The following is a 48,714-nucleotide window of genomic DNA, read 5'->3' as shown; positions in this document are numbered from 1 at the left end:
CGGCTTGCGTGTCGAATATCCGGATGGATTTGGGCTGGCGCGCTCGTCGAATACAACGCCGGTTGTGGTGATGCGCTTTGAGGCTGAATCGGAAGCGGCGTTGGCGCGTATACAGGCAGAGTTCAAGCGCGTGATCCTGGCTGCAAAGCCGGATGCGCTTCTGCCTTTTTAAGCACTTCTTTATATAAAAATTACGGAGACGGATGTCCTCATGAGCTCTATTTCAAAGCTTCCGTTTAAATTCTTCTTTGCCAATACATCCAGAATCACTCGAAATATTGTGTTGAGGGGATCGATGTTAAGACTGAAGACGTGGCATAGGGGGATGTTGTTAGCTATAAATATCGGCTTGCATTTAAAATTCATCCGTATTCTCAGTCACCCGCAAACCAGGCAACTGATTATTGACAAGCCGGAGCTGACTTATAAATATTTGAGGGACTACATTTCATTTGATATCTCCGCAAGAAAAGGTTTATTGATACTGATTTCACATTACTCATACCTTCAGAAGAATTTCAAAAGCGATTTTCTGGATGATATCTCTGGCTTTCCTATCCAGCTTTGGCAGCAATATATCGACGGTATTTCATTTGAAATAGTGATCGATTTTCCGCACGCCGTCGACTCTGAAGGAGAGTTATGCCTGCTCTTTAAAATGGATCTGGTATGCATTTATCGCGTGATCTTTGTCATAGCCGATGGCAGCGCATTCGAGCTTGCCGACGAACATGTGATTTTCATATCCAGCGTGCAGGGAATGCAAGGCCTTGAGTGCATTCAGCAGGCGACAAAGACTTGCAATGATATTCAACCAGCTCAATTGCTGATGGCAGCCATAAGCGGGGTGGGGCTGGCTCTTGGCTTTAATACGATAGCGGGGATTGCCAGCAAAAATCAGATTGCGCAGAGCGAAAAATTTTATTTTTCCTACGACAAGTTCTTTGAAAAATTTGGCGATCTTGTCCCGCAAAAGAATTTTTATAGAATTCAACTTCCGTACGCGGAAGGCGCACTGGATCTGATCCAAGCCCGCCATCGAAAAAGGACGCAGAAAAAGCGTATTTTTAAAAATGAAATCAGAGATCAGGTGGCGTCATCCATGCAGCACTATCTTATTCGAGAGCCGCTCCAGTGTCCGGTGTCAGATGCATGAGTCAGATACATGATACGCAACGGCTCTTTTTTATTTTCCTGCGCTAAATAAATGATGCCTCCTTCTTCTTTGTCGATCTATCGTTCGCCGCGCAGTCAGGTTTTGTTCGAGCACTACAGCTTTATCGATAATGCCAAAGCCATCGGCATGGTTCTGGTTGTTCTCGGCCACAGCCGAGGGCTGCCGGATTATCTGGTGCAGTTGATCTTCAGTTTTCACGTTCCTCTGTTTTTTTTCATTTCCGGATTTCTGATCAAGCCGGAAAAATTAGAAACCTCGATTTACCGCAATATCAGAAAAGTATTGCAAACCTTAGCCATTCCCTATCTTCTGTTTTTCTTGCTCGCTTTTGTGTATTGGCTGCTCACGCGCAACATCGGTGCCAAGGCTTTACTGTCTGCCGGCCAGGCATGGCATGCACCCATCGCCGGCTTGTTTACGGGGCTGGAATCGGACCTCTATGTCGATCCTCCGCTCTGGTTCTTTCCGTGTCTGATATTGACCTCGATAACTTATCACGCCTCGCGCAAGTTTTTGAACTTGACGGCTGCCACCTGTCTGTTTACGGCTCTTGCTTTTATCATCGCGCTACTCTGGGATGAGTCGTTCTATAGGCTTCCCCTGGGTTTGGACACCATGTGGATAGCGCTGTCGTTCTACGCGCTTGGACAGTATGTGCGTGAGAAGAATTTTTTAAGCGATATCAGCGATATAAAGCCAGGCATTCTCTTCTTTATTTTTTTGCTGGCGGCGGCACTGCTCATTTCCGCCCAGCTGCTTACCGGCAGGGTCGATCTCGCCACCATGCTTTTCGGCAGCAGCCCGGCACTCTATCTGCCGGCCGCCTTGCTTGGAATTGCCGCCACATTTGCTGTTTCCGCGTTATTGCCGAGATCCAGAATAAGTCGCTGGATTTCGAACAATACCTTGATAATTTTCCCGGTGCATTTTATTTTCCTGAGCCTGATACGCGGCCTCATGATCTCTCTGCACCTGATTGCCAGCGATTACACCTATGCCATCGGCTGGAGTGTCGCCAGCAGTGCTGCAGCCATCCTGTTTTGTGGGCCGCTGGTTTATTTCTTACGCCGCTTTTCGGTATTACGCATTTAGCGGACGTCCGCAACAAATAGCTTCTGATCGTAAGTTGGGATCGGCAAATGTTAATTTCCGATTCAAAGCGACACTTCAATTATTTGTCTTTTTGGCATCATTGGCGATTACAATTGAGAACAGTCTGGAGTCAATCTTCACTTTTCTCTGCCGCCCATGCATGTATCCGGAGCTCACTTAATGCCAGCTGCTACCACCATCAAGTTGTTTCTTTGCGCCGTGCTTAGTGCGCTTACATTACCCGGCTGCGGCTCGGTTGAAGCCACTGAAGATACTCGTCTGCCTTTGGTCATCGCCCATCGCGGCGGCACTGCAGATTATCCGGAGAACACTCTGCTGGCAGTCGAGGGCGCGCTTCAAGACCGCGCAGACATGATCTGGCTGACGATCCAGCTGAGCCGGGATGGCGTGTCGATGCTGTATCGTCCGGCTGATCTGTCGTCGCTTACCGATGGCGCCGGGCCGCTTGCGAATAAAACCTTTGATGAGTTGCAGCGTTTGAACGCAGGCTGGATGTTTGCGCGCATTGATGCGGATGGTGTGAAGCGCTATCCATACCGTACGCAGAGCGTTCAGATACCTTCGTTGCAGCAGGCGCTGCGCGCTATTCCGGAATCGGTGCCGGTGATTCTGGACATGAAGGCGCTGCCGGCCGAACCGCAGGCCGAGGCGGTAGCGCGGGTGCTGGATCAAGAGCGCGCTTGGGGGCGGAGCTTGATCTATTCCACCGACGCCGCTTACCAGCAGGTGTTCTCTGTTTTTCCACAAGCCCGTCTGTTTGAGTCGCGCGATGCAACGCGTGAGCGGCTGGCGACGGTAGCGCTGGCGCAAGAATGCACGGCGCCGCCTGCTGCAGATAGCTGGGCTGCATTTGAATCCCGCCGCGCTGTGCAGGTGGTGGAAACCTTCACCTTGGGCCAGGCGCGCTCTGCGGTTAAAGCCCGGTTCTGGACGCCAGCGGCGGTTGCCTGCTTCCGCAGCAAAGGGAAAACCAATCTGGTTGCCATTGCCGTCAACGGTGTCGACGCCTATCGCGAGGCAGCTTGCCGCGGCATGGACGCGGTGCTGGCGGATTCGCCGAAAACCATGCTCGCCATCAAAGACCGGATGCGTGGATCGGCGTTGGATTGCTCGGAGCCATTGATCGTCGATTAAGTTGCTCGAAAGTCATGCGTAAACGTAATGTCTTTTCCGTAAAAAGGTAATTCCAAATTAGCCGAGAGTCTCCCATACTCGATTGCACAAAATAGCGCCGACATTCATAAGGCGCCCACATATAGGAGACATCTGATGAGCAACTGCCCCTCGCACGTGAATTTTGCGCCCGTTTCAAGCATTGCCACTATGGCCACTACGGCCACTACAGCCGCCAGCCGCTTGCAAAACAATGTCGATGCATGCCATGACCGCCTGCGCGACGGAGGCGCATCATGAATATCGATATCGGTAAGACGCTCGACGACGGCCCGTACACGATGATGCAGAAATTCGTTGTGTGTCTGGCGGCGCTATCGATTGTGATGGATGGTTTTGACGGCCAACTGATCGGTTTTGCGATTCCAACGCTGATCAAGGAATGGGGCATCAGCCGCAGCGCGTTTGCGCCAGCGGTGGCGGCCGGTCTGATCGGGATGGGCATAGGCAGCGCTTGCGCCGGTTTGTTCGCGGATCGCTTTGGACGCCGCTGGGCGGTGATTGGCAGCGTGTTTATTTTCGGTACGGCTACCTGCGCGATCGGCCTGGCGCCGGATGTGACGACGATTGCGATACTGCGCCTGATCGCCGGCTTTGGCATTGGCGGGGCGTTGCCCAGCTCGACTACGATGACCGCCGAATTCACGCCCGCCAGGCGGCGCACCCTGGCCGTCACGGCAACCATCGTCTGCGTGCCATTAGGCGGCATGCTAGCCGGTTTGTTTTCGAGCGTGGTGCTGCCGCTCTACGGCTGGCGCGGCTTGTTTTTCATCGGTGGCGCATTGCCGTTGGGGCTGGTGGTGCTGCTGTTCTTTACGCTGCCGGAATCGCCCCGTTATCTGGCGCGGCGCCGGCATCGCTGGCCTGAGTTATCCAAGCTGCTCGGCCGCATGTCCCGGCCGACGGCAGCTGGCGCGGTGTTTACCGATCTGGGCGAACAGAAAAAAGAGCAGCGAGTAGGCTTCCGTGCCTTGTTTGACGAGGGCCGAGGCCGCGACACATTGGCCATCTGGTGCGCATTCTTCATGTGTCTGCTGGCGGTCTACAGCGCTTTCAGCTGGTTGCCGACGATGCTGGCGGCAGAGGGTTTGAGCACGCAGATTGCCGGTTCGGGCTTGACAGCGTACAACCTTGGCGGCGTGATAGGTGCGTTAGCCTGCGCCGTGGCGATCACCCGGTTTGGCTCGCGCTGGCCGTTGATCGTGTGCTGCGCCGGCGGTGCTGCGAGTGCGCTGCTATTGCTGGGCGTCGACGTCTCTCACAGTACGGGCTTGTTTATCTTCGGGATCGGCGTGCACGGCATGTTTGTCAATGCGGTTCAATCGACCATGTATGCACTCTGTGCGTTTGTTTATCCGACCGCGGTGCGGGCCACCGGAACTGCTTCAGCGCTGGCTTTCGGCCGCATCGGCGCGATCCTGAGCGCTTTCGCTGGCGCTGTCGTGATCACCGCAGCAGGCGCATCCGGTTATCTGATCATGTTGGGGGTGGCGATGGTGTTCGTATTGATCGCGCTGGTGATGGTCAAAGGACACATTCCCAGATTGCTTCGGACAAAGACTGAAGCAAAAATTGAGGTGCAAGCCTAAGCTATTGCAGCAGGCCCGGCAGCAGCAGGCCGGATACGTCAGGGAGCAACTGCCAGCAATCGCAGTTGCTCCAGCAACTTGACCGCCGGGCCTGGCAAAATGCCGTGCCGGCGGCGAAAGGCGGTCAGCGTTCTGCTGGCCATGACACCGGGAATCGCGAGTGCATCAATCAGCCGTGCCTGGTGGTCAACATCGTACATGGGTTCCGGCATCCAGCTCAGGAAGCCGGAGCGTGTCACCAGGCTTTTCAATACAGTGATCGACCGGGTCTCGACCGCGATGTTGGGCATTGCCAAACCGTGCGCGCCGAACACTTGCTGCATTTGCTCGAACGGGCCGGTGCCCTGCGGCGGCATGGCCCACGGTTGACTTAATGTATCGGCCAACTTGAGTTTGGGATTGTTACGCAAGGGATGGTCGCTTGCGGCAACCACATAACTGCGGTCTTCCCAGCGGCAATCGCCGATGGCGCAGATTTCGTCAGTGTCGGCAACCGCCATGCCAAGCGCCAGATCGACCTCGTGCCTGACCAGTGCGTCGGTCAGGCGATCCCACACGCCTTCGATCACATGCACATGCAAGGTCGGCCATTTTTTCAGCACTTCACCGATCGCCTGCGGCAATACCAGGCTGGCAATGCTGCCTACCGCGCCAACCCTGATGGTGCCTTTGACCAAGCCGCGCATGGCGTCGATTTCTTCGGTTGCGTGCTCGGCTTCGCGCAGCAGCAAGGTGGCGTGCGGCACCAGGGCGCGGCCAATCTCGGTGAGTTGCATGCCTTTTGAATGGCGTTCGAATAGCGCTGCGCCGACCTGTTCTTCAAGGCGCTTGATGGTGCGGCTCAGGGCGGGCTGCGTCACATGCAGCGCGTCGGCGCTGCGCCCCAGGCTGCCGGTGGCTACGATGGTGGTAAATGCGGTTAGCTGGCGGAGATCGAAAGTCATGCTTGATCGTAATGTCTTTTCTGGAAAAAGGCAATTTCAAAACATGGGGCTTGCTTTCATACTGGCACTTTGCATAGTCTGATAGGAGATTTCGTGAGCAGCACATCCAATACAAATATGTTGCCGGCTGCATCAATTACCGTGCGTGACGCCGTGATCGATCTGATGCGTCAACTTGGTATGACTTCCGTGTTCGGCAATCCAGGCTCCACGGAACTACCGATGTTCCGCAATTTTCCTGAAGATTTTCGTTATGTGCTTGGCTTGCAGGAGGCGGTGGTAGTCGGCATGGCCGACGGTTACGCGCAGGCCACACGCAATGCTGCATTGGTGAACTTGCATTCAGCGGCCGGCGTCGGCAACGCCATGGGCAATATTTTCACCGCCTTCAAGAACCGCACGCCGCTGCTGATCACCGTTGGGCAACAAGCGCGCTCGATCTTGCCCTTCGATCCGTTTCTAGCGTCGGCACAGGCGACGGAATTGCCCAAGCCTTACGTCAAGTGGAGCATCGAACCGGCCCGCGCCGAAGATGTTCCTCTGGCCATGGCGCGTGCCTATTACATAGCGATGATGCCGCCGCGTGGCCCGGTATTGGTGTCGATTCCGGTGGACGATTGGGATCAGCCTGCGCAGTTATTGGCGGCGCGCGTAGTCAGCAGCGAATTGCGGGCGGAGCCCTTTGTACTGGATGAGATAGGCGCTGCGCTGGACGCCAGCCGGCGTCCAGCGTTCGTGGTGGGCGCTGCGGTGGACCGCGACAACGCCTGGGAAGCGGTGGTGCAACTGGCGGAAAGGCACAACGCCAGGGTCTGGGCGGCGCCCATGTCGGGACGTTGCAGTTTTCCAGAAGACCATCGTCTGTTTGCCGGTTTCCTGCCGGCGATGCGCGAAAAGATAGTCAGTTTGCTGGATGGGCATGACTGCATTTTCGCCCTTGGCGCCCCAGCTTTTACCTATCACGTCGAAGGCAGCGGGCCGCACGTGCCGCCTGGCGCCACGCTATGCCAGCTCACCGATGATCCGACCACCGCCGCCTGGACGCCAGTCGGCACGTCGGCGGTCGGCAGCATACGTTTGAGCGTGCTCGATTTGCTCGCTCGCCCGGTGCCGCCACTACCACTACGCGCCTTACCTGCGGCGCGCCCGGATCGGGTCCGCGCCGAGCCATCCAGGCGGATATCCGTGGCCTATGTCATGCAGACCTTGGCCGAGGTGCGTGGTCCGGCTGACATCGTGGTGGAAGAAGCGCCCAGCGCACGGCCGGTGCTGCAGGCTTATCTGCCCATCACGCGCAGCGAGGGATTCTTCACGATGGATAGCGGCGGCCTTGGCTACGGCATGCCGGCGGCGGTAGGCGTGGCGCTGGCCAAGCCGGGTGCTCGCATCATCGGCATTTTTGGCGATGGTTCCAGCATGTATTCGATCCAGTCGCTGTGGAGCGCGGTGCAATTGAAACTGCCTATCGTGTTTCTGATTCTGAATAACCAGCGCTACGCGGCATTGCAAGATTTTGCGCCGGTGTTTGGCTTCACCGATAGCGACGTGGTGCAAGGGACCGAACTGCCGGCGATCGATTTCGTGGCGCTTGCCAAGGGCATGGGTTGCCAGGCTTTGCGCGTGACGGATGCGGCGCTTTTGCGCGAGACTCTGCAGCTAGCGTTGGGTTCGGCGGCACCGGTGCTGGTCGAGGTCGAGGTTGCATAACACATCGCAATAGTCGAAACAATCGCGCACCCTGAGATTAATCAATAAGATGAATCAACAAAAAAGGAGATGAAACATGAACACAATATCGATGTTGATCAACGGCGAGCAATCGCAGGCGGAAAACGGCGCCACTTTCGACAGATGCAATCCACTCGATGGCCAACTGGCGACCAGAGCGCCGGCCGCCAGCGTAGCCGATGCCCTGCGCGCCGTCGATGCAGCTGCGGCTGCCTTCCCGGCATGGTCGGCGAGCGGGCCGGGCGAGCGCAGGGCGTTGCTGATCAAAGCCGCTCAGGCGCTGGAAGCCAAGAGCGAAGCGTTCGCCGCTGCCATGGCGGCGGAAACCGGGGCTTCGGGCATCTGGGCCGGTTTCAACGTGCGTCTTGCGGCCAATACCTTGCTGGAAGCCGCAGCGCTGACTACCCAGATCAACGGTGAAGTAATTCCATCCGATCTGCCCGGTAACCTGGCGCTGGGCGTGCGCCAGGCCGCTGGCGTGGTGCTGGGCATGGCGCCGTGGAACGCGCCAGTGATTCTGGGAGTGCGGGCGATCGCGGTGCCGCTGGCTTGCGGTAATACCGTGGTCCTGAAAGGCTCGGAGCTCTGCCCGGCAACCCATGGCTTGATCATCGCAGCGTTGCAAGAGGCTGGTTTGCCGAAGGGCGTGGTGAATTTTGTCACCAATGCACCGGCCGACGCCGCTGCCGTGGTAGAGGCAATGATCGCGCACCGGGCGGTGCGGCGCGTGAATTTCACCGGCTCGACGCAGGTCGGAAAGATCATTGCCATGCATTGTGCAAAATATTTGAAACCGGTGGTGCTGGAACTGGGTGGCAAAGCGCCGGTGCTGGTGCTGGACGATGCCGATCTCGACGCCGCTGTGAACGGTGTGGCTTTCGGCGCCTTCTTAAATTCGGGGCAGATTTGCATGTCCACCGAACGCATCATTGTCGATCATAAAATTGCCGATGATTTTGTCAGGCGCCTGGTGCTCAAGGCCGGCAGTTTGCCGCTGGGCGATCCGCGCTTGGGGCCGGTAGTGCTGGGCTCCGTGGTTGATAGCAAGACAGTGGAGCGTTGCAACGCTTTGATAGATGATGCGCTAGGAAAAGGCGCCAAGCTGCTGTGCGGAGGCAAGGCCGACAGCACTTTGATGGCTGCCACACTGCTGGATCACGTGACGCCCGCTATGCGGATTTACGCTGAAGAATCGTTCGCTCCGGTCAAGGGCATCGTCAGGGTCAACGGCGATGAGGAGGCAATTGCTTGCGCCAACGATAACGAATTCGGTTTGGCGTCAGCCGTATTCAGCCGCGATACCGCACGCGCCTTACTGGTGGCCAGGCGGATTGAATCAGGCATTTGCCATATCAACGGCCCGACCGTCCATGACGAACCGCAAATGCCGTTCGGCGGCGTCAAGGGCAGCGGCATCGGCCATTTCGGTGGCAAGGCTGGCATCGACGCCTTTACCGACTTGCGCTGGATTACCTTGCAAACCAAGTCGCGCTCTTATCCGTTCTGAGCACGATCGCAATCCCTCGATAGTGGAGCTATGAATAATGAAAAAAATCATGATAGTTGGCGCTGGTGCAATGGGCTGCCTGTTCGGCGCCAGGTTTGCGCAAGCCGGCTACGAACTAGTATTGGTCGATGTCTGGCGCGAACATATCGATGCGATTAACAGCGCTGGCTTGAAAATTGAAACGGAGCAGGGCGAGCAAATTGTCAAAATCAGCGCAGGCACTGCCGATGCTGTCGATTTTCGGCCGGATCTGGTGATCGTGTTCACCAAGACTTTACATACTGCCGCCGCCCTGGATTCCGTCTGTCATTTATTTGACGACAGGACCTGCTTGCTCACCTTGCAAAATGGTTTGGGAAATGTCGAGACTGCCGCTGAATTCATTCCGATTGAACGCGTGATGCATGGCGTCACCAACTATCCGAGCGACCTTAAAGGACCTGGCCGGGTGTCGTCGAAAGGCAGCGGTTACATCAAGATCTATGGCGCCGACGGCCAGCGCCGGAAGGAGCACCAGGTGATCGCGGAGGCCTTCGGCAAAGCCGGCTTCAATTGCGTTCTTGACGCCGATGTCGAGCGCGCCATATGGGAAAAGGTGGCGTTCAATGCGGCGCTGAACAGTTTGACAGCGGTTACCGGGATGACGGTCGGCGAGGTAGGAGCCAGCACTTCAGGGCCGCTGCTGGCGCAACGCATCGTCGCCGAAACGGGCGCCGTGGCACGCGCCAGACACATCGCGGTGGATGAGGATGCGATCTGGCAATCTGTAGGAAAGGCATTCATCGAACACGCGGAGCATAAGCCGTCCATGCTGCAGGACGTGATGCACAACCGGAAAACCGAGATCGGATCGATCAACGGTGCGATTGCTGAATTTGCGCTGGAAGCAGGCGTTGCCGTTCCGGTTACCGAGACGCTCTATCATCTGGTGCGCATGATCGAACAGAAGCACAAAAGCTGATTTTGCTGATTGCTTGATTGGCAACCCGGGCCGCCGGGAAAGCCGTCCAGATCCAGGCCGATCTTCCCGCTTGCCGGTCTGGGGCCAGGTCGTACGCGGATATAATGAAAGGGTCCATCTGCGGGAGACGCTCATGCAGCTCACACCCAAATTTGCGGCCTTTACCATCGTGTCGAGTCTTGCCTATCTTGGCGTCTCCATTCTTGCCCGCGGCGGTATTGCCGTTTTTTTCGCACAACCAGCCCTGCTGGTGGTTGCCATCGCATTCCTTATCATGGCTGGCGCGGCGCTCTTCACCAGCGCCAATCTGAGTTCCGGCGAACGCGAGGACCGTGGCAACCGTTGGATTATCCCAGTCATCGGCTTGATCGGACTGCTGCAAGCCTATCTGCCGCCGTATAGCGATCGCATCGAATTCTGGACTTTCGGCGCCGATACGCTGCGCTGGATTGGGGTCGTCCTGTTCATCGTCGGCGGTGCGCTGAGGTTGTGGCCGGTCTTCATACTCGGCCGCCGTTTCAGCGGTTTGGTGGCGATCCAGTCCGGCCATCGCCTGGTGACCGAAGGTTTGTACGGCGTCATCCGCCACCCCAGCTACCTGGGTTTGCTGGTGAATTCACTGGGCTGGTCGCTGGCTTTTCGTTCCGGGCTCGGGCTGCTGCTGACGGCGCTTACGATCCTGCCGCTGATCGCTCGCATACGCGCCGAGGAGGCGCTGCTGCAGACGCAGTTTGGCGCCGAGTACGACGCTTATCGTGCCCGTACATCGCGGCTGATTCCCGGAATTTATTAGCGCATCGAGCTAGCTCAACAGGCCCTGATGGCCTGGCATTCTCCAGGCGGGATACTACGGGATGTGGGATGCCAGATACGGAATAGAGCAATTCTCTGTATCATCTGTGGCGCAGAAATTCACTTGTCCACACTTCAAAGGAGATTTCATGTCCAGTCATGTCGCCACTATCGAATGGAAGCGAGCCGATGCAGTATTCGTTGACAACCGTTACAGCCGCGCCCACCAATGGCAATTCGACGGCGGCGCGGTGGTGCCGGCGTCGAGTTCGCCGCATGTGGTGAGAGTGCCTTTGTCGAACCCGGCCAATGTCGATCCGGAAGAAGCTTTTGTCGCCTCCCTATCCAGTTGCCATATGTTGTGGTTTCTTGATATCGCGCGCAGCGCCGGCTATGTGATCGATAGTTATGTCGATCACGCCATAGGGCATATGCTGCGCGGAGCGGATGGCAAAAGCTGGATAGCGCTGGTTGAACTGGCGCCAGCGGTGACCTTTTCCGGCGCCAGGATTCCGGACGACGCCGCGCTCCAGCACTTGCATCACCAGGCGCATGAGGAATGTTTTCTGGCGCGCTCGGTGAAGAGTGAAATCAGGATCCAGGGCAGCTGGAGCCACGCCGCGTCATGAACCTCGGCTGGCTATCCTTAGCCTGAGCGGCGCAGAGGCGGGTAGAATACCGGCGGCGAAACTGCCTCGATATGACGTTTAAACAGGAAAAATGATGGCAAAGAAGAATGAAGAGCTGGATCCGGAAACACTGGCTTTGATCAATTGGTGTATCGAAGTAGAAGGTTTTCTGGTGGCCGGCGGAGCGACTCTAGATCAGGCGCAAGAGCATATCGAAGAACAGGTGGAATGGTTCACCGACCAGTTTTATGACGGCCTGACACCGGAACAGGCTGCTAAAGCGGCATTGAGCGATTGAAGATGTTTGCCGACGTGCGGTCAATCTAAATGAATCAGCATAAATGAACACGCGTGAAACAGGGCGCGGCATCGGCTTGTCGGTCGGCGCGTCAATGTTGTTCGCCCTGATGTCCGGCTACACCAAATTACTGGCGCCGCTCGACGGCCTGGATATATTCGCCTGGCGCGTGGTGTGGACGCTGCCCGGCGCGCTGGCCTTGCTGGTTCTGCGCCAGCGCTGGCCGCAGGCGCTTGCCTTGCTGCGCCGTCTCGCGCGCGAACCCTTGACTTGCATCGCCATGATGGTAGTGGCGGCGCTGCTTGGGCTTCAGGCCTGGATCTTTTTGTGGGCGCCTTTACATGGCCGTGCGCTGGAAGTCTCGCTCGGCTATTTCCTGCTGCCGTTGACAATGGTGCTGGTCGGCCGTTTCTATTATCACGAACGGCTGGATCTGTTCCAATGGCTGGCGGTCGCCTGTGCCGTGCTCGGCGTGTTGCACGAGGTGTGGCTGACGCGCAGCTTTGCCTGGCCGACCCTGGTGGTGGCGCTAGGTTATCCGCCGTACTTTATCCTGCGCCGCAAGATCAATGCCGATCCGGTGGTGGCGTTTGCGCTGGAGATTGCCTTGCTGGTGCCGGTGGCGGCAATCATGCTGTATGCGCGCGGCTCCGTGCCGCTGATTGCCCATAGGCTGGACATGTGGCTGTTCCTGTTGCCGGGACTGGGTTTGTTGAGCACAGTGGCGCTGGGCGCCTACCTGGGCGCCAGCCGGCGGCTGCCGATGGCCTTGTTCGGCATCCTCGGCTATGTCGAGCCGGTATTGCTGGTCGGCGTCGCTATCATTTTCCTTGGCGAGTCGATGGCGCCGGGACAACTCGGTACCTATATTCCCATCTGGTGCGCGGTGGCGCTGACTGCGCTGCACAGCGTGCGTCTGTTACGCAAGGAACGGGCGGCGCGGCGTCCCGCCACAGCCGATCAAATTTCTTTGTAGTCATCGTGCTGTCACAAGATTGCTATAAGTTGAGGTACTGCGGTTGACGCACTGCGGTTGAAACACTGCAACTGGCCATCGGAGCGATCCCGGGATCATCTGCGCTCGCTCTCCCTGACGGATAAACATGTACAACAATAGCAAACGATTAATTATCCTGGATGCAGACGGCACCACCATCGATGCCTACAGCGCCATCGACAAAACGTTTTCCCGGCACGGCATGGTGATCGGCGATGAAGAACGATTCCAGAAACGCCGCCGTCTGTTCAAATACCTGGGCGGCTTGAAGGAGTTTCCTTCCAACCTGAAGCGGCAGATAGGCAAGCAGAGCCGCAAGCAATTGATTGTCACTCTGACCGAGGTCTACCGGGAGGAGGCCAAGCTGTATCCGGGCATTGCCGGGCTGGTGCAAAACCTGATCGCCGCGCCGGATATCGCGGTCGGCCTGGTGACGCGTAATATGACCAATGAACCGGAGCAAACGCTGCGACTGTTGTTCCGGCGTCATGATATCGATCTGGACGCCTTCGATTTTTTTGCCCACATTCCGTTGCACCTGGAAAAAATGCAGGAATTCCGGGCGATTCGCGAGCGCCTCGATATCAATCCTGCGCGCGCCTACATCTGCGGCGACGAGCACAAGGATTATCTGGCCGCGATCGGCTCCGGCATGCATCCTTTCATGGTTTCCTACGGTTTCGAGAGCTACAAGCGGCTGATCAAGAAATTCATGGTGCCGGAAGAAATCATTTCGCGCTCGCCCGAGGAGTTGTGCGGACGCGTGCGGCACGCCATGGGTTTGACCGAAGTGTGACCTGTTTGGCGCAACTCCCTGTTAGAATTTATTTTCCAAAAGATAAATGAAACAGGGCTTATGTACACACTGTATGGCTTCAAAGGCTCTGGTTCTGCTGCGGTGGAACTGGCATTGGAACTGGCTGGGCTCCCTTACCGCCAGGTCGACGCCGCTTCCTGGGAACCCGGCTCGGCGCTCGATGAGCTGGAACGCATAAATCCCCTTAGACAGATTCCCACCTTACAGCTGCCAAATGGCGGCATATTGACCGAAAGTGCGGCGATCCTGCTCCATCTCGGGCTGGCTCATCCATCTGCCGGGCTTTTGCCCATCGACGAAAGCCAGCGCGCGCAGGCCATCAGAGGCTTGGTGTTCATTGCCGCTAACTGTTATGCCGCGATCGGCATGATCGATTTTCCCGAGCGTTGGTGTCTCAATGCCGATGAGCTTGTGCAAGAGCAGATCCGGGAAGGCGCCCGCGCTCGCCTGCACAGTTATTGGGAAATTTTTGCCGACACCTATCCCGCCACGCCATTCTTGAACGGCGCCACACCCGGCGCGCTGGATCTGTTGGCTGCGGTGGTTTCCAAGTGGTCGGGAGCGCGGGCCGGTCTGGCGCAGGTGCGGCCGGCTTTTCTCGCTATGATCGAGGTGGTGGAAGCTCATCCCAAAGTGGCGCCGGTATGGCGGCGTCATTGGGACAATTGATCCCTCGTTGAATTTTCGCTGATACTTTCATCCTATAAAAATACGGAGCCCCATCGTGCAGTCACAAACCGAATTGTCTGAAGACCAGTTGATGAAAAAAGTGGCGTGGCGTTTGATGCCATTGCTGATCGTGATGTTCCTGGTGTCTTTCATCGACCGCCAGAATGTCGGTTTTGCCAAACTGGATATGGTGCATGCATTGAACATGAGCGAGGCGGCTTATGGCTTGGGTGCCTCCTTGTTCTTTATCGGTTACCTGTTGTTTGAAATCCCCAGCACTTTGGCCCTGCATAAATACGGCGCGCGGGTCTGGCTGGCGCGCATCATGTTTACCTGGGGCGCGGTGACGATACTGCTGGGCTTCACCAGCTCGCTGCCGATGTTTTATGTGTTGCGCTTCATGCTGGGCGTGGCCGAAGCGGGTTTTTATCCGGGCGTGATTTATTACCTGACCTTGTGGTTTCCGCAGATATATCGGACCCGCGTGCTAGGGATTTTCACGCTGGGGAGTGCATTGGCGAATATGCTGGGCGCCCTGGTCGGCGGCTTGTTGCTGAACCTGAACGGCACGCTGGGACTGGCCGGCTGGCAATGGGTGTTTATCGCGACCGGCGCGCCGGCGGTGTTGTTGACACTGGTGGTGATGGTGTATCTGCCGGGTTCGATAGATGAAGCCAAGTTTTTGTCTGACGCGCAGAAAGCCAGATTGAACGACATGATGCTGCGCGATACACCTGCCAATGTCACGCGCGGCAATCCGCTGGCGGCCTTGTGGGATCTGCGCGTGCTGCTGTTTGCCGCCACCTACATGCTGATGTCGACCTCCCTGTATGGCGTCACCTACTGGCTGCCGACCTTGGTCAAAGGCTTCGGCGTCAGCTCCACCATCAATGGTTTGCTGAACATGATGCCGTGGGGACTGGCGGTGCTGTTGCTGCTGTGGCTGCCGGGAAAATTGCGGCATGACCGGGTAGTGTTTAAAGCGATTGCCGCGATCGGCTTGCTGGGTTTGCTGTGTTTCACATCGAGTGCGCTATTGGATTCCAACTCACTGCGCTTCGGCGCCCTGGTTATCGGCGGCGCTTGCATCACCTTGCTGTATCCCTGTTTCTGGTCCTTGCCGCCGAAATTCTTCCAAGGCGCACGTGCCGCCGCCAGTATTGCAGCGATCAATTCGATCGGCAACCTGGGCGGTTTTTTCGGGCAAAACCTGATGCCCTACGTCGGCAAGGTCACGCATAGCAATGTCACGCCGATGCTGGTTCCTGCGGCTTGCCTGACGGTGCTGTTCCTGGGCGCGCTGGTGGCGATGCGCTGGCAGCGCCAGCGCGATCTGGTGGCATTGGCGGATTTGGAGGATGATATCGTGCGTCAGCGCCTGGTGGCGATTCAGGAAGATGGCAGCGAAGACCCCGGCGCCAGCATCGATCAGTTGCTCGACCTGCATCCCGATCATCTGCATATGCCGCACTCAAAACCGCATAGCCATTGAACCTCAAGGCCGTCAATGAAAGTCGCGGCTGCTGGTCCCGAGCTTGCCCAGCAAGGGCGACATATCGATTAACAGTCTGGCGACCAGATGCCTGACGCCATCCTGGGATTGCCAGACGCCGTTGACGCCCATCAGCGCCGCTCCTTGCAATTCCTTGCGCTGGCGGTCGGCCAGATCCGGCCAGACGATGACATTGACGGTGCCGGTTTCATCTTCCAGGGTGACAAACACCACGCCCTTGGCGGTACCGGGGCGCTGGCGCACCGTGACGATGCCGCAAGCGCGCGCCAGCCGGCCATTATTGAAGGTGTTCAACACCTCGGCCGCCATGAAGCGTTGGGCGTTTAATTGCGGGCGCAGCAGCGCCAGCGGATGGCGGCCCAAGGTCAAGCCCAACGAACCATAATCGTTGACCAGGTTCTCTCCTTCCGAGGGCGCGGCCAGCAGCAATTCTTCTTCTGTCACCTGAGCCTGCTTGAGCAAGCCTTTTTCCGGCGTACTGACCAGTGCCTGCCACAGAGCTTGACGCCGATTGCCGACCATCGGCGCCAGCGAATTGGCGGCAGCCAACGCCTGTAATTGATCGCGCTTCAAACCGCTGCGCAAGGCCATGTCCTTGAGATCGCTGAAAGCGCGCACTGCGCGTGCCGCTTCAATCTCTTGCGCATGGTCGGCGTTCAGGCCGCGCACCAGGTTGAGCCCCAGCCGCACTGCCGGCCTGCTGGCCGCCGTCGGCTCCAGGGCGGCCTCCCAGTTGCTCAGGTTGATATCGACCGGCAGCACTTCGACGCCATGCCGGCGCGCATCCTGCACCAGCTGCGACGGCGAATAAAATCCCATCGGCTGGCTGTTCAGCAGCGCCGCCAGGAAAGCTTCCGGTTCATGGCATTTGAGCCAGGAGCTGGCATAGGCCAGTTGGGCGAAACTGGCGGCATGGCTTTCCGGGAAACCGTATTCGCCAAAGCCCTGGATCTGGCTGTAGATGGCCTTGGCGAAATTTTCTTCATAGCCTTTGCCGACCATGCCGTCGATCAACTTGCGCTCGAATTTTTCGAGGCCGCCTTTGCGCTTCCAGGCCGCCATCGAACGGCGCAAGCTGTCGGCCTCGCCTTCGGTAAAACCGGCTGCGATCACGGCGATCTGCATCACCTGTTCCTGAAAAATCGGTATCCCCAGGGTTCTACCCAACGCTTCCCTTAATTCCTCTTTGGGGTAGATGATTTCATCTTCGCGTTTTTTCCGGTTTTGCAGATAGGGATGAACCATGCCGCCCTGAATCGGCCCCGGCCGGACGATGGCGACCTGGATCACCAGATCGTAGAATTTACGCGGTCGCAGACGCGGCAACATGCTCATCTGAGCCCGGCTTTCGATCTGGAACACGCCGACGGTGTCGGCGCGGCGGATCATTTCATAAGTCGCAGGATCTTCGCGCGGGATATCTTTCATTTCAAATGTTTCGCCACGTTGCAACGCCACCATCGCCAGCGCCCGCTGCAGCATCGACAGCATGCCCAGCGCCAGAATATCCACCTTGAGCAAGCCAACCGCATCCAGATCATCCTTGTCCCATTGCACCACGCTGCGATCTTTCATTGCCGCGTTTTCGATAGGCACCAGGCGCGACAGCTTGCCACGCGAAATCACAAAACCGCCCGGATGCTGCGACAGATGGCGCGGAAATCCCATCAGCGTATGCGACAGATCGGCCCATTGTTCTGCGATTACGGTGTTGGCCGCCATGCCGAGCTCGCTGAAATTCTGTTGCAGCTGCTGCTTGTCGTCCCACCAGCGCTGCGATTTGGCGACCTGGTCGACCAGGCCGGGATCGACGCCCAGCGCCTTGCCGACATCGCGCAAGACGCTGCGCGGCCGATAGCTGATGACCACCGCAGTCAGGGCGGCGCGGCGGCGGCCGTATTTGTTGTAAATATATTGGATCACTTCTTCGCGCCGCTGATGTTCGAAATCGACGTCGATATCGGGCGGTTCATTGCGCTCGCGGCTGATAAAGCGGCCGAACAGCAAGGTGCTTTGCGCCGGATCGACTTCGGTAATGCCGAGGCAGTAACAGACCGCCGAGTTGGCCGCCGAGCCGCGGCCCTGGCACAAGATGCCCTGGCGGCGGGCAAACTGGACAATGTCGTAGACCGTCAGGAAGTAAGCTTCATAGCCCAGTTCGTGAATCAGATCCAGCTCCTCTTCCAGTTGTTTCTGCACTGCAGCCGGGATTTCGTCGCTGAAGCGGTCGCGGGCGCCGAGATAGGTTTGCTGGCGCAGATAGCTGGCCGGGGTATGCCCAGGCGGCACGATTTCATCCGGGTATTCATACTTCAACTCATCCAGCGAGAAGTGGCACAAGTCGGCGATCTTGACAGTTTCGGCCAAGGCCGCAGGCGGATATAAATTGGCCAGCCGCAGCCTGGCGCGCAGATGTTGTTCGGCATTCGGCGCCAGCGCATAACCGCAAGCAGCGACCGGCTTGCCGAGCCGGATCGCAGTCAGCGTATCTTGCAGCGGCTTGCGTGAACGGCGGTGCATGCAAACGTCGCCAGTGGCCGCCACCGGCAGGCCGAGCGCAAGCGCAACTTGTTCAATCACGGCACGCTGCCGCTCATCGCCGGCCTGATGCAGCATGGTCAGGCCGATCCAGCTGCGGCCTGGAAACGTGCGGCTCAGCCATGCCGCCTGGCGTGTCAGTGTCGCACTATCAACGCCATGCACCGGCAGCAGGATCAGCAGGCAATCGGGCAGCTGGCGCAGATGGGCGTTGGCGCTGTCCGGCTGCTCCAGATCTTGCGGTCTGAGCAGGTAATGGCCTTTATCGGCGCGGCTGCGCGCCAATGTGATGAGTTCCGACAGATTGCCGTAGCCTTCACGATTTTGCGCCAGCGCGATGAGTGAAAATGGCGGACCGCCGTCGGTCTCATCGTCAACCTCACGCAATTGGAACTGACTGCCGATCAGCAGCGGCAGCTTATGCTTCTTGGCTTCCACATGCGCCCGAACCACGCCGGCCAGCGAGCATTCATCGGTAATCGCCAGCGCCTTATAGCCGAGCTGGGCGGCACGCTCTACCAGCTCTTCCGGATGTGAGGCGCCGCGCAGGAAACTGAAATTGGAGACGCATTGCAGCTCGGCATATTCCGGTAGCAAGGCTGGGAGGGTGAGCGATGACGGCGTGGGGGAATTCATATTCATGCGGAGATTATTTGCACATCAGAAAAGTCAGGCAAACAAACCATGCAGAAACCATTGGACGTCATTGTCGTGGCGTTCGCGGTAGATCCAATAACAAGCAGCTTCTTCGCCTTCCGCCACGAAGTAATCGCGCACCGCTGCCGGACCATCCCACCAGCCGCATTCGATCCGTTCCGGCCCTGAAAGCAAGCGCAGGGGCGAACCGTAAAACGGCCGGTGTTGACGCAGCATCAAAGCCAGCGGCTGTTGCAATAACCAGAACGGCCGTTGCGGCTGGATGCGCCGCAAGGTTTCCTCTGGCGGCGGGCGACGCTTGCTGCCACTGTCACTGCCGTGGCTGTCGGCGGCGGCTTGCCAGGCATTCGCGATTTCCGGCCGGTGATCGGCCTGCGCGGCCGGCTGCAATACGTTGTCGCTGCCAAGCCGAGCGCTTAACAATTCCAGCAAGCGCGCATAGGCGCCGGGTGCGCCGCCCGGTTCGGGAAACAGCGAGGCAGTCGGCGGCAACATCGCTGCCACCTGGGATGCTTGCAAGCGCAAGGCAATCACCGGCGCATCGAGTTGCAGCCGGCCTAGCCGTTCCTTCAACAAGCGCAACAGATGTTCTTCATGCCAGGCCGGTTCGGCCAGCGCGATTTCCAATGGAGTGGGAGCGATCGCCTGGCGGCCGCGCTCATGTTCCAGCGACAGCATGAAACGCGATACCGCCAGTTGCTGCGCTACCAGCCAGCCTATCATTTGCAGGATCAGGCGGCGCGCCGCAAACAGCACCGCCTCGGCATGTTCGATGCGGTCCGGCAGTTCCAGCCATGCCGAAAATGTCTGCGGCGCTTGCACCCATTCAAACATTTCCGGCGCCGTGCCGTAGGCGCGGTCCAGGCTTTCCAGGATGTGTTTGTCGCTGCGCCGCTGCAAGCCGGCGCGCGGCAATTTACGCAAATCGGCCAGGGTCTTGCAACCGATGCCGGCCAGCCACTCCTGATAAGGACGTGCGGCCGGCAGGATCATGAACGGCAAGGCATCCAGGCGGCGCTGCATGCTGGCCAAACGCAAGCTGCGGCGTTGCCTGGCTAAGCCCGGCGCATGGCGGCTATTATCACGGCTCATTCCGCGGGCCAGCAGCCATGCCCCTTGCGCCGTCGGCGCCATGCTGACGTGCGGCGTGAAGCCGAGTGCCTGGATACTCTCGCGGATGCGGCGGCACAACGCCAGCCGGCCGCCGAAAGCACTCAGGCTGGCGCTGACATCGAGCAGCAGCGAATCTTCTTCGGCGTGCGCCACTTCCGGTGTGTATTGCAGCAAGGTCAGCGCGATATCGTCGCGTGCGCCTTGTTCGCGCGCCAGGTCGCGCTCGCATAACAGCGCTTGCGGCGCCAGCGCTAGCACGCCGCCGCGGCGCATGCCCGGCCGCACGCCGCTGGCAGCCGCACTGGCCGTCATGCTGAGCACCTGGTCATGTTCCAGCACCGCAAGCATGCAGGGTTCAGACCAGCGCGGGCGCAATGTTTCCAGCGCTAGCAGCGGCAGGTGTATGCCTATCCAGAGAGACATGATTGGGTACGGTAGAAGATTTTGGTGGAACGGTCGGAGCAGTAGCCGAAGCGGTAGTCGAAGCAGTCGTTGAAGTAAAAGCGGGCACGGCAGCCGACAGCGGCAGGTAAAACGCCTGTTCGTGTTGCGGTCCTTTGCGTTTGAGCAGCTGGATTTCGACGCCGTCGCGCGCCGGCCGCAACGTCAGGCGCAAAGGCGAGGGTGAGGATTCGTGGGCGGCGCTCAGCGGTCTGATCAGCCACAGCAGGGTGTCGCTGGCCTGGGCTGCCAGATGCAAGCGGCGCAAAGCTTCGCCCCGGATGTGCGATTGCCACAGCAGCAATGCGCCGCAGCTGCCGTTACGCAATACCTGTTCCGCCGACCACAACGCATCGGCGCTGCGCACCGCCTTGATCCATAGTAGTTGTTCGCTGGCCAGGCCCGAGGCTTCCCAGGCGGCGATCTGCGGCAGATGCGGCGGCTGCAGCAAGACGATCCGGCGCTGGCTGGCAATGCGCGCCAGCGCCGGCTGCAATAAGCGGATTTCACCGCAGCCGGCTTGTTGCAGCAGCAACTCTATCAATGCCGAATGCGGCCAGCCGCCGTTCGGCAACTCGCGATCCAGGGAGGGATGGCCGGAAGCGCTGACCACGCCTTGATAAGAACCCATCTGGTCGGCGCGCCACAAGGCATGCGGCAAGGTCGCCACCACCGATTGGGCGGCGGCGGAAATGCTGGATGAGGGGCTGGCAGGCATGGGCATGACGAAATGATATTAGGTGAAAGCATAAGCGGAGAAATATTATACTGTACATGCATACAGTATAAATTCGATTTGAGTTTAGTCAATCCGCTCATCTATTCCATTCACCTAGCCATGTTGCGGCGAAAACCGTATCGCATGTTTATCTATATTTGGGTATAATCCATGCTATTCACTTTTACGAGACCTCTGCGCTGGGTAGGTTCAGCAAAGAAAGATTTGGCAGCGATGCCGGCAGATGTGCAGGACACCTTCGGTTATGCGCTGCATCTGGCGCAAGCCGGTGGCAAACACAGTCAGGCCAAGCCACTCAGAGGTTGTGGCGGAGCAGGGGTGTTGGAGGTAGTGGAAGATCATCACGGCGTAACGTACCGTGCGGTGTACACGGTACGTTACGCCATGTCGGTGTATGTGCTGCATTGTTTCCAGAAAAAATCGACTAGCGGCATCGCCACGCCAAAGCCGGATACAGCATTGATCCAGGCCCGCCTGAAGGCGGTAGCCGCATTAGAAAAGGGGTAAGGAATTGAACACCACCATAAACGACATCGAAATCGAACAAGGCAGCGACAACCCTTATGCCGATCTCGGCTTCCCCGATGCCGATGAAATGCTGGTCAAGGCCAAGCTGGCGCATGAGATCGCGCAGATCATCAAGAGCCGGCGCCTGACTCAGCAACGTGCCGCCGACCTGCTGGGCATGCCGCAGCCTAAACTCTCAGAAATGCTGCGCGGAAAATTCAGGGGCATCAGCCAGGCCAAGATGATCGAATGCCTGAATCGCCTGGGGCGGGATGTGGAAATCGTGGTGAAGAAGGCCAGTAGTTCCACCCTGGGCCACACTCAGGTGGTGGTGGCCTGAAAGTACGCCGCCACCCGGCCTGCAAACAAGCCCAGTCCCGAGCACAGCACAAAATAAATCAAGCCGATAAACAGGAATATCTCGGCTGGATAAATCATTACCCGGCTATTCACTTGCGCCGCCACGAACGATAATTCACCGACGCCGACGATGTAGGCCAATGAACTGTCCTTGATCAAGGTCACCCATTGATTGACGAAGGAGGGCAGCATCATTTGCAGCGCTTGCGGCAATACGATATAGCGTAGTACCGCCGTGCGCGTCATGCCCAGCGACAAGCCCGCATCCCATTGCCCGGCCCTGACGCCGCTGATCCCGGCATGCACCGAGTGCGCCAGATAAGCGCCGCCGATCAGCGCCAGCGCGCACATCACTGACAGCACGCCAGGGACGTCGATGTGGAACACGATAGGCAGCAGGAAATACGTCCAGAAAATCAGCATCAACACCGGAATCGCCCGCAACAAGCCGAGCACCATGGTCAGCAGCAGATGCGGCCAGCTGCGCAGCAGCGACAAGGCAATGCCTAGCACCAATCCCAGCAGCGCCGAGGCCAGCGCCGAGCCCGCGCTGAGCAATACGGTCAGGGCGGCGCCGCCCAGAGGGCCGTCGGGATAGGCGCCCCATAACAGATACGGCAGGTTGTCCGTCAATACTCTGAATTGCATGCTCATCGCTGCGCACCGGCGGCCAGTCTCTGTTTGCGCCGGATCAATTGGCCCGTGGTTTCAATCAACGCGATAGCGGCGATATAAAACAAGGTCGCCACGCCGAAAGCCTGAAACGTCTTGAAGGTTTGGGCTTCCACCTGGCGCGAGGTGTAAGACAATTCAGCCAGGCCGATCGCCATGGTCAATGAAGTGTTCTTGATGATGTTCATGTATTGACCAAGCAGGGGCGGCAATGCAACGCGTATCGCTTGCGGCAGGATCACGTAACGCAATCCCTGCCAGCGGTTCAAGCCGAGAGCGGCCGCCGCCAACCTTTGCGCTGGCGCAACGCCGCGCATGCCGGAGCGGATTTCCTCGCTGATATAGGCGGCCGAATACAGACTCAGGCCGAAGATCGCACAGAGTAATTCGAACGATGGCCATGTCAATTTCAGATAAGGGCCCAGCGCCACGCCATGCACCGTATTGAGCCATTCCACTGAACTTTCCGGCAGCAGGCCGGAGACGCCGAAATACCAGAAAAACAGTTGCACCAGGAGCGGCGTATTGCGGAAGATGGAGAGAAAGCCGCTGGCCGGCAGCGACCAGCAACGCCGCCGGCTGGAGCGTGCGGCCGCGATGACGATGCCCAGCAAGGTGGCAAGCACTGCGACTATGGCGGAGAGCAGCAGCGTCATCCACAGGCCGTCGATCAGCCAAGCCAGGTATTTGGGGGCTAGCATTTGCCCCATGATCGATTGAATCTGATTCATTTTTTACTTTGCGGCGACTAAACAAAAAAGCACCGGCAGCCATAAAGATTGCCGGTGCAAGACAGATACACGGAGATATGTGATTAGTTCTGGCTCAGCCTGGTATCGCCAATCTTGAACAGGCGCGGCAGCGGCGATTTGCTGTTGGGGCCGAACCATTTGTCATAGATCTTGAGCGCGATGCCATTCTTTTCGAATTCGCGCAGAGTGTCATTCAGCGCATTGACCAGGCGCGTTTCGCCCTTCGGCACGCCGACGCCTTCGTATTCTTCGGAAATGGCAAACGCCGGGATTTCATATTTTTCCTTGTCCGGAATATTCGCCAGCAGCGCGATCAGCTTTGAACCATCCTGAGTGATCGCCTGGACGTTGCCGTTGCGCAGGGCCGCCAAGGCGAACGGGGTGTCGTCATACAAGACGACTTTGGCCGCAGGATATTTCTCGCGCAAGGTGGTTTCCATGGTGGTGCCTTTATCGGTGCCTATGCGCAACTCGGGAATTTGCACGGCATTCTTCAACACGCCCTTTTTCGCCAGGAACTGCTGGCCGGAAGCAAAGTAGGGGATGCTGAAATCGATCACCTGGGCGCGCTCTGGATTGATAGTGAAATTGGCGAACACCAGGTCGACTTTGCCGGAGGTCAGCAAGGGAATCCGGTTGGCCGGATTGGTCGGCACCAGTTCCACTTTGACCCCCAGTTTTTTGGCGACTTCGTTAGCGTAGTCGACATCCAGGCCGATGATTTTGTTGGTCTTCTGATCGACAAAGCCAAATGGCGGATTGCCGTCAAAAGTAGCGACCCGCAATACACCGGCCTTCTTGATGTCGTCGAGTTTGTCGGCGTGGGCCAGGCCCGACAGCAGTGTCAGGCCGGCAAATAGGATGGCATATGATTTCATTGTTGTAGTGGTCCCTGGTTGGCGTTTCGATTTATCTGGCGGAGCGCAAAAGGCAACCGCCATGCAGGGAAGATTAACAAAACAAAATCACGCAGTGAACGATCAAAGTTGCATTTGATTATTACAAGTTTGCAAGCCATCCTCGGGCACTCTCGGCCCGATGTTGAAACACCGTTAAAATGCAGGAGATAAATTCGGGAAAACAGACAAGGAGCACACGCTATGGCAACAACCAAAAAAGTCGCGCTGGTCACAGGCGCCGGTTCCGGCATCGGCAAGCACATTGCCCTGGCTTTGCTGCGCAACGATTACAGTGTGGTGCTGGCTGGCCGGCGCAGTACCGCATTAGAGGAAACGATTGCAGCCGCCGGTGCGCTGGGAGCGCATGCTTTGGCGGTGCCTGCCGATGTCAGCGATCCGACCTCGGTCAAGGCGCTGTTTGAAAAAATCCGGGAACGGTTCGGCCGGCTTGATCTGTTATTTAATAATGCCGGCATCTTCACCAAGTCGGCGTCGCTGGAAGATGTCGATTTTGCGCAATGGAAAGCTTCGGTCGATGTCAATTTGAGCGGCGCCTTTCTTTGCACCCAGGAAGCATTCCGCATCATGAAGACGCAAACGCCGGGCGGCGGCCGCATCATCAACAACGGTTCGATCGCGGCCCACGTGCCAAGGCCGAATTCGGTCGCTTATACCGCCACCAAGCACGCCATCACCGGCCTCACCAAATCGGCTTCGCTGGACGGCCGCAAATACAATATCGCCTGCGGCCAGATTGATATCGGCAACGCCGCTACCGACATGACTGAAAGAATGGAGCAGGGTATCTTGCAGGCCAATGGCCAGATTGCCGTGGAGCCGACGATGGCGGTTGAAAACGTTGCCAATGCGGTGCTGTACATGGCCAGTTTGCCGCTGGATGCGAACGTTCAGTTCATGACGGTGATGGCGACCAATATGCCGTTTATCGGCCGCGGCTGATGTTGGCGCAAACGCCCGTCCCGCTGGCGGGCGCTTGCGCCAGGTTTAACGTTGCCAACACTGCCTTTAGCCGCCGATGCGCTGCAATACCGCGCCCAACGCTTCATCTTCAAGAACCGGGACCGTCGTCAACTCCATCAGGTCGCTCCACATCAATGCAAACTCGGCGATGGCCTTTGGATCGTCACTCTCGATCAGATCAAAGCCGCCGCTTAGATCGACGTTTGTCCAACGCCCCAGCAAGGTGACCCCTGCCGGCGGGAGCCCACCGGTCTTTTTGAAGCGGGCAATACCTTCCTCGCGGGTCTTCGGGTCAGGTTTCCAAGAGAACGTCGTTATGAATTTCATGGGAATCCTCCTTCGTCATCTGTGAAGCGCCGCCTCGCCAGCGATATGGCCTTGACTCCTCTATCGTTTGAGCAGCGCGTTATAGCGTGTAAACACGCACGCTGAACTGAATGCTAGGTCAGATTAAACAAATATCAATCAGGCGTTAGCAGGCCCGGGCAAGCTTAAAAATCTGCATCGATCGTTGCGGATCTGTCTGGAATTATTTGCCGGCAATGAAAATTTTTCTAAAGCGCAAGTTGCTAGCACTCGCGGCAACTATCTCGTGTATGCCGGTCTGGCCGATCCATTTTCAACTTGGCCGCGAACTGAATCCTCGTTACGGCCTCAGTTCGACATTGAACGCCTCGCCGGTGGCAAAGAAGGCGCCGCCGGACAAATAGTGCAGCGAGCGCTGATCGTCCGCCGGAAAGTGCCAGCGGCCTGCCGAGAACGCCGCTGCATCGGCCCAGGCGGCGACCACCTCGGCGATAAACAGATCGTAGCGCTGCTGGTTATGCAACTCGGGAATCACCTTGCATTCGAGCCAGGCCAGGCAGCCTGATATCAGCGGTGCGGCAATTTTCTGCGATGGGAATGTCGCGATATCGAGTGCGGAAAATTTGTCGCCGTCACGTCCCGAGCTCGATCCTACCGCCAGCGTGGTTTCAGCCAGCGCCCGTGTCGGGATATTCAAGGCGAACTCGCCTGACGCTTCCACCAGTTCGCGGGTCAGGGTGCTGCTATCGATCACCAGCAAGATTTTAGGCGGATCGAAATCCAGCGGCATCGCCCACGCCGCCGCCATCACATTGCTGACGCCGGCGTGGGCGCTGGTGACGATGGTGGTGGGGCCGTGATTCAGCAGGCGATAGGCTTTGGCGAGTTCTACTGGCTGGATATTTTGCATCTGGCTTCCGATAGCGTTGCGATAGGCGCTTAGTCTATCGAGATATCGCATCCGCTGCAGCAGAGCTAACTGGGGTCAGAGTGAACTTTCTGCGCGCTTTTTGCAGAAACTTCACTCTGACCCCACTTAGCGGGCCACGGAGTAGCTACCTTATCGCTGCAGCAGGCCGCAGTAGGTAAGTCCAGCTACTGCGTCTTGGTCACCTTACTCAAATGCCTTGGCTGATCCGGATCCATGCCGCGCGCCACCGCCAGTTGCGCCGCCATCACATAGAAGGCCTGGATCGCTACGATCGGATCGAGATCCGGTGTGGCGGCGAGCGGCAGGGTCAGGTCGCGGGCGCTGATATCGTCCGGCGCCGCCAGCAATACCTTGGCGCCGCGGCCGCGCATTTCGTCGGCTAGTTTCAGCAAACCGGCCTGGGTCGGTCCACGGGTAGCAAAGATCAGCAGCGGATAACCTTCGTCGATCAAAGCCATCGGGCCATGCTTGATTTCGGCGCCGCTGAAGGCTTCGGCCTGGATCGCCGACGTTTCCTTGAACTTCAATGCCGATTCCAGCGCCAGCGGCAAGCTGATGCCGCGGCCGACCACCATGATGCGCGAAGAGGGCGCCAGCACTTCGATGGCGGCTGTCCAGTCAAGCTGGGTGGCGGCAGTCAGCGCTTGCGGCAAGGCGTCGATGGCGGCGAGGAAGGCGGCGTCGTCTTGCCAGTGCGCGGTGAGCCTGGCGGCGGCCACCAGGCTGGCGATAAAACTCTTGGTGGCGGCCACGCTGAGTTCGGCGCCGGCGTGCAAGGGCAAAGTCCATTCGGCGCTGTCAGCCAGCGGCGATGCGGCATCGTTGACCAAGGCGACCGTGGTGGCGCCGCTGTCGCGGAAATAACGGATAGGTTCGATCACGTCAGGGCTTTGGCCCGACTGTGAAATGGCAATCGCTAGTGCATCGCGCGCATGCAAGGGCGCTTTGTTCAGGGTCACCAGCGACAGCGGCAGCGAGGCGACGATGCGGCCCAGGCGCGCCATGATCAGGTAGGCGCAATAATTGGCGGCGTGGTCGGAACTGCCGCGCGCCACCGTCAGGATGCTCGATGGCGGCGCGGCTCGCAGGCGTTGCCCCAGCTCGGCGTAGCGGTCGCGCTCCTGGCTGAGCTGCAAGGCGACATATTCTGCCGCCGAGCGGGCTTCTTTAAGCATCAACGAGGTCAATTCTTTCTCCTTCAACATAGACGGCTTTGAGTTTGAGCTGGCGATCTAGCAGCAGGATGTCGGCGAAGCAGCCTACCTTGAGGCGGCCGCGCTCTTGCATCCCGAGATAGTCGGCGGGATAAGTGGAGACGCGCAGCGACGCCTCCGCCAGATCGAGCCCCAGCGACACCAGGTTGCGCAAGGCTTGATCCATGGTCAGGGTGCTGCCGGCCAGGGTGCCGTCGCCCAGGCGCACGCCGCCCAGGCATTTATGCACTACCTGGCGGCCCAGCATGTATTCGCCGTCCGGCATGCCGGAGGCGGCGGTGGAGTCGGTGACGCAATACAGGCGTGGAATCGCCCGCAGCGCGGTTTTGATAGCGCCCGGATGGACATGCAGCAGATCCGGAATCAGTTCGGCATATTCAGCATGGGCCAGGGCCGCACCAGCCATGCCCGGCTGGCGGTGATGAAATGAACTCATTGCGTTGAACAAATGGGTAAACCCGGCTGCGCCGTTTTTCAGGGCTGCCACGCCATCTTCATAAGTGCCGAGGGTATGGCCGATCTGGACCCGCATGCCGAGTTGCGACAAGGTTTTCACCAGCGCCATATGGCCATTGATTTCCGGCGCGATGGTGATCAGCTTCAATGGTGCAAAACTGCGCAGCCAGTCCACTTGTTCCAGGGTCGCAGCAATCGCAAAATCCGGTTGCGCGCCGAGCTTGCCGGGATTGATATAGGGACCCTCCAGATGTGCGCCCAGCACCCGCGCACTGCCTGCGCGGCGGCCGCGGCAGGCACGGCCGATCGCGCCCAGCGCGGCTTCCAGTTCTTTCAGCGGCGCGGTCATGGTGGTGGCCAGCATGCTGGTGGTGCCATGTTGCGCGTGCAAGCACGACACCACATGTACTGCATCACCGGCCTCCATGATGTCCTGGCCGCCGCCGCCGTGGACGTGCAAATCGATGAAACCGGGCAAGATGTAATCGCCGCTGTCCGGCGCCTGCTCCTGTGCCTCGCCGCTGATCTCGGTGATCATGTCGCTGAAGCCTATGCTGCCGGCGATCCAGCCGTCGCTAGTCAGGACATTTCCATGCAATTGCGTCATGCTGCTGCTCATAATGTGGCTCCTGCCGGCTCTGCCGCGAGCTGCTGCCGCAGCAGCAGCAGGGCGCCGATGGCGGCGTCAGCGCGCGGCGTGATTGCGCGTGATTTTAACGGTTCCGGCAGATAGGCTTGTAACGGGCCGGCGAGGCCGCCGCACAGGGCGATCGGCAATTGTTGCGAAGGATCGAGGGCGCTGGCGATCTGGCCGATTTCCTGGCCGGCCTTGCGCAAGATGGCAAGCGCCGCCTCATCCTGGCTGGCATGCGCCACCACCAGCGGCGCCAGTTGCGCAAAGATGCTTTGATTGGCGCTGGTGACCCAGGCCAGCACGCGCTCACGATTCTGGCTGGCGCTGAAGCTGTCGCCGCCGCCACAGAAACGGACGATGGCGCTGGCCAGCGGTCCTGCAGCCAGACGGCCATCGAGCACCCGTTCCACATGGTTGGCGGCGCGCAAGCCGATCCAGCCGCCGCTGGCTTCGTCACCGGTCATGAAACCCCAGCCGCCAACCTCGCTGCGGCTGCCGTCGCTGCGCAACACTTCGCCGACGCTGCCGGTGCCGATCGCCACTACCACGCCGGCTTGCCCCAGATGTGCGCCGAGCAGGGTGGTGAAAGCATCGGTGCCAATCGCCAGCGCACCGAAGCCTGGGTTTTGTTCGGTAAATTGCGCCGCCCACAGCGGGTTGTTGATGCCGGACAAACCGCAGCCGGCGGCGATCGCCTGATACGGCGGGCGGCTGACGCCGGCAGTCTGGAAGGCGTTGTCGAGCGCCGTGACGATGGCGCACCAGGCCTTGCTGGTGCCATGCATCAGCGCCGACGGTCCGCTGTTGCCGTCGGCGACATGGCTGCCATCCGGGCGTTCGACGCGGATGTGGGTTTTAGTGCCGCCGCCATCGACGCCGATCAGATATTCATACGCTGTTTTCAATTCAACTCCCACGCCTTTTCAAAGGCGCATAGTGTATCTAATTCTGAAGCTCTATTACTTGCGAAATACCGCATTGGGATCTGCATAATTATTGCTTGGATGAAATCATATTTCCCGGTTTCAGCCTTGCCAACGCCAGCCCCCTGGCGTCGAACACATGGAAAGCGCAGCTGGGCGCTGACAGGGTAACGCCGTCGCCGATATGCACCGGGTTGTTGCCGTCGCCGCGCACCAGCAGGTCCTGGCCATCCTGCAGCGTGACGTAGATAAAGTTGGCTTCGCCCAGGTGCTCGACGATGCTGACCTTGCCGCTGAATACCTCCCCACTATGCGCGTTTTCCAGGATATGTTCAGGCCGCAGCCCGACCGTGACAGCATCACCGGCCTTGGCGCTGCCGGCGGCGACGTCGGCGCGGATTTCCTGGCCGCTGCTGAGTTTGATCCGCAGACAGTCAGCTTCGGTCGCGGTTATCGTACCGTTGAACAGGTTCATCTTCGGCGAGCCGATAAAGGTTGCAACGAACAGGTTTTGCGGGCGCTGGTACAGTTCCAGCGGTGAACCGGCCTGCTGGATATAACCGTCGTTCATCACCACGATCTTATCGCCCAGGGTCATGGCTTCGACCTGATCGTGGGTGACGTAGACGATGGTTGCTTCCAGCTGTTTATGCAGCTTGGCGATTTCGAGCCTGGTCTGGACCCGCAATGCTGCATCCAGGTTGGACAGCGGTTCGTCAAACAGGAACAGCTTCGGCTTGCGCACGATGGCGCGGCCGATAGCCACACGCTGGCGCTGGCCACCCGACAGCTCGCGCGGCAATCTATCCAGCAGGTGATCGATTTTCAGGATGCCGGCGGCGTGGCGGATGCGCTGATCGATGGCGGCCTTGTCGGCGCCGGCAATCTTCAGGCCAAAGGCCATGTTCTTGTAGACGGTCATGTGCGGATACAGGGCATAGCTCTGGAACACCATCGCAATGCCGCGTTCGGCCGGCGGCAAATGATTGACCACTTGGTCGCCAATCGACAATTCGCCGCTGGTGATCGATTCCAGCCCGCACAGCATGCGCAGCAGGGTCGATTTGCCGCAGCCGGAAGGGCCGACCAGCACCACGAATTCGCCATCCTTGATTTCCAGGTTGAGATCGGCCAGCACGTTCTGCTTGCCGTCATACGATTTGGTAATTTGTTTAACGCTTACGTTTGCCATGGTATGTCTCGTTGTTTTACTTGATTTTTTACTTAACTGCGCCAGAAGTCAGGCCGCGGATCAATTGCCGGGAGAATATGACGTACATGATCAGGATCGGGATCACCGCCAGCGACAGCGCGGCCAATACCGAATTCCAGTCAGTCACATACTGGCCGATGAATTGCTGGACGCCGAGAGTGACGGTCTTGGTTTCATCCGACGGCGCCAGGATCAACGGGAACCACAAGTCGTTCCAGGCCGGGATCATGGTGAATACCGCCACTGTGGCAATTGCCGGGCGGATCAGCGGCAGGATGATCTGGAAGAAGATCTTGAATTCACCAACGCCGTCGCAGCGCGCCGCATCTTTCAGTTCCTTGGGAATCTGGCGGATGAATTCGGACAGGATCATCACCGCCAGCGGCAAGCCTTGCGCGGTGTACACCAGGATCAGTGCGGTACGGGTGTTGATCAGATCCAGGCTGACGACCAGTTGCAGGATGGAGACGGTGCCAAGCCGGATCGGGATCATGATGCCCAGCGCCAGATACAGCGCCATCAGGCGGTTGCCGCGGAATTTGTATTCCGACAAGGCCCAGCCGGCCATGGCGCCGAACAGCACGATTAGCAGCAGGGAACCAAGCGTGACCGCCAGGCTGTTGCCGAAATACAGCATGAAATTGGTGTTGTGCAAAACCTTTTCAAAGCCGATCAGGGAAAACGTCTCCGGCGTTGGAAACGCCAGCGGATTATCGAAGATGGCGTCGCGCGACTTGATCGAATTGATCAGGATCAGGGCAATCGGAAACAGTGCAATCACGGCATAGGCGCACAGAACGATATGCACCCAGATGCGGCCAAGATTGGTAAACCGGCCAGGGCGCACCACCGGCGCCGAGGTGGCAGCCGCAGCGGAAGAGAGCGAGGAAATGGATGTCATGAGAGGTCCTCGTTACAGTTCGTAGCGTGTCAGCTTGCGCTGCACGAAATAGAAATAGCTGGCGACGCCGAGCAGAATCACCAGGAACATCAGGGTGGCTACCGCAGCGCCCATGGTCGGGCTGCCGATTTGTGCCTGGTAGCCGAAGAAAGTGCGGTAGAAGAAGGTGCCCAGGATGTCGGTGGTGTAATTAGGGCCGGCCAGTGCGCCCTTGACCGAATAGATCAGGTCGAAGGCGTTGAAGTTGGCGACAAAAGTCAGGATGGTTACCAGGCCCAGTGTCGGCAAAATCAGCGGCAATTTGATTTGCCAGAAAATCCGGAACGAACTGGCGCCTTCGGCATAGGCCGCTTCCAGCACTTCCTCAGGCACTGCGAGCAAGGCGGCATAGATCAGCATCATCGGAATGCCGACATATTGCCAGACCGATATCAGGCCCAGCGTCAGCAGCGCAGTGGTCTCTTGCCCCAGCCACGGCGCAAAATAATCGCCCAGGCCGACATGCGTCATCAAGCCTTCGCCGACACCCCACAGCGGCGACAGGATCAACTGCCAGATAAAGCCGATGATTACCACCGACAACAGGGTCGGCAGGAAAATCAGCGTGCGGTAGGTGCGGGCGCCACGCAGGCCTTTGAGGCTGAACAGGGTGGCTAGCAACAGGCCGATCGGATTTTGCAGCAGCATGTGAATCGCGAAAAATTTCACGTTATTCAACATGGCGTTCCAGAAAGCCTTGGACCAGTCCGAATCGAACAGGATGGTGTGGTAATTGGCGAGGCCGACGAAGCTGTGGACGCCGGCGTCGTTGCTGGTATAAAAGCCCAAGCGCAAGGTATCCAGCAAAGGCAGTGCGCTGAACATGGAATAGATGATGACCGCTGGCGCCAGGAATATCACGATGTGCCAGGGGAATGTCTTTTTTTGAAGATTCATTCGGGTTTTCGGTGATTGCATAGAATGCGAGGCCCGCCGCGGGCAGGATGAGGCACGGGGGAGATCGTGCTTTTCATCCTGGCGCCGCCGAGCGGACCATGAAAACGAACGTGACAGCGGCTTATGTTTTTACTGCAATGCCGCTGGCCACGGGCTTGCCCAGTGAGTGACAAGCCTTGGCTGCTATGCTGCCTGTCAGGCCTGTTGCCGGGCTTAACACACGGGACAGAATCAATCTTAGACTCTTCCCCGCTTAACGGACAGCAGTGCTTGATATGCTACTTATTGTTGCGGCTTATACCACTTGGCGAACCCGGTCTGGATTTGCGCCGCAGCTTCCTTAGGCGCCAGCTTGCCATTCAGCACCTGGGCATTCACGTTCCACAACTGGTTTTCCATGCTCGGTTCGCCGCGGTTGAGGATTTGCGCGTTGAGGCGAATCGTCGACGAACAGGATTTGCGCCAGTCGATCATTTGCTTGGCAACCGGATCCTTGACCGAGATCAGGTGATCCGACAGCGAGAAGAAGCCAGTAACTTTATTGGTATAGATGTCAGCAAATTCTTGCGAGCCAAGCCAGGCCAGGAACTTGTATGCGTCTTCCTTGTTCTTGGATTTCTTGTTGACGCCCATGCCGATATCGTTGTGATCGGAGATATAGCATTTGTCGCCGGCTTTCGGCACCGGCGGCGGGAAGGCGCCCATTTCGAATTTGGCGTTGGTGTTGAAATAGGCGATATCCCAGGAGCCGGTCGGATAGATCGCGGCCTTGCCCAGAGCGAACTGGTTCTGGCTGTCGCCGTAGGTTTGCGAGCTGGCGCCCTTGGACAGGTATTTGCCCAGTTTTGCTTCGTATTCAAAGGCGTTGACGAAATTAGGATCGGTGAATTTTTCCTTGCCGGCGATCAGTGCTTTGCGGCCTTCTTCACCCTTCCAGTAGTTCGGTCCGATGCCGGTAAACACCACCTGGCTGGATTCCCATTGGTCTGCGGTGCCCAGCGCCAGCGGCGTGTATTTGCCGCTACTCTTGACGGTGTCCAGCACTTTGAAGAATTCAGCTTCGGTTTTTGGCGGTTGCAGGTTCAGCTCTTTGAAGATTTTCTGGTTGTACAGGAAGCCGTGCATCACCGATGCGATCGGCATGCAGAAAGTGTCTTTGCCGTCATCGGTCTGCCATGCGGTCTTGGCGGAAGCAGGGAAGTGTTCCATGCCTGGTTTGCCGTCCAGCTTTTCCAGGTTTCCTTTTTTGTACAAAGACAGCGAGACATCGAAAGGGCGGCAAGCGATCAGGTCGCCTGCGGTGCCGCCGGCCAGGCGCGCGGTCAGGCTGGAGTCGTATTCGGTAGGGGCGGTAGGCGAGAATTTGACTTCAATCCCGGGATTTTTTTTCTGGAATGCCGGAATCAGCACGGTTTCCCATAGGGTCTTGTCGTCAACCCGCCAGCTTTCAATTGTCAGTGTGCCGGCTTGTGCCGTGCCGAAGGTCGCCAGGGCGATCAGTACGGCATTGCGGATGGTGCGAATTCGGTTGATGGATTGCATCAAAGTCTCCTGTTGGGTTTTTATCGGATTTGTGCGGTTCTCTGTAAAGCTTGAGGCCTATCAAACCGCCGCGCACAGACATTAGCACCATAAAAATTGTGTTGCCATCTTCCTTGTGAATAGCCTGTGCAATTTGCTTAAGGCATTGATTTTATTGGGAAAGCGTGAATTTTCAGATTTTTGCGGATTACATATCTTTACAGCGCCGCCAGCAAATAATCAGCGTTTCATTGGTGCGGACGGCGCCTGCGGACCAAATGCGGCTTCAGTCAGTATAGATAAAATTACGAATATTTACGTTTCTTTACAAAACGAGAAGAGCGCTAACGTCGCTAACGTTAGGCAGCGGACTTGCGCTATAGTCACACGCGATGTGGGAGACCAAGTGTTTATAAAAATATCAACAAGGCGCACGATGATTGATAAGCGACACGCGAATGACCGGGGTGGCTTGCCAACCTGGGTGACAGGGGGGCGTAGCTGGTTCGTACTATTGGTGTTTGGCTGTCTGCTTAGTTTGCTTCTTAGTTTATTTATTAAATACGCGATCAATAGCGCCGACGCCGCCACCGTGACGTCAATCCCAAATCAAAATCAACCGCCAGCGGCATTGCAAGTGGTGCACTGGTGGACCTCGGCCGGCGAGCGCAAGGCGGTTGATGTGCTGGCAAGCAAACTTGCCGAAGAAAATATTCAATGGCGTGACGCCGCCATTCCCGGCGGCGCCGGCCTGGGCGCCAGCAAGGTGCTCAAGAGCATGGTGCTGGCCGGTAAAGCCCCCGAGGCCACCCAGCTGAACGGAATTGTATTTGGCGAGTGGGCCGATCTCGGTTTGCTGCTGGAGCTGGATGATGTCGCCACCCCGGGCGGCTGGCAAAAGCTGCTGTTTCCCACGGTCTGGTCGCTGGTGCATAACCGCGGCCATGTGGTGGCGGCGCCGCTGGGCATTCATCGCATCAATAATCTGTTCTACAACAAGAAGATCTTCGACCGGCTCGGTCTGACGGCTCCCAGGACCTGGGCCGAATTCGAGCGTGTGGCGGAAAAACTCAAACAGGCCGGCGTCACTCCGCTGGCGCAAAGCAGCGAAGCCTGGCAAGTCGCCACCTTGTTTGAAACGCTGGTGCTGGCCGAAAGCGGCCCGGCCTATTACCGTTCTCTGTTTGTCGATTTGAGCCCCGGCGCATTCGGCGATACCCGCATGACGCATGCCCTGCAGCGCTTGCGGGCGCTCAAGGCGTGGATGGCGCAGCCGGTCAAGGAGCGGCCTTGGCCGGAAATGACGCGCCAGCTGGCCGATGGCGACGCCGCCATGTTCGTCATGGGCGACTGGGCCAAGGGCGAGTTGCTGGCATGGGGTTTGACTACCGATCAGGAATTTTCCTGTGCCGCAGTGCCTGGCACCGCGGACTATCATTTGTACAGCGTCGACACCCTGGCCATGTTCGCCGGCGACTATTCGCATCAGCCGGCGCAGGAAAAACTGGCGCAGCTGATCATGTCGCAGCCGGTGCAAAGCGCTTACAATCAGGCCAAGGGTGCGATCTCGGTGTGGCGCTCTCCGGCATTATCGAAAATGGATAGTTGCGCGCGTTCCTCGTGGAGCGCGTTCAGCAAAGGAAGCGCATTTCAGGCGCCGAGCCTGGTGCATCGGATGGCCGCCGACGAAACTGCGAAAGACGCCATCGTGGCCGAAGTACATCGTTATTTTGTGGATGACAAGATGAGCGAGAGCGATATCCAGCGCCGGTTGGTCAGCATCGCCCGGTCTTTGTCGAAAACAGGAAAGCAGGAATAGTTGATGCGCAAGATATTGATTGTTGATGACGACCAGAAAACCCGGACGCTGTTAAAAGCCTACCTGGAAAAGAATCAGTATGAAGTGCGCCTGGCGCATAACGGCGAAGCGTTTCTGGCCGAGTTCCAGCGCTATGCGGATGAATTGTCGCTGGTGATCCTGGACGTGATGCTGCCGGATACCGATGGCTTTGCCCTTTGCAAAACGGTGCGGCGCCGTTCCAATGTGCCGATCATCATGCTCACCGCCAGTTCCGATGAAACCGATCGGGTGGTCGGTCTCGAACTTGGCGCCGACGACTATATCGCCAAGCCCTACAGCCCGCGTGAACTGCTGGCGCGCATCAAAGCCATCCATCGCCGTAGCGGCATAGACAGTGCGGTAGCGCCGCGCTACTACCGCTTTGTCGGTTTTACGCTGGATACGGTAGAGCGTACCCTGAGCGACCCGGAAGGCCAGTTGGTGGCGCTCACCGGCCTCGATTATCAATTGCTGAAATACTTTGTCGAACATCCGGGCGATGTGCTCGATCGCGGCGTGCTATGCGAAGAAACCCGCGGCCGCGATGTCGGCCCACTGGACCGTTCGCTGGATGTGCAGATCAGCAAACTGCGCTTGCGCTTGAACGATGGCGGCAAAGATCCTCATCTGATCAAAACGGTGCGCGGCGCCGGTTATGTCTTCTCTGCCGATGTGGCCGTTTCTCAAACCTGAGCGCAAATCTGAGCGCAAACCTGAGTCCGTGCCCGCGCGTAGCTGGTCGGCCTGGTATAACCAGCTGCTGTCCTGGCTGCTGCCGCATACGCTGCTGGGCCGGCTGTCGGTAGTGATGGTGTTCGGCGTGCTGGTGACCCAGCTGGCCGGCGGCTTGATCTGGTCGGCGCAATTGCGCAGCAAGGCCGAAATCGAAACCAAGACGGCGGCTCAGCATCTGGCGCATAGTGCGGCCAGCGCGATCCGTTTTTTCATGAGCTTGCCGGCAAATTACCGGCCGATCCTGATCCAGCAATTGCGTGAAATGGGTGGCACCCGTTTTTTTGTGAACACCAACGACGGCCCGGTGACGATCCGCCAGATTGCCGATAATCCTCTGGCCAATATGGCGCTGGCCGATATTGGCGCTACCCTGAAAACCGACCTGCCTTTTCTACCCGGATTCCGCCTGGCGTTTGCCTGGCCCGACGATCTGATGGTGTCGCCGCAAGGTTTGCAAGTCGCGGATTTGCCGGACAGCTGGGTTCAGCATACGCTGCTGATCAAACCGAATCCGGCGCCGGTGCTGGTGATCCAGACCGAGCTTGAACCCGGCAACTGGTTATACCTGGCGGCGCTTATGCCGAATCCTTATTTCCTCGATAGCGATAATCCTCTGTCGCCGGAGCGCCTGCTGTTGCAAGGCGTGTCACTGGCCACGGTGCTGCTGCTATCGATTCTGGTAGTGCGCTGGACCACGCGCCCGCTGGCGGCGCTGTCGGACGCCGCCGAAGCCTTCGGCAAAGGCGAGGCCGCGCCTGAATTGCCGGAAACCGGCAGCCGCGAATTTATCAAGACTGCGCGCGCTTTCCGGGCCATGCGTGAACGCATCAAACGCTATCTGGACGATCGCGAGCGTTTGTTTGTCTCCATTTCACATGATTTGCGCACGCCCATCACACGCTTGAAACTGCGCAGCGAGTTGCTCGACGACGAGCAGCTGCGCAGCGAATTCCATGAAGATCTGGACGAGCTCGACATGATGGTGAAAGGCGCTTTGCAATCGGTCAAGGATAGCGATATCCATGAAAACCGTACCGAGGTGCGGCTCGACGCCCTGATCTTGCGCATGATACGGGACGCCCGCATGGCGGGGCACGAGGTGGCGTTCAGCGAATCCGGACTGACAGTGATGGCCAAGCCGCTGGCGCTCAAGCGCGCTATCGGCAATCTGTTTGACAACGCTTTGCATTACGGTGAAAAAGTCGAGATCGCGGTCAGCGCGATTGCTGGCGAATCGGGCCAGGAAATCCAGATCCAGATTCGCGATCATGGCCCGGGTGTGCCTGAAGAGGCCTTGCACAGTTTGTTCGATCCATACACCCGGCTGGAGCACGGCCGCGACCAGAATGCCGGCGGCATGGGATTGGGTTTGGGTATCGCACGCAATATCGTGCAAGCGCATGGCGGTGAGCTGCGGCTGCACAACCATGCCGATGGCGGCCTGGTGGCTACCATCGTCTTGCCTGCCAGTTAGCTTACAAGCCGAAGCTATAGTTTTTTGCCACATGCAAAGCTGCTTCGCGCAGGTCGTGGCCCAATTCGGAACGGATGCCGCCGCTTGGGTAGGCGAGCACATATTTGTAATTGATGTCGGCCTTGAAGGGGCGGGTGACAACGCCGTGCGGACGCCAGATCTTGGCCGCAAACGGCTCTACGATGGCGACCCCGAAACCATTCGCAACCATAGCGTAGCGGGTATGCGAGGTGTGCGTCTGAATCGTGTAATTGGGGCGGATCGCAGCCGACTTCAGGGTCGATAGTTCACGGTCATAGGATTGCGCGCTGTTAGGCATCCAGCCGATCACGTTTTCGCCGTCAAGGTCTTCCGGCAGGATGATTTCCTTTTGCGCCAAGGGATGGGTCGCCAGCATCGCACATAGCACGGATGCTTCCATGATCGGTTCCACTTCGATGCCGGCGAACGGTGGAAACGCCAGGCTCAGCGCCATGTCAACCTTGAGATCTTGCAGGCTGACCAGGATCTCGGGTACGGTGCAACTGTCGATCTTGACCGAGACATCGGGGTGCTGTTTAAAGAAGCGCTGCAGCACCTCAGGCAGCAGAGTGGTGGACAGCACCGGCAGGCAGGCAATCGTGAGACCTTCCGGCGCTTCATGGCGAATGTTGCCGGCCACCTGCATCAGCCGTTCCAGCCCCAGAAAATTTTCTTCTACCGCTTTGTAAAAACGGACTCCGGCGTTGGTCGGTTCGAGCCGGCCTTTGGCGCGGTTGAACAGGCGAAAACCGAGGTCTGCCTCTAAATCGGCAATCAAGCGGCTGATTGCCGGCTGTGTCACATGCATGCGGCGGGCGGCCGAGACACTGGTGCCGGAAATCATCAGTGAGCGGAAAGCCTCGATTTGTCTGAATCGGATCATGGTTTTATATCATTGCAGGGTGCTGTCTCGCGGGCGCATAAAGTTGAAATAGGCGGCTATAAAAAACGACTATAACAATCAGCTATGGTACATACGAATTTGTGAGTGGACATGATATTCCATTCTTGTGACACTGTCTGCACTGAAGACGTTGCTGAGATTGTCAACAGTGATAGCGTCACCGAATTTTAAGTTGAACAACAGTTCAGTGAAAGCTCAGGCAGACCCGCTCTGCTTTTGACTGCTTTTGAGAAAACGATTTCTGGTTATGTTCCAGATTTGCCCACAAGGCGCCCTGCATTAAGAGATTTCGAGGCCCTCACAAGGTGGCTTTCGGATCCTGGGGTTACACCAGGCCCACCAAATAATCAGGGTCGCGACTCCATCGATCTGTATTTCTTCTGCTTTGCCTCTCGTCTATTTGTCCCTCGCCTATTTCCCCGCGCCTCGGTTTTACCATTTCTGATTTTCATCAGCGAATGAAATAGCCTGAAACTTTCCAGCTACCGTCCTTCTCGCGCATAGGCGTCACCGTTTCGATCGCCGATTTTTTATTTTCGAATTGCGTCTCGTATTGGATCACCACATATTCACCGTCGGGTGCGCTGGGCAGGGTGGTTGCATATTCCGTGCTTTTGAGTTCGCGTGCTTTGACCGCGCCAAGCGGCGCTCTGAGTGAGCGGATGCCGGTTTCCCAGGTGTTTTTTGCGATGCCGGTCTTGAAGAATGTACCGGCACGCTCCCAGCTCTCGCCGTACTTGCCGGAATCGGTCAGCTTGATCCAGGTAGTGGCCGCAGTTGTGGCTTCCTTGATGAGCTCGGCTGGCGGGTCCGCAGCGAAGCTGGGTGTCGCGGATGTCAGCAGTGCGGCGGTGACTAGTGTCAGTATGGTTTTCATTTTCCTTGCCCCTGGATGAACTTCTGCTGCGGATTGTGCTGAATTTGCTGCCTTGTCACGACCTGATTGGAAATACGATCAAATCATAGGGGTTGAGGCGGCGATTTGCAATGCGGGCGGGTTTGCTGTGCCTAGCGTCAGTACCTGGCCTCAGTTGGCAAAAGCCGCTATGCCGGTTTGCGCCCGGCCCAGGATCAGCGCATGCACGTCATGTGTTCCTTCGTAGGTATTCACCACTTCCAGATTCACCAGATGGCGGATCACGCCGAATTCGTCGGAAATGCCGTTGCCGCCCAGCATGTCGCGCGCAACACGGGCGATGGCTAGCGCCTTGCCGCAGGAATTGCGTTTCATGATGGAAGTGATTTCGACTGCCGCCGTGCCTTCGTCTTTCATGCGCCCTAGCCGCAAGCAGCCTTGCAACGCCATCGTGATCTCGGTTTGCATGTCGACCAGTTTTACCTGCACTAGCTGGTTAGCAGCCAGCGGCCGGCCGAACTGTTTGCGATCCAGCGTGTATTGACGCGCCGTATGCCAGCAGGATTCGGCGGCGCCCAGCGCGCCCCAGGCGATCCCGTAGCGTGCCGAATTGAGGCAGGTGAACGGGCCTTTCAAGCCACGCACATCGGGGAAAGCATTTTCCTCGGGGCAGAACACCTGGTCCATCACGATCTCGCCGGTGATCGAGGTGCGCAAGCCGACTTTGCCGTGGATCACCGGAGTCGACAAACCTGGCCAGCCTTTTTCAAGCACGAAGCCGCGGATGGCTCCTTCATCGTCCTTGGCCCAGACCACGAACACATCGGCGATCGGACTGTTGGTGATCCACATCTTGGCGCCGGAAATCGCATAGCCGCCATCGACCTTGCGGGCCCGGGTTTCCATGCCGCCGGGATCGGAGCCATGATTCGGTTCGGTCAAACCGAAGCAGCCGATAAATTCGCCGCTGGCCAGTTTAGGTAGGTATTTTCGTTTAGTGGCTGGATTGCCGAATTCGAAAATCGGCAGCATCACCAACGAGCTTTGCACGCTCATCATGGAGCGGTAACCGGAATCGACGCGTTCGATTTCGCGGGCGATCAAGCCATAGCTGACGTAATTCAGGCCAGCGCCGCCGTATTCTTCCGGGATGGTGGCGCCAAGCATGCCGAGCGCACCCATTTCGCGGAAAATTTCAACATCGGTTTGTTCATTACGGAACGACATCAATACCCGCGACGCCAGTTTCTCTTGCGCGTAAGCGGCGGCGCTGTCGCGCACCATACGTTCTTCACCGCTGAGTTGCTGCTCCAATAAAAGCGGATCGTCCCAGTGAAAGCTGGCGTGTGATGATGACATTCGTTTTCTCCAAAATTTTTGCGATCTAGCTAGGCAACAGGTAGATGTTAGCTTTGCAATTCGCTTTACCGTTTGAGGCGATCGTACTAAAGTTCTGTACTTGGGTTGTTGCCATCTTACCCGAAGCAAAATACTCTGGGCCGGGCAGCTGCGCCGCACTTTCGCTGTCGGGCCAGCTCGCATAATTACAACAATATTGATATCACAGGAGGCCATCATGAAATTCGACCAAGGCAAGGGCGCATCCAGCCGCCGGAAATTCTTGCAGCATGCCGGGTTTGCCGCAGGTGCGCTGGCGCTGGCGCCGCTGCGCAGCGTTGCCGCTGCCGCCGTCACCACCGCCAGCATACCGGTGGAAAACGGCGAGCGCGATCTGATCGCTTATCCGCAAAAACGTCCGCTGCTGCGGATCACGACGCGTCCGCCGCATCTTGAAACGCCGTTCAGCGTGTTCAACGAAGGGCCGCTTACTGCGAATGATGCATTTTTCGTGCGCTACCACCTGGCGAATATTCCGACCTCGATTGACGCCGACACCTATCGATTAAGAATCAGCGGCCGGGTCGAGCGCGAGCTGTCGCTGTCGCTGGCCGAACTGAAGGCGATTGCGCCTGCGGTCGAAGTGGTGGCGGTCAACCAATGTTCAGGCAACAGCCGCGCCTTCTCGAAGCCGCGCGTATTTGGCGCACAGCTCGGCAACGGTTCGATGGGAAATGCGCGTTGGGTCGGCGTGCCTTTGAAGGCCGTGCTGGAACACGCCGGCGTAATGGCTGAAGCCAGGCAGGTGAGTTTCAAGGGCCTGGACCAGCCGGTGCTGCCGACCACGCCGGAATTCATCAAGGCGCTCGATATCGATCACGCCCTCAGCGCCGAGCCGATCATCGCCTGGTCCATGAACGGAACCGATATTCCTTTCCTGAACGGCTATCCGATCAAATTGATCGTGCCCGGTTATTTCGGCACATATTGGGTCAAGCACCTGAATCAGATCGAGGTCCTGGATCACGTCTACGACGGTTTCTTCATGGCGACGGCGTACCGGGTTCCCGACAACGATTGCCAATGCGTGCCAGCCGCAACCGCGCCCGGAAAAACGCGGCCGATTTCGCGTTTGAAAACGCGCTCTTTTATCACCAGCCTGCATGACGGTTCAATTGTCCATGCCGGGCGCCGGACCGAACTGAAAGGGATTGCATTCGATGGTGGCAGCGGTATCAAGGCTGTGGATATTTCAGAAGACGGCGGCCAGACATGGAAGGAGGCGGTGCTGGGCAAGGATCTCGGAAAGTATTCTTTTCGCGAATGGCGTTTCGGTTTCACGCCAGCGCGCAAGGGCGAGTTGCAATTGATGGTGAGGGCGACTGCGCAGAGCGGCGAAATACAGCCGCTTGAAGCCACCTGGAATCCGGCGGGTTATGCGCGCAACGTGATTGAAACCACAAAAATAAGCGTTGCTTAGGAGATCGCGATGAACAACGTAAAAACAATGGTTGCCAGCATTCTCCTGGGCGCAGTCTGGCTTGCCGCGAATGCGTCGGCAGCGCCCTTGAGTATTACGCTGCCGCAGGAAACGGCCCAGCTCAAGCCTTCCACTCATCCGGGTTACGTGATCGCCACGCAGATGTGCGCGATCTGTCATTCCGCCGACTACATCAACCAGCAGCCCGGCAAGATGAGCCTGACGCAATGGACTGCCGAAGTAGCGAAGATGCAGCACGCATATGGTGCGCCGTTGAGCGATGACCAAGTCAAGCAGATTGGAGAATACCTGGCGATCACCTATGGCTCTGAAAAGCCGGCAGCAGCACCGTAAGCTGCGCCGGCTCTAAGTCTCGATCGCCGGTTACGCTTCAGTCAACGCCGGGTAGTCGGTATACCCATGTTCACCCACACCGCCATACAACGGCGCATCGGCAAACGGCACGTTCAGCGGCAGGTTGTGTTGCAAGCGATAGACCAGATCCGGGTTGGTGATGAAGGCGCGGCCGAAGGCAACCAGATCGGCATGGCCGCTGGCAATGGCTTGGCGCGCCATGATGCGGTCGTAGCCGTTGTTCACCAGCCAGGCGCCGTCAAAGCGCTGATGCAGTGCTTCGTAATCGAACGGCGCGTTATCGCGCGGGCCGCCGGTGTGGCCTTCGACCACGTGCAGATAAGCCAGGCCGAACTGGTTGAGTTGTTCCACCACATAATTGAACAGCGGCTGCGGCTGGCTTTCGCTGGAATCGTTGACCGGCGATACCGGCGACAGGCGCACGCCGACCCGGCCGCCGCCGATTTCAGCAGTAGTAGCCGCTACCACTTCCAGCAACAGGCGGGCGCGGTTTTCTATGCTGCCGCCGTAGTTGTCGCTGCGATGATTGGAACCGTCGCGCAGGAAGCTGTCGAGCAGATAGCCGTGCGCGCCGTGAATTTCAATGCCGTCAAAACCGGCTTCGAGAGCGCGTCTTGCAGTCTGGCGGAAATCGTCGACCACACCTGGAATATCGGCCAAGGCCAGTTCGCGCGGTACTGAAGTGTCGACAAAACCTTCGCCGACCACAAAGGTCTTGGCGTCGGCGCGGATCGCCGATGGCGCCACCGGCGCTTTGCGCTCCGGCTGGAACGATACATGCGACATGCGGCCGGTATGCCAGATCTGCACCACGATGCGGCCGCCTTTTGCGTGCACGGCGTCGGTGATTTTTTTCCAGGCGGCGACCTGTTCCGGCGTATGCAGGCCAGGGGTGTTGGCGTAACCCTGGGCCTGGGCTGAAACCTGGGTCGCCTCGGTAACGATCAGGCCGGCACTGGCGCGTTGGGCGTAATACTTCAGATTCAATTCATTGGGGACGTTGCCTTCACCCGCGCGGTTGCGGGTCAGGGGCGCCATCACAATCCGGTTGGAGAGTTCGATGTCGCCGATGCGGGCTGGTTGAAACAGGCTGTCTTCGGTACGGGTTTCCTGGGTGCGGCTCATGTGCATTCCTTCGTGAATAAATCGCTGTTAAGCGAGTGGTGGTTTGACTTGCTGCTTGATTTGTTACTGCTAAAAACTGCAAAACAGGTCGATAAATGACCGGTCGTCTTGAATTCTGTTTTAAAAAAATTTACATTTATCTGCTCCGTCGGCAGTGCAAAACCTGATGGAGCAGGGCGGCGAATAAACACTACGGCAGAAAAAAATCATTGAACATCAAATCGACGCAGGCGCGCACCGGCGCCGTCGAGCGCTCGATTTTCATGCGCAGCAAAGCGCCTTCCCATGCGTTCCAGAAGAAATCCGTCAACTGCTCCGCGCTCAGATCGGTACGTACCGAGCCGTCGGCCTGGGCTTTGCGCAAATAGCTGCTGAAGCGCTTGTGCCAACCGCTGACCACTTGTTGCAGGGTAAGACGGCAGAGCTCGCTGGATTCCGACATCTCTGCCGCAAAATTGCCCAGCAGGCAGCCGGATTTGACTGTGCATTGTTCGTGGTAACTGATGATCTGTTCATAGCTGTTTTGCAGCGCGGCCAGCGGCTGCTGCGGTCCTTCGGCTAAACTGGCCGACCACTTTTCTGCAAAGCCGGCCGAGTAGTGCGAGATGACCGCCGCGCCGAAATCTTCCTTGCTCTTGAAGTAGTTGTAAAACGACCCCTTGGGGACGCCAGCGGCATCAACGATTTCCTTGATGCCGGTGCCGTTGTAACCTTGATCCGCGAACAGCTTGAGCCCGGTTTCGAGCAGGGTTGCGCGGGTATCGATAGAAGTGTGGACTTTATTCATTTCGCCATTATACGACCAGTCGTCTCAAATTGCTTGGCGTTGAAAAATAATGATTTATTGATATTTTTATCGTGCTCGGAAATCCCCTTGGAAAAGCCGCAGATTGAGCCCTAGCCAGATCTTGTTTTACCTATGAGCATCCGGCAATTTAATTTGTGACGGCAGGCAAATGCAGCCCGTGTTACTGCTATCATTTGGTTAATGTTCCCATCAGGAACGATTCGTCCCGCGCTTACTTATCCAGTTTGATCGCTTTCAGAGAGTTGCATCATTTTTAACGCATTCCGTCAATTTTTCACACGCAAGCTATCGGCCGACCCGATGCTGCGCCATCACGATTTTCGCCGCTTCTGGCTGACTACCGTTCTCGCCAGCTTTGGCGAACAGATCAGCAGCCTGGCGATACCGCTCACTGCCGTACTTCTGCTGCAAGCGACCCCGGCCCAGATGGGTACCCTGATCGCGCTGCAGACTTTGCCGTTCGCGCTGTTTTCCTTGCCTGTCGGCGTCTGGCTGGACCGGCGCAGCAAGTATCCGGTGCTGTTGTGGTCGGAATTCCTGTTCGGCGTGGTGCTGATGGTGATCCCGCTCAGCTACTGGCTGGGTTTGCTGAGCATGCATGTGCTATACGCGGTCGGTTTTCTGATGGGAATCGGCTTTGTGATAGGCGGCAGCGCTTCCCAAGTGTTTTTGGCGCAGCTGGTCGGGCGCGAGCATTTGCTGGATGCGCAAGGCAAGTTTGCCGCAACCGATTCCATGGCGCGCCTGGTCGGCCCCGGCATCGCCGGCATGCTGGTGCAGTTGCTGACGGCGCCGGTGGCGGTACTGGTCGATGCGCTCGGGTTCATGGCGTCATCGTGGAATCTGCGTTATCTGCGCAAGCGGGATGGCTATCCCGCGCCGTCTGACCGCCATCCTTTTCGCGATATGCTGGACGGCATCAAGATGGTCAGAAATCATGAAGTGCTGTGGGCGCTGGCCTGGGGCACAGCCTTGTGGCAGGTGTTGTTCAACGGTTACCTGGCCTTGCAGATTTTGTTCGCGACCCATCAGCTGGGCATGTCGCCGGGCGTGTTGGGCGCAGCGCAAACGCTAGGCGGCCTGGGAGTGCTGGCCAGTTCCATCCTGCTCAAGCCGCTCTCCAGAAAATTCGGCAGCGGCCGCACGATCCTGATCGGCCTCGGCGGCACGGGCGCGGCCTGGCTGTTGCTGGCGATGATTCCGGCGAACCTGTTTGGTTCGCCGCTGCTGAGCGCTTTGGCGTATGGCGTGGTGGTGTTCGTGTTCGATTGCAGCGCCATGCTGTATTTCATGCCTTACCTGGCGCTGCGGCTGAAACTGACGCCGGATGCTTATCACGGCCGCATGGTGTCGACCATGCGTTTCATGACAGTGGCGGCGGCGCCGCTAGGTGCTTTGTCGGCCGGCTGGATTGCCGAGCACCTGGGTGTGCGCAGCGGCTTGATTGCTATCGCGGCGGGCGGCAGCCTGCTGACTTTTGGTTTGCTGAAGACTTCGCCGTTGCGCGATATCAGAGATTAAAGTCAAGAGTAAAGAGTAATTGAGAGTTTCATAAAACATGACGATGCCCTTACCCAGTTAGCGGGTCACGGAGTACCTGCCTCATCGTTAGAAAAGAACAAAACCGCGTAATGCACGCTGTCCTTCTCCGAATCCGTCATGTGAGGTCAGAGTCAAGTTTCGCGATGAAGCGCTGCGAAAGTTGACTCTGACCCCAGATGACTCTTGCCGTGGTGATGTCATGAATTATGAAACTCTCAATCTGGAATGGCGAGACCATCGCGTTCGTCTTCCCAAGCCAGCGAAACCAGCTTCCAGCCGTCCATGCGGATCAATTGCATGGCTTTGACGCCACGGGCTTGAAACGCCTGGCCGTCAAGAATTCCGGATTTCTTGTAGATGCTATAACGTTGCGCAATGCTGCCGAAGATATCGGTGCGAGCCGACACTTCCTGTTCCTGGAATTCGATCAGCCGCCCGCCGCTCAGCAATTGCCGGCGCGGCTCGATGAATTCCTGCAGTGTGTAAATCTCGCGCTCAGCGCCGTTGCATTTGATGATCAGGCCTTGCGGAAGGAACATGCGGTGAATGGCGTCGAGGTCCGGCTTGACGCCATTCTTGTTGGTGAATACGGAAAAAAAGGCCTGCATCAGCGCGTCGATTTCGGCTTCGGCGCCTGAAGGTAGTGGAAATGCGTTTACAACGGGAGCATGTGTTTGCATGGTTACCTGACGAGTTTGCGATACTGAGAGGTTCAGTGTATTGGCTAGGGCTCAAACGTGCAAATTGTGTCAATACCGGTCCGCGCCGAATCGTTTGAATTCACCCAAAACCGATTGTTGGAGCTTAGATCTGCACGGCCATTTAAGCTCTTTGTGCTTTTGGTTTTAAGGCTCTCTTTAAATCTTTAGACAGCGTCAAAGAATGGTTACGCAAGATCGCCTCGAATTCATCGACAAGTACCGAGGACGCTCTGTGTTCCGGCCTGACCAGGCTCACAACAAACGGTATCGATTCAGAAAAGCGCCGTAAATGAAGACCGCGTCCCGCCTCCTCCATTGCGGTCAGCGGATTTACGACAGCTAATCCCAAACCTTGCCTGACCATTGCGCATACGGACGCGGCGCTCGCCGTTTCAATCGCTATGCGACGATCTACGCCGTTATCTTCGAAAACGTTGTCCAGTTGTCGCCGATAGGTGTCGAAGACAGACAGGTTGATGAAAGATTCTCCTGAAAAATCCTTTGGCGTAAGCCTTGCCTTGGCCAGCAATGAATGCCCCTCCGGCAGGACGCATACCATATCTTCGGCAAACAAGAGCGAGCGGCCGGTAGCTTGCGGCGTGGCGGCGGTTTCTGTAAGACCGAGATCATGTCGTTGCGATGTCAGCCATTCCTCCAGCAGAGGGGATTCTTGCGGCGTGATGCTCAAACTAACCGCAGGGAAGCGTTCCAGAAATTGACGGCAGACTACGGGCAACAGTGTTTGCGAAAATGTAGGAAGACAAATGATGGATAGTTGCCCCTTTTCGAATTGCCTTATCGACGATGCGAGACTAATGACACGCTCCAGCCCCAAATATGAGCGTTTCACTTCCTCGAATAACAATATGGCTGGTGCTGTAGGCAGCAGCCGGCCACGTACGCGATCGAACAAA

Annotated in this window: 46 protein-coding genes and 1 pseudogene (1 of these 47 cut by a window edge); 24 read left to right on the top strand and 23 right to left on the bottom strand. The window is 57.8% G+C overall.

From position 1 onward, the window contains the following. The 5 genes and pseudogenes from VNZ60_RS17450 to VNZ60_RS17430 form a co-directional block, all read left to right on the top strand. Positions 1-172, top strand: a pseudogene (locus VNZ60_RS17450) (phosphomannomutase/phosphoglucomutase); the annotation flags it as partial. A 39-nt stretch (positions 173-211) separates the two neighbouring features. Further along, complete coding sequence (locus VNZ60_RS17445; protein ID WP_325661311.1) at positions 212-1,156, top strand: DUF535 family protein; 945 nt, start codon at positions 212-214, stop codon at positions 1,154-1,156. Between the two features lie 51 nt (positions 1,157-1,207). Continuing rightward, entirely contained in the window at positions 1,208-2,269 is a 1,062-nt protein-coding gene (locus tag VNZ60_RS17440; protein WP_325661309.1) for an acyltransferase family protein, read from the top strand. Between the two features lie 180 nt (positions 2,270-2,449). After that, a complete protein-coding gene (locus VNZ60_RS17435) occupies positions 2,450-3,424 on the top strand; it encodes a glycerophosphodiester phosphodiesterase family protein (RefSeq protein WP_325661307.1) in 975 nt (324 codons plus the stop codon). Between the two features lie 275 nt (positions 3,425-3,699). Next, complete coding sequence (locus VNZ60_RS17430; RefSeq protein ID WP_325661305.1) at positions 3,700-5,052, top strand: MFS transporter; 1,353 nt, start codon at positions 3,700-3,702, stop codon at positions 5,050-5,052. Between the two features lie 38 nt (positions 5,053-5,090). Here VNZ60_RS17430 and VNZ60_RS17425 read toward each other — a convergent pair whose 3' ends face one another. After that, positions 5,091-5,996 carry a LysR family transcriptional regulator gene (locus VNZ60_RS17425; protein WP_325661304.1) on the bottom strand — a complete coding sequence of 302 codons (906 nt, stop codon included), beginning with the start codon at positions 5,994-5,996 and terminating at the stop codon, positions 5,091-5,093. A 117-nt stretch (positions 5,997-6,113) separates the two neighbouring features. Here VNZ60_RS17425 and mdlC point away from each other — a divergent pair, with 117 nt between their 5' ends. From mdlC to VNZ60_RS17375, 10 genes are all read left to right on the top strand, one after another. Further along, positions 6,114-7,703: a benzoylformate decarboxylase gene (gene mdlC / locus VNZ60_RS17420; RefSeq protein ID WP_325661326.1), complete on the top strand. Its 1,590-nt coding sequence runs from the start codon at positions 6,114-6,116 to the stop codon at positions 7,701-7,703. A gap of 76 nt (positions 7,704-7,779) precedes the next feature. After that, positions 7,780-9,231: an aldehyde dehydrogenase gene (locus VNZ60_RS17415; RefSeq protein WP_325661302.1), complete on the top strand. Its 1,452-nt coding sequence runs from the start codon at positions 7,780-7,782 to the stop codon at positions 9,229-9,231. 37 nt (positions 9,232-9,268) lie between these two features. After that, positions 9,269-10,192, top strand: coding sequence for a ketopantoate reductase family protein (locus VNZ60_RS17410; RefSeq protein ID WP_325661300.1), 924 nt, complete (start codon positions 9,269-9,271; stop codon positions 10,190-10,192). Between the two features lie 133 nt (positions 10,193-10,325). Then, positions 10,326-10,985, top strand: coding sequence for a methyltransferase family protein (locus tag VNZ60_RS17405; protein ID WP_325661298.1), 660 nt, complete (start codon positions 10,326-10,328; stop codon positions 10,983-10,985). A 148-nt stretch (positions 10,986-11,133) separates the two neighbouring features. Beyond that, positions 11,134-11,613 carry an OsmC family protein gene (locus VNZ60_RS17400; RefSeq protein ID WP_325661296.1) on the top strand — a complete coding sequence of 160 codons (480 nt, stop codon included), beginning with the start codon at positions 11,134-11,136 and terminating at the stop codon, positions 11,611-11,613. A gap of 94 nt (positions 11,614-11,707) precedes the next feature. Further along, a complete protein-coding gene (locus tag VNZ60_RS17395; RefSeq protein WP_325661294.1) occupies positions 11,708-11,911 on the top strand; it encodes a hypothetical protein in 204 nt (67 codons plus the stop codon). Positions 11,912-11,954: 43 nt separating this feature from the next. Beyond that, positions 11,955-12,887 carry an EamA family transporter RarD gene (rarD, locus tag VNZ60_RS17390; RefSeq protein WP_325661292.1) on the top strand — a complete coding sequence of 311 codons (933 nt, stop codon included), beginning with the start codon at positions 11,955-11,957 and terminating at the stop codon, positions 12,885-12,887. A 127-nt stretch (positions 12,888-13,014) separates the two neighbouring features. Continuing rightward, entirely contained in the window at positions 13,015-13,704 is a 690-nt protein-coding gene (locus VNZ60_RS17385) for an HAD family hydrolase (protein WP_325661290.1), read from the top strand. 60 nt (positions 13,705-13,764) lie between these two features. Then, positions 13,765-14,394 carry a glutathione S-transferase family protein gene (locus VNZ60_RS17380; protein ID WP_325661288.1) on the top strand — a complete coding sequence of 210 codons (630 nt, stop codon included), beginning with the start codon at positions 13,765-13,767 and terminating at the stop codon, positions 14,392-14,394. Between the two features lie 91 nt (positions 14,395-14,485). Continuing rightward, positions 14,486-15,886 carry an MFS transporter gene (locus tag VNZ60_RS17375; RefSeq protein ID WP_325661324.1) on the top strand — a complete coding sequence of 467 codons (1,401 nt, stop codon included), beginning with the start codon at positions 14,486-14,488 and terminating at the stop codon, positions 15,884-15,886. A 12-nt stretch (positions 15,887-15,898) separates the two neighbouring features. Here VNZ60_RS17375 and VNZ60_RS17370 read toward each other — a convergent pair whose 3' ends face one another. The 3 genes from VNZ60_RS17370 to imuA are packed head-to-tail and all read right to left on the bottom strand — an operon-like array spanning position 15,899 to position 21,380. Then, positions 15,899-19,081, bottom strand: coding sequence for an error-prone DNA polymerase (locus VNZ60_RS17370; RefSeq protein WP_325661322.1), 3,183 nt, complete (start codon positions 19,079-19,081; stop codon positions 15,899-15,901). 33 nt (positions 19,082-19,114) lie between these two features. Next, the gene (locus VNZ60_RS17365) at positions 19,115-20,638 is read right to left on the bottom strand and encodes a Y-family DNA polymerase (RefSeq protein WP_325661287.1); all 1,524 of its coding nucleotides are present in this window, start codon (positions 20,636-20,638) and stop codon (positions 19,115-19,117) included. Next, entirely contained in the window at positions 20,571-21,380 is an 810-nt protein-coding gene (gene imuA, locus VNZ60_RS17360) for a translesion DNA synthesis-associated protein ImuA (protein ID WP_414648880.1), read from the bottom strand. The genes VNZ60_RS17365 and imuA overlap by 68 nt, the downstream gene beginning before the upstream one ends. 165 nt (positions 21,381-21,545) lie before the next feature. Here imuA and VNZ60_RS17355 point away from each other — a divergent pair, with 165 nt between their 5' ends. Both VNZ60_RS17355 and VNZ60_RS17350 read left to right on the top strand, forming a co-directional pair. Further along, positions 21,546-21,902, top strand: a complete 357-nt coding sequence (locus VNZ60_RS17355; RefSeq protein WP_325661283.1) for a type II toxin-antitoxin system RelE/ParE family toxin — start codon at positions 21,546-21,548, stop codon at positions 21,900-21,902. A gap of 4 nt (positions 21,903-21,906) precedes the next feature. Beyond that, complete coding sequence (locus tag VNZ60_RS17350; RefSeq protein WP_325661281.1) at positions 21,907-22,242, top strand: helix-turn-helix domain-containing protein; 336 nt, start codon at positions 21,907-21,909, stop codon at positions 22,240-22,242. Here VNZ60_RS17350 and VNZ60_RS17345 read toward each other — a convergent pair. From VNZ60_RS17345 to VNZ60_RS17335, 3 genes are all read right to left on the bottom strand, one after another. Beyond that, positions 22,224-22,910, bottom strand: coding sequence for an amino acid ABC transporter permease (locus VNZ60_RS17345; RefSeq protein ID WP_325661279.1), 687 nt, complete (start codon positions 22,908-22,910; stop codon positions 22,224-22,226). The genes VNZ60_RS17350 and VNZ60_RS17345 overlap by 19 nt on opposite strands. A gap of 2 nt (positions 22,911-22,912) precedes the next feature. Beyond that, on the bottom strand, positions 22,913-23,665 hold the full coding sequence (locus VNZ60_RS17340; RefSeq protein ID WP_325661278.1) for an amino acid ABC transporter permease: 753 nt from the start codon (positions 23,663-23,665) through the stop codon (positions 22,913-22,915). Between the two features lie 83 nt (positions 23,666-23,748). Further along, the gene (locus tag VNZ60_RS17335) at positions 23,749-24,564 is read right to left on the bottom strand and encodes an ABC transporter substrate-binding protein (RefSeq protein WP_325661276.1); all 816 of its coding nucleotides are present in this window, start codon (positions 24,562-24,564) and stop codon (positions 23,749-23,751) included. Between the two features lie 222 nt (positions 24,565-24,786). Between VNZ60_RS17335 and VNZ60_RS17330 the strand changes: the two genes are divergently transcribed. Further along, entirely contained in the window at positions 24,787-25,545 is a 759-nt protein-coding gene (locus tag VNZ60_RS17330) for an SDR family oxidoreductase (protein ID WP_325661274.1), read from the top strand. A 66-nt stretch (positions 25,546-25,611) separates the two neighbouring features. Here the strand turns inward: VNZ60_RS17330 and VNZ60_RS17325 are convergent, their stop codons facing one another. From VNZ60_RS17325 to VNZ60_RS17285, 9 genes are all read right to left on the bottom strand, one after another. Beyond that, positions 25,612-25,893 (bottom strand): DUF3303 domain-containing protein, encoded by a 282-nt coding sequence (locus VNZ60_RS17325; RefSeq protein ID WP_325661272.1) that lies wholly within the window; start codon positions 25,891-25,893, stop codon positions 25,612-25,614. A gap of 319 nt (positions 25,894-26,212) precedes the next feature. Then, the gene (locus VNZ60_RS17320) at positions 26,213-26,782 is read right to left on the bottom strand and encodes a flavin reductase family protein (protein WP_325661270.1); all 570 of its coding nucleotides are present in this window, start codon (positions 26,780-26,782) and stop codon (positions 26,213-26,215) included. Between the two features lie 185 nt (positions 26,783-26,967). Then, the gene (locus VNZ60_RS17315) at positions 26,968-27,990 is read right to left on the bottom strand and encodes an SIS domain-containing protein (protein WP_325661268.1); all 1,023 of its coding nucleotides are present in this window, start codon (positions 27,988-27,990) and stop codon (positions 26,968-26,970) included. Continuing rightward, positions 27,971-29,092: an N-acetylglucosamine-6-phosphate deacetylase gene (nagA, locus tag VNZ60_RS17310; RefSeq protein ID WP_325661266.1), complete on the bottom strand. Its 1,122-nt coding sequence runs from the start codon at positions 29,090-29,092 to the stop codon at positions 27,971-27,973. The genes VNZ60_RS17315 and nagA overlap by 20 nt, the downstream gene beginning before the upstream one ends. Continuing rightward, positions 29,089-30,012 (bottom strand): glucosamine kinase nucleotide-binding domain-containing protein, encoded by a 924-nt coding sequence (locus tag VNZ60_RS17305; protein WP_325661265.1) that lies wholly within the window; start codon positions 30,010-30,012, stop codon positions 29,089-29,091. Before VNZ60_RS17305 ends, nagA begins: the two co-directional genes overlap by 4 nt. 88 nt (positions 30,013-30,100) lie before the next feature. Beyond that, positions 30,101-31,222: an ABC transporter ATP-binding protein gene (locus VNZ60_RS17300; protein WP_325661263.1), complete on the bottom strand. Its 1,122-nt coding sequence runs from the start codon at positions 31,220-31,222 to the stop codon at positions 30,101-30,103. A 28-nt stretch (positions 31,223-31,250) separates the two neighbouring features. Next, the gene (locus VNZ60_RS17295; RefSeq protein ID WP_325661261.1) at positions 31,251-32,144 is read right to left on the bottom strand and encodes a carbohydrate ABC transporter permease; all 894 of its coding nucleotides are present in this window, start codon (positions 32,142-32,144) and stop codon (positions 31,251-31,253) included. Positions 32,145-32,156: 12 nt separating this feature from the next. Beyond that, positions 32,157-33,080 (bottom strand): carbohydrate ABC transporter permease, encoded by a 924-nt coding sequence (locus tag VNZ60_RS17290; protein ID WP_325661259.1) that lies wholly within the window; start codon positions 33,078-33,080, stop codon positions 32,157-32,159. A gap of 282 nt (positions 33,081-33,362) precedes the next feature. Next, positions 33,363-34,622 carry an ABC transporter substrate-binding protein gene (locus VNZ60_RS17285; protein ID WP_325661257.1) on the bottom strand — a complete coding sequence of 420 codons (1,260 nt, stop codon included), beginning with the start codon at positions 34,620-34,622 and terminating at the stop codon, positions 33,363-33,365. A gap of 385 nt (positions 34,623-35,007) precedes the next feature. Here VNZ60_RS17285 and VNZ60_RS17280 point away from each other — a divergent pair, with 385 nt between their 5' ends. The 3 genes from VNZ60_RS17280 to VNZ60_RS17270 all read left to right on the top strand — a co-directional run bounded on the left by VNZ60_RS17280 (position 35,008) and on the right by VNZ60_RS17270 (position 38,650). Further along, entirely contained in the window at positions 35,008-36,420 is a 1,413-nt protein-coding gene (locus VNZ60_RS17280; protein WP_325661255.1) for an ABC transporter substrate-binding protein, read from the top strand. Beyond that, a complete protein-coding gene (locus VNZ60_RS17275; protein ID WP_325661253.1) occupies positions 36,421-37,134 on the top strand; it encodes a response regulator transcription factor in 714 nt (237 codons plus the stop codon). It abuts the gene before it with no gap. A 115-nt stretch (positions 37,135-37,249) separates the two neighbouring features. Then, positions 37,250-38,650 (top strand): ATP-binding protein, encoded by a 1,401-nt coding sequence (locus VNZ60_RS17270; protein ID WP_325661320.1) that lies wholly within the window; start codon positions 37,250-37,252, stop codon positions 38,648-38,650. Between the two features lies 1 nt (position 38,651). On the opposite strand, the gene VNZ60_RS17265 is transcribed toward VNZ60_RS17270, so the two are convergent. The 3 genes from VNZ60_RS17265 to VNZ60_RS17255 all read right to left on the bottom strand — a co-directional run bounded on the left by VNZ60_RS17265 (position 38,652) and on the right by VNZ60_RS17255 (position 41,790). After that, the gene (locus VNZ60_RS17265) at positions 38,652-39,554 is read right to left on the bottom strand and encodes a LysR substrate-binding domain-containing protein (RefSeq protein ID WP_325661251.1); all 903 of its coding nucleotides are present in this window, start codon (positions 39,552-39,554) and stop codon (positions 38,652-38,654) included. Positions 39,555-40,026: 472 nt separating this feature from the next. Then, a complete protein-coding gene (locus VNZ60_RS17260; RefSeq protein WP_325661249.1) occupies positions 40,027-40,452 on the bottom strand; it encodes a DUF4019 domain-containing protein in 426 nt (141 codons plus the stop codon). 150 nt (positions 40,453-40,602) lie between these two features. Continuing rightward, a complete protein-coding gene (locus VNZ60_RS17255) occupies positions 40,603-41,790 on the bottom strand; it encodes an acyl-CoA dehydrogenase (RefSeq protein ID WP_325661247.1) in 1,188 nt (395 codons plus the stop codon). A gap of 217 nt (positions 41,791-42,007) precedes the next feature. On the opposite strand from VNZ60_RS17255, the gene sorA reads away from it, so the two are divergent. Both sorA and sorB read left to right on the top strand, forming a co-directional pair. After that, complete coding sequence (gene sorA / locus VNZ60_RS17250; protein ID WP_325661245.1) at positions 42,008-43,249, top strand: SorA family sulfite dehydrogenase catalytic subunit; 1,242 nt, start codon at positions 42,008-42,010, stop codon at positions 43,247-43,249. Between the two features lie 9 nt (positions 43,250-43,258). Then, complete coding sequence (gene sorB, locus VNZ60_RS17245; RefSeq protein WP_325661243.1) at positions 43,259-43,603, top strand: SorB family sulfite dehydrogenase c-type cytochrome subunit; 345 nt, start codon at positions 43,259-43,261, stop codon at positions 43,601-43,603. Between the two features lie 30 nt (positions 43,604-43,633). On the opposite strand, the gene VNZ60_RS17240 is transcribed toward sorB, so the two are convergent. Both VNZ60_RS17240 and VNZ60_RS17235 read right to left on the bottom strand, forming a co-directional pair. Beyond that, positions 43,634-44,749, bottom strand: a complete 1,116-nt coding sequence (locus VNZ60_RS17240; RefSeq protein WP_414648879.1) for an alkene reductase — start codon at positions 44,747-44,749, stop codon at positions 43,634-43,636. A 190-nt stretch (positions 44,750-44,939) separates the two neighbouring features. Then, positions 44,940-45,536 carry a TetR/AcrR family transcriptional regulator gene (locus tag VNZ60_RS17235; RefSeq protein ID WP_325661239.1) on the bottom strand — a complete coding sequence of 199 codons (597 nt, stop codon included), beginning with the start codon at positions 45,534-45,536 and terminating at the stop codon, positions 44,940-44,942. A gap of 321 nt (positions 45,537-45,857) precedes the next feature. Between VNZ60_RS17235 and VNZ60_RS17230 the strand changes: the two genes are divergently transcribed. After that, the gene (locus VNZ60_RS17230; protein WP_325661237.1) at positions 45,858-47,078 is read left to right on the top strand and encodes an MFS transporter; all 1,221 of its coding nucleotides are present in this window, start codon (positions 45,858-45,860) and stop codon (positions 47,076-47,078) included. A 236-nt stretch (positions 47,079-47,314) separates the two neighbouring features. Here VNZ60_RS17230 and VNZ60_RS17225 read toward each other — a convergent pair whose 3' ends face one another. Next, the gene (locus tag VNZ60_RS17225) at positions 47,315-47,779 is read right to left on the bottom strand and encodes a hypothetical protein (RefSeq protein WP_325661235.1); all 465 of its coding nucleotides are present in this window, start codon (positions 47,777-47,779) and stop codon (positions 47,315-47,317) included. 142 nt (positions 47,780-47,921) lie between these two features. Then, a protein-coding gene (locus VNZ60_RS17220; RefSeq protein WP_325661233.1) for a LysR family transcriptional regulator crosses the window boundary here: on the bottom strand, positions 47,922-48,714 show its 3' portion. It continues 143 nt past the right edge of the window; 793 of the gene's 936 nt are visible here — the last part of the coding sequence; the start codon falls outside the window, past its right edge; the stop codon is at positions 47,922-47,924.

This window comes from Collimonas sp., from assembly GCF_035566375.1.
Taxonomy (GTDB): domain Bacteria; phylum Pseudomonadota; class Gammaproteobacteria; order Burkholderiales; family Burkholderiaceae_D; genus Collimonas.
The sequence above is the reverse complement of the archived record's forward strand: the minus strand, read 5'-3'. Positions and strand labels throughout refer to the sequence as shown.

Coding starts and splice junctions, on each gene's coding strand:
- VNZ60_RS17445 (WP_325661311.1), top strand. CDS start 212: ATGAGCTCTATTTCAAAGCTTCCGTTTAAATTCTTCTTTGCCAATACA.
- VNZ60_RS17440 (WP_325661309.1), top strand. CDS start 1,208: ATGATGCCTCCTTCTTCTTTGTCGATCTATCGTTCGCCGCGCAGTCAG.
- VNZ60_RS17435 (WP_325661307.1), top strand. CDS start 2,450: ATGCCAGCTGCTACCACCATCAAGTTGTTTCTTTGCGCCGTGCTTAGT.
- VNZ60_RS17430 (WP_325661305.1), top strand. CDS start 3,700: ATGAATATCGATATCGGTAAGACGCTCGACGACGGCCCGTACACGATG.
- VNZ60_RS17425 (WP_325661304.1), bottom strand. CDS start 5,996: ATGACTTTCGATCTCCGCCAGCTAACCGCATTTACCACCATCGTAGCC.
- mdlC (WP_325661326.1), top strand. CDS start 6,114: ATGTTGCCGGCTGCATCAATTACCGTGCGTGACGCCGTGATCGATCTG.
- VNZ60_RS17415 (WP_325661302.1), top strand. CDS start 7,780: ATGAACACAATATCGATGTTGATCAACGGCGAGCAATCGCAGGCGGAA.
- VNZ60_RS17410 (WP_325661300.1), top strand. CDS start 9,269: ATGAAAAAAATCATGATAGTTGGCGCTGGTGCAATGGGCTGCCTGTTC.
- VNZ60_RS17405 (WP_325661298.1), top strand. CDS start 10,326: ATGCAGCTCACACCCAAATTTGCGGCCTTTACCATCGTGTCGAGTCTT.
- VNZ60_RS17400 (WP_325661296.1), top strand. CDS start 11,134: ATGTCCAGTCATGTCGCCACTATCGAATGGAAGCGAGCCGATGCAGTA.
- VNZ60_RS17395 (WP_325661294.1), top strand. CDS start 11,708: ATGGCAAAGAAGAATGAAGAGCTGGATCCGGAAACACTGGCTTTGATC.
- rarD (WP_325661292.1), top strand. CDS start 11,955: ATGAACACGCGTGAAACAGGGCGCGGCATCGGCTTGTCGGTCGGCGCG.
- VNZ60_RS17385 (WP_325661290.1), top strand. CDS start 13,015: ATGTACAACAATAGCAAACGATTAATTATCCTGGATGCAGACGGCACC.
- VNZ60_RS17380 (WP_325661288.1), top strand. CDS start 13,765: ATGTACACACTGTATGGCTTCAAAGGCTCTGGTTCTGCTGCGGTGGAA.
- VNZ60_RS17375 (WP_325661324.1), top strand. CDS start 14,486: ATGAAAAAAGTGGCGTGGCGTTTGATGCCATTGCTGATCGTGATGTTC.
- VNZ60_RS17370 (WP_325661322.1), bottom strand. CDS start 19,081: ATGAATTCCCCCACGCCGTCATCGCTCACCCTCCCAGCCTTGCTACCG.
- VNZ60_RS17365 (WP_325661287.1), bottom strand. CDS start 20,638: ATGTCTCTCTGGATAGGCATACACCTGCCGCTGCTAGCGCTGGAAACA.
- imuA (WP_414648880.1), bottom strand. CDS start 21,380: ATGCCCATGCCTGCCAGCCCCTCATCCAGCATTTCCGCCGCCGCCCAA.
- VNZ60_RS17355 (WP_325661283.1), top strand. CDS start 21,546: ATGCTATTCACTTTTACGAGACCTCTGCGCTGGGTAGGTTCAGCAAAG.
- VNZ60_RS17345 (WP_325661279.1), bottom strand. CDS start 22,910: ATGCAATTCAGAGTATTGACGGACAACCTGCCGTATCTGTTATGGGGC.
- VNZ60_RS17340 (WP_325661278.1), bottom strand. CDS start 23,665: ATGAATCAGATTCAATCGATCATGGGGCAAATGCTAGCCCCCAAATAC.
- VNZ60_RS17335 (WP_325661276.1), bottom strand. CDS start 24,564: ATGAAATCATATGCCATCCTATTTGCCGGCCTGACACTGCTGTCGGGC.
- VNZ60_RS17330 (WP_325661274.1), top strand. CDS start 24,787: ATGGCAACAACCAAAAAAGTCGCGCTGGTCACAGGCGCCGGTTCCGGC.
- VNZ60_RS17325 (WP_325661272.1), bottom strand. CDS start 25,893: ATGAAATTCATAACGACGTTCTCTTGGAAACCTGACCCGAAGACCCGC.
- VNZ60_RS17320 (WP_325661270.1), bottom strand. CDS start 26,782: ATGCAAAATATCCAGCCAGTAGAACTCGCCAAAGCCTATCGCCTGCTG.
- nagA (WP_325661266.1), bottom strand. CDS start 29,092: ATGAGCAGCAGCATGACGCAATTGCATGGAAATGTCCTGACTAGCGAC.
- VNZ60_RS17300 (WP_325661263.1), bottom strand. CDS start 31,222: ATGGCAAACGTAAGCGTTAAACAAATTACCAAATCGTATGACGGCAAG.
- VNZ60_RS17295 (WP_325661261.1), bottom strand. CDS start 32,144: ATGACATCCATTTCCTCGCTCTCTTCCGCTGCGGCTGCCACCTCGGCG.
- VNZ60_RS17290 (WP_325661259.1), bottom strand. CDS start 33,080: ATGAATCTTCAAAAAAAGACATTCCCCTGGCACATCGTGATATTCCTG.
- VNZ60_RS17285 (WP_325661257.1), bottom strand. CDS start 34,622: ATGCAATCCATCAACCGAATTCGCACCATCCGCAATGCCGTACTGATC.
- VNZ60_RS17270 (WP_325661320.1), top strand. CDS start 37,250: ATGGTGTTCGGCGTGCTGGTGACCCAGCTGGCCGGCGGCTTGATCTGG.
- VNZ60_RS17265 (WP_325661251.1), bottom strand. CDS start 39,554: ATGATCCGATTCAGACAAATCGAGGCTTTCCGCTCACTGATGATTTCC.
- VNZ60_RS17260 (WP_325661249.1), bottom strand. CDS start 40,452: ATGAAAACCATACTGACACTAGTCACCGCCGCACTGCTGACATCCGCG.
- VNZ60_RS17255 (WP_325661247.1), bottom strand. CDS start 41,790: ATGTCATCATCACACGCCAGCTTTCACTGGGACGATCCGCTTTTATTG.
- sorA (WP_325661245.1), top strand. CDS start 42,008: ATGAAATTCGACCAAGGCAAGGGCGCATCCAGCCGCCGGAAATTCTTG.
- sorB (WP_325661243.1), top strand. CDS start 43,259: ATGAACAACGTAAAAACAATGGTTGCCAGCATTCTCCTGGGCGCAGTC.
- VNZ60_RS17240 (WP_414648879.1), bottom strand. CDS start 44,749: ATGAGCCGCACCCAGGAAACCCGTACCGAAGACAGCCTGTTTCAACCA.
- VNZ60_RS17235 (WP_325661239.1), bottom strand. CDS start 45,536: ATGAATAAAGTCCACACTTCTATCGATACCCGCGCAACCCTGCTCGAA.
- VNZ60_RS17230 (WP_325661237.1), top strand. CDS start 45,858: ATGCTGCGCCATCACGATTTTCGCCGCTTCTGGCTGACTACCGTTCTC.
- VNZ60_RS17225 (WP_325661235.1), bottom strand. CDS start 47,779: ATGCAAACACATGCTCCCGTTGTAAACGCATTTCCACTACCTTCAGGC.